Raw genomic sequence first — 54,836 nt, forward strand, 5'->3', positions numbered from 1 at the left:
AGCATGTCCGTCATGCCCATTCCGCTCAGCGGCGCGAGCACCAGGAATCCGATGACGAGCGCCAGCGAGACCCGGTTCGAAATCGTCATCGTGAACAGGTCGCTCGCCGCAGCGAAGGCCATCAGAGCCGGGAACAGCAGCAGGCGCGCGAGATCGAGGGTCATGGGCTCTCAACGGCATCGAGCCGGCGCGGGATGCGCCAGCGCGCCGAATCTAGCGGCAACAGATAAATGATCGGGAAACAATCTGACGTGGGGCGTCCGGATCTCACCAGACGCTGGCGATGCGCGCCGCCAAAGCGAGGATCGAGAGTGCCAGCGCGCTGCAGATCAAGGGCAGCACGGCATCGGTCGGTCGCGACGTGCGCCGGGCTGCGGCTGCGGAGACAACGTGGTTACGCATCACTGAACGCCGCGAAGCTGGGAGGACAAATGATAAAGGCCCCGGGACGTCCGGGGCCTTCTTTGCTCGATCGTGCGGTCGCTTACTTCAGCGACGAGTTGATCGAACCGAACTTGGAGCTCAGGCTGGAGCCGAGGCCGTTCACCGCCGCAATGATCGCGAGCGAGATGCCGGCAGCGATCAGGCCGTACTCGATGGCGGTCGCGCCGGATTCATCCTTCACGAAACGAGCAAGAAGATTCTTCATAGGGTAACTCCATGTACACGTGGCTGGTCGAACAAAATCTGGTCGTTGCGGCGTTCTCAGCACCGTGACCATGTAGGCACCCTAGGGGGCAGGAATTTCGGCGTAGTTAATTCAACCGATGAAACATCGCCGCGGACGGGCGTTCTTGCGCAGAGTAAATTTGGGCTAAACCGCACGATAAAAATTGAAGCAAACATCCCGCGCCTCGGCTCCCACGTTGCGATGGTCCTGAACGCGGATCGCGTGCTGCCCTTTCGATCGCCTGAGCGCGCTCTCGCAAACGCCCCTCATCTGGCGCGCCCCGCTTGACGCTGCAGTCCTTGCCGAGCCAGGCGCGCGGTTCACGGCTCCTTAAGCGCCAGGGAGTACCCCTCGGGATAGTTCATGTGATGAGGGATGTTATGTCCGGTCTGCCGTGGGAAGTCGTGCTGATGCTCGGCCAGACCATCGAGAAGGTGCTGCCGATCACGCTGGTTCTGGCGGTCGTCTTCTCGGTGCTGAGCCATTTCTGGGCCTGCAATCCGGGCAAGCCGTGGTGGCAGAAGCGCGAGCTCGTCACCGACATGGTCTATTGGTTCTTCGTGCCGGTGTTCGCCCGCGTGCTCCGCATCGGCTTCCTGGTGCTCGGCGCCGGCGTGATCTTCAAGATCCACGACGCGGACGAGCTGATCGCCTTCTATGAGAACGGCCACGGCCCGCTGGCGCAATTGCCGGAATGGCTGCAGGGGCTGCTGTTCATCGTGCTCGCCGATTTCATGCTGTATTGGACGCACCGCTTGTTTCACGGCGGCGAGTTCTGGAAGTACCACGCCGTTCATCACTCCTCGGAGGAGCTGGACTGGATCTCGGCGGCGCGCTTCCATCCGATCAACCTGATCCTCGGCACCATCGCCGTGGACGTGATCCTGCTGATGGCCGGCATCTCGCCCAATGTGATGATCTGGGTGGGTCCGTTCACGACGTTCCATTCGGCCTTCGTGCACGCCAATCTCAACTGGACCCTGGGGCCGTTCAAATATGTCCTGGCGACGCCGGTGTTCCACCGCTGGCACCACACCGCGATGGAGGAGGGGGGCAACACCAATTTTGCCGGCACCTTCCCGCTCTGGGACATCATGTTCGGCACGTTCCGGATGCCGGAGGGGCAGCTGCCCGCGGCGTACGGCAAGGATGAAGCGACCATGCCCGGCGAGTTCGCCGGCCAGCTCGCGTTTCCGTTCCGCCGGTGAGCGGATGTGGTTTCGAGAGATTTGGGCTTCGTTGGTAGATCGTTCACCAATTAAGCGCAGATTTGCCGCGTGGGGCGCCGTCACCGCTGCGTATCGCTTGAGACGGCTCGTCAATGTCCCGGGGTTGAGTATGTCGTTCCGTATGTCGCGTCCTTGTGTATCCCTCGCATTGCGTGCGGCTATCGCCGCAATGCTGTTGTGGCCGGCTGTGGCGTCGGCGGATCCTGATCCGGCCATTGCCGTGAATGTCGACCAGGCCAAGCTGGTCAAGCTTCCGGATCGCGTTGCGACCCTCGTCGTCGGCAATCCCATGATCGCGGACGTGACGCTGCAGAGCGGCGGCATCATCGTCGTCACCGGCAAGAGCTACGGCGCCACCAACTTCATCGCCATGGATCGCGGCGGCCAGGTGCTGATCGATCGGCAGATCCAGGTGGCGGGGCCGACCGACCGGCTCGTGACGGTGTATCGCGGCGTCGATCGCGAGACCTATAGCTGCATGCCGGTCTGCCAGCGCCGGGTCACGCTCGGCGACGGCGACAGCTACTTCAAGTCGGTGCTCGACCAGGCCGGCACGATGTCGAGCACGGCGGCGGGCAACGCTGCGTCGGCCAAGGCCAACTGAGGCGCAAACGTCAGCTCCGTGCGGGCGAGGGCAGAGGCCTCGAGTGGCCGGGTGATCCCGGCCCGCCTCTTCGCGCGTGTGTTTCCATCAGCCTTTTTCGGGCGACCCCGTCTCGACCTCCCATTTCCGATCTCGCACTAGACCAAAGGTCCGAACCTGCCGCGGACGCTCGCAGGGTTAGCGGCGGGTTACGGCCGCCGGCCATCTTGCTCGCATCGTAGGAAACTCTTTCCCAAGGAGTTTCCGCTATTTCTTTCACCCAGGTTGATGTGTCTTTCCAAATCCGGGTCAAACAATGCAAGCCACCGCCTCCGCGAATGGATCGTTCCGCAGACTGCTGCGACGCTTTCGGCGTAACCGGCGGGCGTCGGCGGCGCTCGAATTCGCGCTGGTTGCCCCGGTCTTCTTTGCGCTGCTGTTCGCGATCCTCGAAACGGCGTTGATGTTCTTCGCCGGCCAGGTGCTCGAGACCATCACGCAGGACTCCGCGCGCATGATCCTGACCGGGCAGGCGCAGCAGGGCTCCTACTCGCAATCGCAGTTCGCGAGCTATGTCTGCACCCAGATCCCAGCGGCGTTGTTCGACTGCAACAAGATCTATATCGACGTGAAGAGCTACTCGTCGTTCGGCAGCGTCTCGATCAGCAATCAGATCGACAACAGCGGCAACTTCATCAACAACATGACGTATAGCCCGGGTGCCGCCGGCGACATCGTGGTGGTCAGGGTGTTCTATCAGTGGCCGATCTTCGTGACCGGGCTGGGCTACAACATCGCCAACCTCTCCGGCAGCAAGCGGCTGCTGGTGGGGACGGCCGCATTCAAGAACGAGCCTTATTCGTAAGGGCTACCAGGACCCCTCCAGGACTCCACTATGCGTTGTGAAGACAGACCGAGGTCGAAGATGGAACGCCGCCTGCTACGTCGCTTTCGCGCCTTCGGTGTCGATCGAAGCGGCGTCGCCGCCACCGAGTTCGCCTTCATCGTGCCGCTGATGCTGGTGATGTTCTTCGGCACCGTCGAATTCTGCTCGGCGATCGCCGTCGACCGCAAGGTCACGCTGATGGCGCGAACGCTGTCCGACCTGACCTCGCAGTCGACCTCGGTCGGCGACAGCGACATGTCGAACTTCTTCGCCGCCTCGACCGGCATCATGTACCCGTATTCGACGACCCCGGTGAACGCGACGATCACCGAGTTGTATGTCGATCCGACCACGAAGCAGGCGACGGTGAAGTGGAGCAAGGGATCCGCGCCGCGCACGAAGGACACGACGGTCGGCATCCCGGCCGACCTGCTGGTCAGCGGCACCTATCTCATCTTCAGCGAGGTGAGCTACCAATATGTCCCGACCATCGGCTATGTGATGGCCAAGACCGGCATCAATCTGAGCGACGTGGCCTACACCCGTCCGCGGCAGTCGACCTGCGTCTACTACAGCCCGTCGACGAGCTGCTGAGCTGCGACCTGTCGCCGGGCGGTCCCCCGCGTTGCGGGGACGGCAGGCGGCGCGAACATCAGATCCAAAACCAGGACATGAAAAAAGGCCGCGCGAGGCGGCCTTTCGCTTGTTCGGAGACGATCTGGCGATCGCTCTCCCGCTGCTCAGTTGGCAGCGCGCAGATTGTCGGCCGAGGACTTGCCCGAACGGCGGTCAGCGACGATCTCGTAGGAGATCTTCTGGCCTTCGCGCAGCGTGCCGAGACCGGCGCGCTCGACGGCGCTGATGTGCACGAACACGTCATTGCCGCCGTCATCCGGCTGAATGAAGCCATAGCCCTTGGTTGCGTTAAACCACTTCACGGTTCCCATGCTCACGGGGGTAGTTCCCTTCTCAGATATCAAATGTCGTAACCCAGGACTCTGGGTTGGTTAGATCGAATTTTTGGAAGGGTCGTCAGCGTCTGAACCGGCTGTACCGGTAATAGCTAATCTCGTCCGGCCGAAAATCGATTGCGGGATATATTATTGGAAATGGCCGCGCAAAACAATCCTGAGGTGCGGGAGGGCGCACGATTTTTTGCCGCGCCGGCTCGCCGCCGACGCGTTGGATTGTCGCTGATTGCGCAAGACTTCATCAAGCTGCAGTGCGGGGCGGCCCATCGTTCCGCCCCGGCCCGTCAGCGCCGGCGGAACTGGCCGCCACGCTGGGCGCCGCGCGGAGGACCACCGGGGGTGCTGGGGCGCTCGTCCTTGTGGCGGAAGATGAGGCGGCCCTTTTCCAGGTCGTAGGGCGACATCTCGACGGTCACGCGGTCGCCCGCGAGCGTCTTGATGCGATTCTTTTTCATCTTGCCCGCGGTGTAGGCGACGATCTCGTGCCCAGCGTCGAGTTGCACGCGATAGCGCGCGTCGGGAAGGATCTCGGTGACCAGCCCTTCGAACTGGATCAGCTCTTCCTTAGCCATGTCTTTCTCCAGATCGATAGACGTCTAGTTTGGCCGTTGGTTGCGGTTATGAGCGTGGTTTTTGGGTCTGCCTTCGCGATGCAGGAATGCAACGCCTTGAATCGACCCGGCCTTGCCGCCGCCTTGCGGCGGCCGGTTGGGCTCCTGACGATTGCCTGGCAGAGCCGGCACCTTAGCATTGGAACGTCGGCGGCGGCGAGGGCCTTTTGCGGCGTTGCCCCCATCGTTGGTCCGCGCATTCTGCATGCCAGGACGACCGCCGCCATGGTTGCCTTGACGTTGCCCCTGACGCTGCTCTTGACGCTGCGGCTGGCCGGCCGGAGCGGCCTCGCGATGGCCGGGCGTGCGGCGATCCTCGCGCGGCAGCGTGGTCTTGGTCAGCCGCTCGATGTCGCGGAGATAGGACATCTCGTCCGGTCCGGCGACCAGCGAGATCGCGACGCCGTCGGCGCCGGCGCGCGCGGTGCGGCCGATGCGGTGGACATAGGTCTCGGGCACGTTCGGCAGGTCGAAATTGACCACATGGCTGACGCCGTCGACGTCGATGCCGCGGGCCGCGATGTCGGTGGCCACCAGGGTGCGGATCTCGCCGGTGCGGAACGCCGCCAGCGTCCGCTCGCGGTGGTTCTGCGACTTGTTGCCGTGGATGGCCTGGGCCGGAATGCCGGCCTTCTCCAGGCCCTTCACGACCTTGTCGGCGCCGTGCTTGGTGCGGGTGAACACCAGCGCGCGGTTGACCGGCTCATCCTTCAGCAACTGAGCCAGCAGGCTCGGCTTGGCCGAGTGATCGACCTGGATGACGCGCTGGGCAATGCGCTCCACGGTCGAGGAGACCGGGGTCACCGCGACCCGCGCCGGATCGCGCAGCATGGAGTCGGCGAGCTCGGCGATGTCCTTCGGCATGGTGGCCGAGAAGAACAGCGTCTGGCGCTTGATCGGCAGCTTGGCGACGATCTTCCGGATGTCGTTGATGAAGCCCATGTCGAGCATGCGGTCGGCCTCGTCGAGCACCAGGAACTCGACATGGGACAGCTTCAGCGCATTGCCCTGGACGAGGTCGAGCAGCCGGCCCGGGGTGGCGACCAGCACGTCGACGCCCGGCATCACCGCGCGGACCTGGCGTCCCATCGGGACGCCGCCGATGGCGAGCGTCGAGCTCAGGCGGATGTGGCGGCCATAGGTGTTGAAGCTGTCGAGGATCTGGCCCGAGAGCTCGCGGGTCGGGCTCAGCACCAGCACGCGCGCCGTCTTCGGCTGCGGCTTGATGCGGTTCTCGAGCAGGCGATGCAGGATCGGCAGCGCGAACGAGGCGGTCTTGCCGGTTCCGGTCTGCGCAATGCCGATCACGTCGCGCCCCTGGAGTGCGATCGGGATGGTTTGGGCCTGGATCGGGGTGGGGGTGGTGTAGTTCTCTTCCTTCAGCGCGCGCGTCAGCGCGTCAGCGAGGTTGAAGTCCTGAAAAGAGGTCAAAAGATTGGGCTTTCCATAAGAGGATAAGGCCCGGGTCGGCAGGCAGCCGGACGCGGGTGGGTGGTTGAAGAGACACCCGCGTGTTTGGAGCGTCGAGATTGGATAGGGGAGGATGCAAAGCCAGAAGCTCAGGTCGAGCTAAAGAACACGCGGCTTGCAGAGATCCGGCCGATTCGCCTCGATCTATCAGCTATATGGAACAGGTGCGCGGCACTTTCAAGGCCGCTGCGCAACGGAGCGGCGATTGAGGTGGTACTCTACTGCTTTAAAATTAGCCAATCGAAACAAGGTGCATAAATCATGCGCTCATTGCCGGCTGATTAATCATCGAGCCTGCCCAAGGCTGAGGCAGTCGGTTGCGACCTTCCGCCGCGATTTTGCCGAGTTCCACATTCGGGTCAATGGCTTACCGGATGTGAATGGCATGGCACGCTTCTTGCGATTCTTCCGCCGCAGACCGCCGGCCGCCTTGGCTGCGATGCACGTCTGCGTCAGGGAGATATTACCTCATGCTTACTCGACTCACTCAGGAATTAATGGCGCCGTTCAGCCGCCGTCGCTGGCTGGCTGCTGCTGCCGGCCTGGCACTGGGCGCAGCCGGCTTCGGCCCGGCCATGGCCGCCGACGACACCATCAAGATCGGCGTTCTGCATTCTCTGTCCGGCACCATGGCCATCAGCGAGACCACGCTGAAGGATACGATCCTGTTCCTGATCGACGAACAGAACAAGAAGGGCGGCGTGCTCGGCAAGAAGCTCGAGGCCGTCGTCGTCGACCCCGCCTCGAACTGGCCGCTGTTCGCCGAGAAGGCGCGCGAGCTGATCACCAAGAACAAGGTCGCGGTCGTGTTCGGCTGCTGGACCTCGGTGTCGCGCAAGTCGGTGCTGCCGGTGTTCAAGGAGCTCAACAGCATCTTGTTCTATCCCGTGCAGTACGAGGGCGAGGAGAGCGAGCGCAACGTGTTCTACACCGGTGCCGCGCCGAACCAGCAGGCGATCCCGGCGGTCGACTACCTGATGAAGGAAGAGAAGGTGAAGCGCTGGGTGCTGGCCGGCACCGACTACGTCTATCCGCGCACCACCAACAAGATCCTGGAAGCCTACCTGAAGTCGAAGGGCGTGGCTCAGGACGACATCATGATCAACTACACGCCGTTCGGTCACTCCGACTGGCAGACGATCGTCGCCGACATCAAGAAGTTCGGCTCGGCCGGCAAGAAGACCGCCGTGGTCTCGACCATCAACGGTGACGCCAACGTTCCGTTCTACAAGGAGCTCGGCAACCAGGGCATCAAGGCGAAGGACATTCCCGTCGTCGCCTTCTCGGTGGGTGAGGAAGAGCTCGCCGGCATCGACACCAAGCCGCTGGTCGGCCATCTCGCCGCCTGGAACTACTTCGAGTCGATCAAGACCCCGGCCAACGAGAAGTTCATCAAGGATTGGCAGGCCTACACCAAGAACCCGAAGCGCGTGACCAACGACCCGATGGAAGCTCACGTGATCGGCTTCAACATGTGGGTCAAGGCGGTCGAGAAGGTGAAGTCGACCGATCCGGACAAGGTCATCGACGCGCTCCCCGGCACCGAAGCGCCGAACCTGACCGGCGGCGTGTCGAAGATGCTGCCGAACCACCACATCACCAAGCCGGTGTTCATCGGCGAGATCAAGGGCGATGGCCAGTTCAGCGTCGTCTACAAGACCAAGGATCTCGTTCCGGGCGACGCCTGGTCGAAGGAGCTCGAGGGCTCCAAGGACCTGATCGGCGACTGGGTCGGCAAGAAGTGCGGCAACTACAACGTCAAGACCAACAAGTGCCTGGGCTCGGGCACCTGATCTCGACCTGACGTCATCATGACGACCGGAGAAGGCGGCGATCTGCCGCCTTCTCCTCTGCCTCCTGAACTCCTGCCGGGGTTATCCAGTGCCTGCCATTGTTCTCGCGCTCGTGCGCGGCTTTCTTCTCGCCATTGCCTTGATCGTCCCGACCGCTCCGGCCTTCGCCGCCAGCTTCGAGGAGTCGGTCGCCAAATTCGCCAATGACGATTTTTCCGATACCGACGATGCGGTGGGCGAGATCGCCGTGTCCGGCAATCCCTTGGCTTTCCCGATCATCAGCGCGCTGCAGGACGAGCGGCTGATGTTCGACGCCGAGACCAAGAAGGTCTTCATCAAGCAGGCCGACGGCAAGATCATCGATGCTGCGACCGGCGCTGCCGTCGACAAGCTGCCCGACAATGCCGCGGCCGTCAGCCTCAACAACCGGCTGCGCCGCAGCGTCGATGCTGCGCTCGGCGGCCTGACCCTGCTGTCGCCCGACACCAACACAAGGCTGACCGCGGCGAAATCCGTGTTCAAGTCGCATGAGGAGGCGACGCTGCCGACGGTGGAATCGGCGCTCGCCAAGGAGACCAATCGTTCCGTCAAGCAGGCGCTCGCCGAGGCGCGCGCCGCGATCCTGCTGTTCAAGTCCGACGCCAGCGAGGTCGACAAGCTCGAAGCCGTCGCCACCATCAAGTCGCGCGGCGACCAGGAGGCGCTGGCGCTGCTGACCGAGATCAGCGGCGGCGATCAGCCGGCCAACGTTGCCAAGGCGGCGGCGAGCGCGATCTCCTCGATCCAGGGCTCGCTCGCGATCTGGTCCGGCGTGCAGAATGCCTGGTACGGCCTGTCGCTCGGCTCCGTGCTGCTGCTGGCCGCGATTGGCCTAGCCATCACCTTCGGCGTCATGGGCGTCATCAACATGGCTCATGGCGAGATGGTGATGCTCGGCGCCTACACCACCTTCGTCGTGCAGGAGGTGATCCGCACGCGTTATCCCGTGCTGTTCGACTATTCGCTGCTGATTGCCGCGCCGCTCGCCTTCATGGTCGCGGGCGCCATCGGCGTGCTGATCGAGCACACCATCATCCGCTTCCTCTACGGACGTCCGCTCGAGACCCTGCTCGCCACCTGGGGCCTGTCGCTGATCCTGCAGCAGGCGGTGCGCTCGGCGTTCGGCCCGACCAACCGTGAGGTCGGCAATCCCTCCTGGATGAGCGGCGCCTTCGAATTGGGCCAGATCACCATCACCTATAACCGGCTCTGGATCCTCTGCTTCACCCTGGCCGTGTTCGCGATCCTGCTCGCGATGCTGCGCTACACCGCGCTCGGCCTGGAGATGCGTGCGGTCACGCAGAACCGGCGCATGGCGGCGTCGATGGGCATCGCCACCTCGCGGGTCGATGCACTCACCTTCGGACTGGGTTCGGGCATTGCCGGCATTGCCGGTGTCGCGCTGTCGCAGATCGACAATGTCAGCCCCAATCTCGGCCAGAGCTACATCATCGATTCCTTCATGGTCGTCGTGTTCGGTGGCGTCGGCAATCTCTGGGGCACGCTGGTCGGCGCCTTCACGCTCGGCATCGCCAACAAGTTCCTGGAGCCGGTCGCCGGCGCCGTGCTTGGCAAGATCGCGATCCTCGTCTTGATCATCCTGTTCATTCAGAAGCGCCCGCGCGGCCTGTTCGCGCTCAAGGGCCGGGCGGTGGAAGCATGATGCCGCATATGCTGACCCGGTCGCTCGACCGCGGCGCGTCGATCTTCCTCCTGATTGTTGCGGCCTGCGGCATCCTGATCCCGCTGTCCAACCTGCTGCTTCCGGCGGGCTCGGCGTTGCAGGTGCCGACCTATTTGGTCGCCCTATGGGGCAAATATGTCTGCTACGCCATCCTCGCGCTCTCGATCGACCTGATCTGGGGCTATTGCGGCATCCTCTCGCTTGGCCACGGAGCGTTCTTCGCACTCGGCGGCTACGCGATGGGCATGTATCTGATGCGCCAGATCGGCACCCGCGGCGTCTATGGCAATCCGATCCTGCCGGACTTCATGGTGTTTCTGAACTATTCCAAGCTGCCCTGGTACTGGTACGGCTTCGACATGTTCTGGTTCGCCGCGGTGATGGTGTTGCTTGTGCCGGGCCTGCTCGCCTTCGCCTTTGGCTGGCTCGCCTTCCGCTCGCGGGTGACAGGCGTGTATCTCTCGATCATCACCCAGGCGATGACCTACGCACTGCTGCTCGCCTTCTTCCGCAACGATTTCGGCTTCGGCGGCAATAACGGCCTGACGGACTTCAAGGACATTCTCGGCTTCAACGTCCAGGCGGAGGGCACGCGTGCCGCCTTGTTCGCGCTGAGCTGTCTGGCGCTGATCCTGGCGTTCCTGATCTGCCGCGCCGTGGTGTCGTCGAAGCTCGGCAAGGTGCTGATCGCGATCCGCGACGCGGAATCGCGCACGCGCTTCCTCGGCTATCGCGTCGAGTCCTACAAGCTGTTCGTGTTCACGCTGTCGGCCTGCATGGCCGGCGTCGCCGGCGCGCTCTATGTCCCGCAGGTCGGCATCATCAACCCTTCGGAGTTCGCGCCCGGCAACTCGATCGAGGCGGTGATCTGGGTCGCGGTCGGTGGCCGCGGCACGCTGGTGGGGGCCGCGCTCGGCGCCGTCGTCGTGAACTACGCCAAGACGTTCTTCACCTCGGGCGTGCTGGCCCCGTACTGGCTGTTCATGCTCGGCGCGCTGTTCGTGCTGGTGACCCTGCTGCTGCCCAAGGGCATTCTCGGCACGTTCAATGCGTGGTGGGAGCAACTCGGCACCAAGACGCCGAACGCCGACAGCGCCGCCCGCGAGGACGGCGTCACCGAACCCAAGATGGCGGAGTGAGCCCGTGAACGTGATGGACACCCGCGCGACCTCGTCGCTGCTCTATCTCGACGGCGTGCACGTCTCCTTCGACGGCTTCCACGCCATCAACAACCTCTCGCTGACGCTGGAGCCGGGCGAGATGCGCGCCATCATCGGCCCGAACGGCGCCGGCAAGACGACGATGATGGACATCATCACCGGCAAGACCAAGCCGGACGAGGGCACCGTGCTGTTCGACGGCAAGACGGATCTCACGCGCCTGGATGAGACCCGCATCGCGGAGCTCGGCATCGGCCGCAAGTTCCAGAAGCCGACCGTGTTCGAGAGCCAGTCGGTCGAGGACAATCTGCTGCTGGCGCTCAATGTGGACCACAGCGTCAAGGGCACGCTGTTCTGGCGCGGCTCGAAGGGCGAGGCGGAGCGGATCGACAAGGTGCTCGAAACCGTGCGGCTCAAGGATGTCAGGCGCAAGCTCGCAGGCAGCCTGTCGCACGGCCAGAAGCAGTGGCTGGAGATCGGCATGCTCTTGGCGCAGGACCCGAAGCTCCTGCTGGTCGACGAGCCTGTCGCCGGCATGACCGACGTCGAGACGCATCAAACGGCTGAGCTGCTCAAGGAAATCAATCGCGATCACACCGTCATGGTCGTCGAGCACGACATGACCTTTGTCCGCGAGCTCGGCGTCAAGGTCACCTGCCTGCACGAAGGCACTGTCCTGGCCGAGGGCACCATCGACCAGGTGTCGTCGAATGAGCGCGTGATCGAAGTGTATCTGGGGCGCTGACCAATGCTCGACGTCAAGGACATCAATCTCTATTACGGCGCCGCCCAGGCGCTGCGCGGCGTCTCGATCGCGGCGGAGCCGGGCAAGGTCACTTGCGTGCTCGGCCGCAACGGTGTCGGCAAGACTTCGCTGCTGCGCGCGCTGGTCGGGCAGTATCCGCTGGCGTCGGGCAGCATCACCTTCGATGGCGCCGACATCACCCATCTCAAGCCCTATGAGCGGGCGCGCAAGGGCATCGGCTTCGTGCCGCAGGGCCGCGAGATCTTCCCGCTGCTGACGGTCGAGGAGAACCTGAAGACAGGTTTCGGCCCGCTCAAGCGCGCCGACCGCAGCATTCCCGACGACGTGTTCTCGCTGTTTCCGGTGCTGCAATCGATGCTCGGCCGGCGCGGCGGCGACCTCTCCGGTGGCCAGCAGCAGCAACTCGCGATCGGCCGCGCCATGGTGATGCGGCCAAAGGTCCTGCTGCTGGACGAGCCGACCGAGGGCATCCAGCCGTCGATCATCAAGGACATTGGCCGGGCGATCTCGTATCTGCGCAATCTCGGCAACATCGCCATCGTGCTGGTCGAGCAGTATCTCGACTTTGCCTGCGAACTCGGCGACAACTTCGCCGTCATGGATCGCGGCGCGGTGAAGTTCACCTGCACCCGCGCCAATCTCGACCAGGCCGAGATCAGCCGCCAGATGGCGCTGTGATCGTCATCTAACTTCGTGGACGCGGCCCCACCGCGTCCGGTCCCAGGGGGAGGGGATCGATGCGGGCCGATCCCGCCAGCGCCGCCGCCGACATTTTCGAGGCCAACCGCGCCCGCGGCGCGGTGCGCTTCGACGTGCGCCTGCAGGACGGCGTGACGCGGCGCCATCACCTGCATGAGTCCGGCTCGCTGCGCGTGCGCTTTCCCTCGCCCGAGGACGACGGCCTCTCGGCGATGTTCGTCAACACGGCCGGCGGCATTGCCGGCGGCGATCGGTTTGCGATCGAGGTCATGGCGGGCGAGGGCAGCCGCGTCACGCTGTCGAGCGCGGCGGCCGAGAAGGTCTATCGTGCCCCCGGCAAGCCGGCCGAGCTCGATATTGCGCTGAAGGCCGCGGCCGGCGGGCACATCTCATGGCTGCCGCAGGAGACCATCCTGTTCGACCGCGCCCGCATTCACCGCCGCATCGACATCGATCTTGCCGAGACGGCCTCGCTGCTGCTGTGCGAGATCGTGGTGTTCGGCCGCACCGCGATGGGCGAGCGCATGCGCGAGGGCGCGTTCGTCGATCGCTGGCGGCTCAGGCGCGGCGGCAAGCTGGTGTTCGCCGAGACCATCCGCCTCGATGGCGACATCGGCGACAAGCTGGCGCAGCCGGCGATCGCCAAGGGCGCCGCGGCCATCGGTACGGCGCTGATCGTGCCGGGCGATGCCGCGCTGGTCGAGCGCATCCGTGAGAGCCTGCCGTCCTTCCGCGGCGAGGCCGGGCTGTCCGCCTGGAATGGATTTGCAATGGCGCGCTTCTGTGCCCAAGATGCCGCGAGCCTGCGCGCCGACATGATGGCAGTGCTGGGTTGTGCCTCCCCCGTGCCGCTGCCGCGGCTGTGGCTCAATTAGAGACGTTTACCAACCACCGATTATCCAGAAGACGATCACCAGAGAAGCCGCATGAACCTGTCTCCCCGCGAAAAGGACAAGCTCCTGATCTCGATGGCCGCCATCGTGGCCCGCCGCAGGCTCGAGCGCGGCGTCAAGCTGAACCATCCCGAGGCGGTCGCCATCATCTCCGATTTCATTCTCGAAGGCGCACGCGATGGCCGCACCGTGGCCGAGCTGATGCAGACCGGCGCCCAGGTCCTGACCCGCGATCAGGTGATGCCCGGCATCCCGGAGATGATCCACGACATCCAGGTCGAGGCGACGTTTCCGGACGGCACCAAGCTGGTCACGGTGCACGAGCCGATCCGGTGAGGCGAGCCCAACTCTTTCGGTCGTCATGCCCGGGCTCGGCCCGCCTGCGCGGCCGTAGCCGCTTCGGCGCGGCGAAGGCACGGGCATCCACGCGTCTTGCTCCGAGTGGTGAGACGTGGATGGCCGGGTCAAGCCCGGCCATGACGCAGTTGATCTAGGCGAGGTGCAACATGATCCCCGGCGAACTCTTCATCCAGGACGGCGAGATCGAGCTCAATGCCGGCCGCAAGACGGTGACGCTCTCGGTCGCCAACACTGGCGACCGGCCGATCCAGGTCGGCTCACATTATCATTTCTTCGAGACCAATCCGGCGCTGAAGTTCGATCGCAAGAAAGCCAGGGGCATGCGCCTCGACATCGCCGCCGGCACGGCCGTCCGCTTCGAGCCCGGCCAGACCCGCGACGTCCAGCTGGTCGCGCTCGCCGGCAAGCGCATGGTCTACGGCTTCCGCGGCGACGTCATGGGCAAGCTGTAGTCCGATGCTGACCGGATTGCGCCTTGTCTCCGAAGCAGCCGAGCTGGCGGCCCGCCGCCATGCCGGCCAGCAGCGCAAGGGGCGCGACGAGGAGCCGTATATCAATCATCTGGCCGAGGTGGCGAACATCCTCGCTGCCACAACCGACGGCGCGGACGCCGAGCTGGTCGCGGCCGGCTGGCTGCACGACACCATCGAGGATACCGACACCACGCGCGACGAGCTGGCGCAGCGCTTCGGCGCGCGCGTCGCCGGTCTGGTCGAGGAAGTCACCGACGACATGACGTTGCCGAAGAGCGAGCGCCGTGCCGTACAGGTGATCGCGGCGCCGGCTAAGTCCGCCGGCGCCAAGCAGATCAAGATCGCCGACAAGATCAGCAACATCCGTGCGCGCGTCTTCTTCGAGCCCGACCTCGAGCAGCAGCTCGAGCTGATGGAGTATGTCGGCTGGGCCGAGCAGGTCGTCGCTGGCTGCCGCGGCGTCAACGCGCGGCTGGACGCGCTGTTCGATGAGACTGTGACGAATGCACGAGGGACGCTGTGAGCGGATCGCCGGCGTCTCGACAACACGACAAATAGAACTAATTGGGGGCCAACGATGTCCGTCAAGATCAAGCGTTCCGTCTATGCCGACATGTTCGGCCCGACCACCGGCGACAGGGTGCGGCTCGCCGACACCGATCTGATCATCGAGGTCGAGAAGGACTTCACCACCTATGGCGAGGAGGTGAAGTTCGGCGGCGGCAAGGTGATCCGCGACGGCATGGGCCAGTCGCAGGCGACCAACAAGCAGGGCGCTGCCGACACCGTCATCACCAATGCGCTCATCGTGGACCATTGGGGTATCGTGAAGGCCGACGTCGCGATCAAGGACGGCATGATCTCGGCGATCGGCAAGGCCGGCAATCCCGACATCCAGCCGGGCGTGACCATCGTCATCGGCCCGGGCACCGACGTGATCGCGGGCGAGGGCAAGATCCTCACCGCTGGCGGCTTCGACAGCCACATCCATTTCATCTGCCCGCAGCAGATCGAGCACGCGCTGATGTCCGGCGTCACCTCGCTGCTCGGCGGCGGCACCGGCCCGTCGCACGGCACCTTCGCCACCACCTGCACGCCCGGCCCGTGGCACATCGGCCGGATGATGCAGTCGTTCGATGCCTTCCCGGTGAATCTCGGCATCTCCGGAAAGGGCAATGCGTCGCGTCCCGCCGCGCTGGTGGAGATGGTCAAGGCCGGCGCCTGCGCACTGAAGCTGCACGAGGACTGGGGCACGACGCCAGCCGCGATCGACAACTGTCTCTCGGTCGCCGACGATCACGACATCCAGGTGATGCTGCACTCCGACACGCTGAACGAGTCCGGCTTCGTCGAGGACACGATCAAGGCCTTCAAGGGCCGCACCATCCATGCCTTCCACACGGAGGGCGCCGGCGGTGGCCACGCGCCTGATATCATCAAGGTCGCCGGCCTGAAGAACGTGCTGCCGTCGTCGACCAATCCGACGCGGCCGTTCACGCGCAACACCATCGACGAGCATCTGGACATGCTGATGGTGTGTCACCATCTCGATCCGTCGATCGCCGAGGATCTCGCCTTTGCCGAGAGCCGCATCCGCAAGGAGACGATCGCTGCCGAGGACATCCTGCACGATCTCGGCGCGCTCTCGATGATGTCGTCGGACTCGCAGGCCATGGGCCGTCTCGGCGAGGTCATCATCCGGACTTGGCAGACCGCCGACAAGATGAAGAAGCAGCGCGGCGCCTTGCCGCAAGACAAGGGCAAGGACAACGATAATTTCCGCGTCAAGCGATACATCGCCAAGTACACGATCAACCCGGCGATCGCCCATGGCGTCTCGAAGCTGATCGGCTCGGTCGAGAAGGGCAAGCTCGCCGATCTCGTGCTGTGGTCGCCGGCCTTCTTCGGCGTCAAGCCGGACTGCGTGATCAAGGGCGGCACCATCGTCGCGGCGCCGATGGGCGATCCGAATGCCTCGATCCCGACGCCGCAGCCGGTGCATTACCAGCCGATGTTCGGCGCCTTCGGCAAGTCGCTGACGGCGTCGTCGGTGATCTTCACCTCGAAGGCGGCGGTCGCCGGCGGGCTGGCCCGCAAGCTCGGCCTATCCAAGAAGCTCTATGCGGTGCAGAACACCCGCGGCAAGATCTCGAAGAAGAGCATGATCCACAACGACGCAACACCCAATATCGAGGTCGATCCCGAGACCTATGAGGTGCGTGCGGACGGCGAATTGCTGACCTGCGAGCCCGCCGAGGTGCTGCCCATGGCGCAGCGCTATTTCATGTTCTAAGCTTGCCCCCGGTACCCAGAAACAGAAACGTACCGGGAGGACTGCTTCGTGATCTATGTCGTTGCCACCTTGACCATCAAGCCCGAAACGCGTGCCGAATTCATCGCCGCCGCCACTGCCTGCATCGAAGGGACCCGCAAGGAGCCCGGCAATATCGCCTATGATCTGCACGAGAGCGTCACCGATCCGAGCCGGATGGTGTTCGTCGAGCAGTGGGACAATGCCGAGGCACTTGTGCCGCATCGCGCGACCGAGCACATGAAGACGTTCGGGCGTGTGGCCGTGAAATGCATGGCGGCGCCGCCGAAGATCGAGATCATCACGCCCGAGAAGGTCGATGTCCGCTGAGCGGAATTGACCGGGCGGAAGAGAGAATGAGGATATCAGCATGATCCGCGCCACGCGCGTGCTCGGGCAGCATCGTTGGAAAGAGGCGGCTGCCGATTCCGTCCTGCTCGATTTCGACGATCGTCACCGCCGCCGCATGGCGATGACGGGCACGCGCGGGCTCGAATTCCTGCTCGACCTCGAGCACGCCACCGCGCTGCGCGGTGGCGATGCCCTGGTGCTGGAGGACGGCCGGCTGATCGAGGTCGTCGCGGCGGCCGAGCCGCTGCTGGAGATCCGCGCCAGCGATCCGCAGCATCTGGTGCGGCTTGCCTGGCATCTCGGCAACCGGCATCTGCCGACGCAGCTCCTGGCCAAGAGCCTGCGCATCCGCCGCGATCATGTGATCGAGGCGATGGTGAAGGGTCTCGGCGCGCGCGTCATCGAGATCGAGGCGCCGTTCGATCCAGAGGGCGGCGCCTACGCCGAGCCAAGCCATGCTCATGATGATCATGATCATCATGGCCATGATCACCACGGTCATGATCACGATCATCATCATGGTCACGGCTCGCATGGTCACGCGCACCATGGTCACGGTCACGATCATGCGCATGATGATCACGTGCATGACGAGCACTGCGGCCATGACAATCACGATCACGGCCATCACGATCACGGCCATTCCCATGCTCATGACCACAAATGAGCGTGAAAGCTCCGGGGTCGCCATACGCGAACTGGAGCCCGCCGCGCTCTATCGGTTGATGACCTGGTTGTCGCCGGCCTTTCCGGTCGGCGGCTTTTCCTATTCCAGCGGCATCGAATGGGCTGTCGAGGCCGGCGACATCACCGACGCCGCCGCGTTGCGCGGCTGGTTGTCGACGATGCTGACGGATGGCGCTGGCTTCTGCGATGCCGTCTTCCTGGCGCACACGCATCGGGCGGCCGAGCAGGGCGATTTGGAAACGCTGCGTGACATCGCCGAGCTCGCTGCGGCCTTCGTGCCGTCACGCGAGCGTCAGCTCGAGACCACGGCGCAGGGGCGCGCCTTCATCGAGATCGCCCGCTCCGCCTGGAATTGCCCGGGTCTCGAAGATGCGGTGGCCGCATGTGACGCCATCGTCTACCCGGCCGCTGTCGGGCTGGTCGGCGCGCTTCATGATGTCCCGCTGATGCCTCTGTTGCACGGCTTCCTGCACGCGGTGACGTCGAACTGGATTTCCGCCGGCAGCCGGCTCGTGCCGTTGGGGCAGACCGACAGCCAGCGCGTGCTGGCGGCGCTGGAGCCGGTGGTGGCGGCGACTGCGCAGCGGTCGTTCGCTGCCTCGCTCGACGATCTCGGCAGCACGACATTTCGCGCCGATCTCGCCAGCCTGCGCCACGAGACGCAGTATACCCGGCTGTTCCGCTCGTGAGCCGTGCGTCCGTGCCGCGCGGTTTGAAGCCGGCGACATTCGTTTCATATCATCATCGTTCTCCGCATCAGCGGGGACGGCAGAAGGACAATTGACATGGCATCGTCTCACGGTCCGCTCCGCGTCGGAGTCGGCGGTCCCGTCGGCTCCGGCAAGACCGCGCTGATGGATCTGCTCTGCAAGTCGATGCGCGAGCGCTACGACATCGCCGCGATCACCAACGACATCTACACCAAGTGGGACGCCGAGTATCTCGTCCGCTCCGGCTCGCTGACGCCGGACCGCATTGCCGGCGTCGAGACCGGCGGCTGTCCGCACACCGCGATCCGCGAGGACGCCTCGATGAACCTCGCCGCCGTGGCCGACATGCGCGCCAAGTTTCCCGGCCTCGACCTGGTGCTGATCGAATCCGGCGGCGACAATCTGGCGGCGACCTTCTCGCCGGAGCTCGCGGACATCACGATCTACGTCATCGACGTCGCCGCCGGTGACAAGATCCCCTCCAAGGGGGGCCCGGGCATCACCCGCTCCGACCTGCTGGTGATCAACAAGATCGACCTGGCGCCGCATGTCGGCGCCTCGCTGGAGAAGATGGAGACGGATGCCAAGCGGATGCGCGGCGAGCGTCCCTTCGTCATGACCAATCTGAAGAAGAGCCAGGGCCTCGACCGCATCATCGGTTTCATCGAAGCCAAGGGCGGTCTGACGCCGCCGGCCTAACGCCCGGTCTGCACAGCCACTCGCATCGTTGCTGAATGTATCGGTGCGCAGGCCAGACGCAAAAAAGCCTCAGCCGGCGGAACAAATTGCGCGGTCGCGGGTTGCCTCAACCCGGGGTGCGCCTCGCCCGAGGTGCATGGCCGTTTGTCAGCCCGTATGTCAATTGGCCGGTATTAAGGGAGGCATTTATCGACTGGCCTCGATCACTTCCCGCAGGTGCGCGTTACTTGAGTTGCAGACCCGGTTATTGGATGCCTCGTTTTCTCCTCCGCCAACCCTTGACCTTAGAGTAAACGAGTGCTCCGGCTGGGTGTCATCATCGGTGTGATCGCGCTGCTCGGGACGGCGCTGTCCGGCTTGGCTGCCTATCGTGTCCACGACCAGGAGCTGACCATCGACCGGATTGCCCTGGCGCGGGCGATCGATGTCCATGCCAGCCTCGTCCAGGACCGGCTGACCGAGCGCGAGCTGCTGGCCAGGGTCGCCTCCGGGCTGTTTCGGGCCCCCTCGGTGATCAAGGCCAACATGCTGGAGCCGCTGCGGTCGTCGATCTATGCCTTCAAGACCGACTTCGTGGTGGCATCCTGGATTGCGCGGCTGCGCCCGGACGAGCTCCCCGTGGCGCAGGCCGAGCTGCGCCAGGCCGGCTTCCCCAACCCGACGATCCGCAATTACGACGACACGCCGCTGGGGCCGAACATCAATCGGCCGCTCGACGTCCTGATGGATCTCGAGCCACGCAATGCCGAGACGTCGCGACTCCCAGGGATGGCGCTCGACAGCCAGCCCATCGTCGGGCCGATGCTGGCGCGCCGCGATGGCGGAGGGCAAGCCGGTGGCGTCCGACCCCACTCCGCTGTTGCGGCTGGACGGTCCGATCGGGATCGTCCTGGCAGCTCCCGTCGTCCCGCAGGGCGCGACGGCGCCGGCAGGCTTCGTCACCTTCTCCTATGAGATCGGCCCGCTGCTGCTGACCAATGACGATCTCTCGCTGTTTTCAGTCGCGCTGAAGGACCCACGAAACGCCTCCGACGAGTTGGTCGCGAACGACCAGGGCGTGGTGACCAGCCGGACCCGAGGCCCTGACGATCCGTCGCCGTCCTCGACGCGCACCGTCGCCTTCGGCAACCATGATTGGTCGCTGGTCTACTACGCCAAGAGCAATGCGGTCCGGCGCGCGCAACAGACGGCGGTGATCGTCGGCATCATCGGGCTCGCGCTCACCGGCATCATCTGCGGCCTGTTCGGCTATGTCGCGTACAACAATCTGCGGCTCAGCCGCGAGATCCAGGTGCGCATCGGCTTCGAGCGCCGCCTGACGGCGGTCATCGATGAGTTGAACCACAGGGTCAAGAACATCCTGGCGGTGATCCAGTCGATCGTGACCCGCACGCTCCGGCATGGCAGCGACATCGATGTCGCGCGCGAGCTGCTGATCGGCCGCATTCATGCGATGTCGAATGTCGTCACGCTGCTGAGCGAGAGCCAGTGGCAGGGCGTCCAGCTGCGCGGCCTGTTCGAAGCCCGGGCCATTCCGCATGCCGAGCGCATCGCAGTCAGCGGCCCCGATATCACCGTGAGCGCGCGCGCGGCGCAGAGTCTGTCGCTGCTGTTCTTCGAGCTGGCGTCGCATTCCGACGAGGGTCTCTCGTTGGTCGGCAAGCACCCGCACATCACGGCGAAGTGGGAGGTCACGGGCGAGGAGCCGCACGCCGTGTTCAACTTCCGCTGGGAGGAGCGCAACACCAGCGAAGCCACGCGGCGTCCCGACAGCGATTTCGGCCTGATCCTGCTCGACCGCGTCGCGCCGGAGGCGCTGGGCGGCACGTCCAAGCGCTTTTTCACCGACGGTAGCTACGTGTATGAGCTGACGGCGCCGATGGAGACCGTCATCGACATGACCGAGCGCGACCGTACCGAGCAGTTCTCCGCGCCGGTCCGCCCGCCCAAATAGTTGTCCGATGCGTCAGCGACGTGCTGGCGCGTAGTCGAATGAGCAATGCAAAGAGGCGGCTCCCGGAACGGGGCCGCCTCTTCGTTTGCTTGGATGCGTGGGCGGCCTTAGCCGCCGCTGCCGCCGATCACGGCCCGAACCGTCTCATCGGGACCGAAATCCTCGGCCCCTTCGACGTAGAGCAGGGCTGCCAGCTTCGAGCGCGCGCGGTTGACGCGGCTCTTGATGGTGCCCACCGCGCAGCCGCAGATCGCGGCCGCGTCCTCGTAGGAGAAGCCGGATGCGCCGACCAGGATCAGCGCTTCGCGTTGGTCCTGAGGCAGCTTCTCGAGCGCGGCGCGGAACTCCTCGAACTCCAGATGCGCCCCTTGGGAGGGATGCGTCTTGAGCGTCTTGGCGTAGTTGCCTTCGGCGTCTTCAACTTCGCGCCGGCGTTTGCGGTAGTCGGAGCGGAACAGGTTGCGCAGAATCGTGAACAACCACGCCGGCAGATTGGAGCCCGGTTGAAACGAGTCGATATTCGCCAATGCCCGGAGCAGCGTCTCCTGCACCAAATCGTCGGCGCGATCGCTGTTACCACTCAAGGAAATCGCAAATGCGCGGAGGCTCGGGACGGCCGCGAGGATATCGTCCCGCAAGGAATCAGTGAGAGGCATTCACTCCCTCCCGTCATTTTGGTCGTTGGATCCCCCGCCATTCTCCACGTGGGACTGAGCTGTCGGCGCATCAAGCTTGCGGATCAAATCGGTAAACCGATCAGGCACGCCCTGACGCACGACATCGTCGTACATCGCGCGGAGTTGATGACCGATCCTCGATTGGATTTCCGCGTTAAGTCCGCCGGGCTTGCGCGGTGCCGCATTCTTGCTGGCTTGAGACTTTACATCTTTCATGACCTTTTCCACGTTTCCCCGAGAGTTAAGTCCCTGAAGCTTCAAGAATTATCCTCGCCATCGAGGGGGCCTGATCGGGAACTAATGCAACCGCACGATAAAAGTTCCACGCGATTGGGGAACTTTTCGTCGTTTCAGGCGTAATCAGCCCATCATGGAACCCGGGCCGAAGCCCAGATGACCAAATGGAGTGGGGATGAGCCGATCACAGCTAGTTGCTGAACATTTACCGCTGTTGCGCCGGTATGCGCGTGCTCTCACCGGTAGCCAGGGTTCCGGAGACGCCTATGTCGGCGCCATGCTGGAGGCTCTGATCCAGGATCCGGCGCTGCTGGATGAACGGTACGGTCCCCGCGCCGGCCTGTTCCGCCTGTTTACGCAGATTTGGAATTCGGTCGCGCTGAACGACGACGCCGAAGTGGCAACGCTGCCGATGCCGCCCGAGCGGCGCCTGTCCAACATCACTCCGCTACCGCGTCAGGCGTTCTTGTTGCTGTCGCTGGAAGGCTTCCCGGAAGAGGAGGTTGGGTTCATCCTCGACATCGACGTGGCGGAGACCCGCCGGCTGGCGGACGCCGCAGGCCGCGAGCTCGCCGCGGAGATCGCCACCGATGTGCTGATCATCGAGGACGAGACCTTCATCGCGATGGATCTCGAAAGCCTGGTCAAGAACCTCGGCCACAACGTCATCGGCGTCGCCCGCACGCATGCCGACGCGGTTGCTCTTGCCAAGAACAAGAAGCCCGGCCTGATCCTGGCCGACATTCAGCTCGCGGACGGCTCGTCCGGGCTGGACGCAGTCAACGAGCTGTTGCGCACCTTCGAGGTGCCGGTGGTCTTCATCACTGCCTATCCGGAGCGCTTCCTGACCGGTGAGCGGCCGGAGCCGGCGTTCCTGATCTCCAAGCCGTTCCAGCCCGCGATGGTGTCAGCGGTAGCGAGCCAAGCCCTGTTCTTCCAGCGCAATTCGCGCAACCGCATGCCGAAGCCCGCGGCCTGAGACGTTTCTGATTGACGCAGATTGATCGGCGCGCTCTCGATGGGCGCGCCGATTTTTTTGCGCCTATGCCGCTCAGCAGCCGCGGCAGATGCCGTTCAGCCGGGCCTTCAGCACGGTTTCGTTCAGGGTCATCTCGTCGAGCTGGATGCCCGATGTGTGCCGAGGGGTAAACACGATCGGCACCATGAACGTCAAATCGCCATCCGACAGCTCTGGAGGCGGTGGCGCGAAGGGCTGAGCACGTTCGATGAGGGCCAGCGCCTCCTGGTCCAGCGCCGGGTCGCCGGTGCTCTCGCTGAGAGCAGAGGAGAGCAGATGTCCGCTGCGGTCGATCCGGAAGACGACCTTCGCAGTTCCGCCCTCATCGGTGGCCTGGGGTGGGTAGCGGCGGTTCAGCTTCAGCCGGACGACGAGGCTCTTGATCCAATCGTCCTTGGCGCTGCCAGCCAGGGCAAGGGGCGAAATCAGCGTCACGAGGATCAACGACAGTCCGATACCCCTCAAGGCGCCCTTCAGGCTCGCCATCCGCATTCCATCCTCACCGCGCTGCCATCGTTGGGGCCGCACAGGAGGAGATATATCGCTGGAACGATCGAGGGGGAACAGCTGCCCGTATGGGGCGGCCAGAAAAGGATGCGGGGCACCGCCGGCATCACCACGGCGGTGCCCCGCGTCGCCGGTCAATGGGGCAGGGGGAATAACCGGCTGCCGAGATGACGCGCGAGCCAAAAAGTCGTTCCCACCAAGCCAAGATTTTTTTCGCGAGCGTCGCTGTCTTAAGACACGGTTAAGTGATTTGCCCGTCCCAGAACCCACTTCCTGCGACTTACGTTGAGATGCCGATCGCCCGCGGGCGAGGGGAGCAGAGACATGTCGCAGACCGGAAAAGTGGTGGTGTTGGGCTCGCTCGCAGCGTCCGTGATGCTGGTGGGTGCGATGCAGCTTGCCTCAGGGCACGATCTTGCATCGAGCTTTCAGACGCAGGCATCCGCGTCGGAGCAGCTCGTCGCGACGGCAGGCAATGTCAACCGCGAGGCCAAATCCGATCGGGCGCCGCTGGTCTCCGCAGCCACGGAAACGCGCACCGTCTCGATCAAGCTTGGCGCCTTTGCCGACACCACCTTCCTGATGAGGCTTCCGGTGCAAGCCCCGGCCTCGAATGCGGGGCAGGCGACGGCGCCGCAAGGCTCCCAGATCATCAGCACGGAGAATGAGCGTCGCGCGGTGAAGCCGATCGCGTGCGAGCCCTCCGTGTCCGTCCTGACCGAGATCGCCAAGCGCCTCCAGCCTGGCCGCTGCGTGACCTGATAGGTCTCGCTGCAGGCTGCGAGACAGGTTCAATTTCTCACAGCGACACGTGCCCGACTACTCAGCCGCTTCGGCGTTGCTCGTCATCTGCCCGCGGGCGAGCAGGCCGAGTGCCAGTCCTCCAATGGCGAGAATCGGCACCAGCCGTTTGACGCCGATCATTCGGGCGACCTGAAGGCCGCTTGCCAACAGCATCGGATCTGCAAGGAGAGACTGAGTGGCGGAGCGAGTGGCCTCTGCCGCTCGTGCCGCACGGCTCGCAACTGCCCGCTTACGTGCCATATAGCTGGCCGCCGCAAGCAGCGTGGCGACGAAGAAGATCGCTGCGCCCGTGAGACAAGCGGCGACGAGGCCGTAACGCTGAAAAACCGCGACGAAGGCCGCGGCACACAGGAAGCAGGTGGTGACGAACAATCCGACGGCCGCGGCCAATGCCAGGCTCGTCAATCGGACGGTATGACCGGTCGATTCCTGGAATTCCGCAATCATGCGCTGAAGCATCTTTGATCTCTCTGATAGTCGTCAACCGCAATCCGACAAGCTCAATCGGCGCCGACATGGCGCCGATCAATCATGGCCTCAAATGCGCGCGGCGGGCCTAGCGCTTCCAGGCGACGCCGATCAGGAAGCCAAGGCCGAGCGCAAGGCCGACGGTCGCTAGCGGGCGCTGCGCGATCACGTCCTCCAGGCGCTCCTCCATCGAATGGGCCGCGTCCTGAGCCGCGCCCAGCATCGCGCCGCCGCGCTCCGACATGTCGTCGAAGGTCTGATCCATGTTGTCGCGGGCCTGGCGATAACCGCTACGCGCCTGCTTGCTGGCCTGACCGGCGAAGGCGTTGAGCGCGTCGGTGATCTGTTCGGTGAGAGCTGCGATATCGTTCTTCACGGCGTGGACATCCTTCTGCAGGCGTTCATAGTTGGCTTTGTCGGCGAGATCTCTCATCGCGGCCTCACCATCGGTCGGCGGCATTGGCAGGGCTCCCGGAGCAAGGTGATGTGCGTCTGCTCGACAAACGCGAGGCGCCGAGGGAAGTTCCTTGAATGAAACCGAATTAGTCCGCCGGCAGTTGCGGCGAAGTGTCCGGCAGCAGATGCTCCTTCAAGATCAGGCCGACGATCAGCAGCGGCGAGGCGAGGAAAGCGCCCATGGGACCCCACAGCCACGTCCAGAACGCCAGCGCGATGAACACGGCCAGCGCGTTCAGCGCGAGCCGTCTGCCGATGATCAGCGGCGTGACGAAGTGGCCTTCCATGAAGGTGATCACCGCGAAGATGGCGGGTGCAGCCATGCCGCCGCTCAAGGTCGGAAACGCGATCGCGCCGACCAGAAGCAGCACGACGAACATCGCGATCGGTCCGATGATCGGGATGAAGTTGAGCGTCGCGGCGAGCGCGCCGAGGCCCGCAGGGTTCGGCATGCCCGTGAGCGCGCAGGTGAGGCCGGTTGCGATGCCGACGCCGGTGTTGATCAGCGTGACGGTCAGCAGGTAGTTGCCGAGATGCAGCTCGAGCTCGTTCAGGATGCGCAGCGTCCGCAGCCGCGCCTCATGATCGCCGAAAGTCATGATCAGCGCGCGTCGCAGGTCGCGCCAGCTCGCGATGAACAGGACCAGGGTTGCGAAGAACAGCATGAATTCGGTGAAGGTCGGGGTAAGAAATTCGAGCGTCGGCTGCACCCAATCTAACTTCGGAAGCGCGAAGGAGGCCGAACTGGACACGCTGCCGCCGCCGATCGCCGTCTGCATGTCGTGCCAGAGCGCGAGCGGCCGGTCGAACACGTGCAGCTTGGCCTTGAGCTGGGTCGCGAGCTCCGGAAGCCGATTGGTCCAGTCGAGCACCGGGGCCGAGATCAGCCCGATGATGAAGGCGAGTCCTGCCGCCACCGCGATCACGATCAGGACCGCGCCGACGCCGCGCGGCACCCGATAGCGCTCCAGGAAATTGGCCGCCGGTGACAGCATGGTGCCGACGACGAACGCCATCACGATGGGAAGGAAGAAGCCTCTCGCGACATAGAGCACGCCGGTCACGCAGATGGCGGCGAGAATGACCAGCGCGATCGCAACCACCTCGGCGCGCTTGATGATGGGAGGTTGTTCGTTGTGACTCTCGCCGAGGGCAGAGCCGTCGTGGCCGCTCTCGAGAAGCCGCTCGGTGGGAAGTACACGCACCATGATTTCCCCCGAACGAATTGACGCGCGTCTCCCCGCGTTCGTGACGTTTTCCTGCGCGCGTCCAACGTCCCAGCACGATCTCGGTTCCGTCGCACGAACGTGAGCGCGGACGCGCTTGACTGACGCAAGGCGGCCACATCGAAGCCGGAACCGCGGCGACCTCTCTCGCGTTTGAAGGGCCAACTACGCATCTACGCATCGCGCCGCGATGCTCGTCAGACAGGGGGATCTCATGACAAAGCTCGTCTCCGCTCAGAACGGTCTGTTGCAGCGGACTGCATCGATGATGGCCGTCGCCGCCGCGCTCGTGCTGGCTCCGGGCATCGGCTCGGCGCACGCGCAAAGCCTGGGATATGCACCACTCGAGCAGCAGGTGTTTCCGCCGGATGATGAGGCGACCGCACCGGCCGTTGCGCAGGACGAAGACAGGCAGCTGCCGGATCGGCTGCGCCGCACCATCGTCAATCTCGACACCCGCGAGGCGCCGGGCACGATCATCATCGATACCGGCCATACCTATCTTTACTACGTGCTCGGCGGTGGCCGTGCGCTGCGCTATGGCGTCGGCGTCGGCCGCGAAGGCTTCACCTGGGCCGGCGTGCAGACGGTGAGCCGCAAGGCCGAGTGGCCGGACTGGCATCCGCCGGCGCAGATGATCGCGCGCCAGCCCTATTTGCCGCGTTTCATGGCCGGCGGCCCCGGCAACCCGCTCGGCGCGCGCGCGATGTATCTCGGCTCCAGCGAGTACCGCATTCACGGCACCAACGATCCCAGCACGATCGGCAAGTTCGTGTCGTCGGGCTGCATCCGCCTGACCAATGAGGACGTCTCCGACCTGTTCAGCCGTGTGCAGGTCGGCACCAAGGTCGTGGTGCTGCCGAAGGGCGGGTCGCTGCAGGCCCGCACCAGCCCGGAGCGAGCGCCGCGCGTCACCTCGCTGCCGTCCGGGCGGCAGGCGATGTCGCTGCCCGTCGCTGCCGTCAACTGATCGAGGGCCGAGATGATGACCAGCCGACGGATCCTCGTTGCGATCGCGATGGCGACCGCTGCCGGCGCGATGGCGGGCCCGACTGCCGCAGGTGCGCAGGACTTCTTCTCCGCGCTGTTCGGCGGCTTCAATGCGCCACAGCGGCAGCAGCCCTACATCCGCATGCCGTTCGCCGACGAGGCCCCCGCGCCCCGCTCTGCTCCGCGCGGCGACGTCACCTATCGCGGCGGCGGCAGCAGCAGCGTCGCCTGGTGCGTCCGCACCTGCGACGGGCGCTACTTCCCGCTTGGCGCCACCGGCGACCAGAGCAAGGAAGCGGCGTGCAACAGCTTCTGCCCGGCGTCCAAGACCGAGGTCGTCTATGGCAGCTCGATCGACAATGCCGAGACCGACGGCGGCAAGGCGTACTCGGCGCTGCCCAACGCGTTCAAATATCGCACCGAGATCGTCGACAACTGCACCTGCAATGGCAAGGACCATTTCGGTCTCGCCAAGGTGTCGATCGACAACGACCCGACCTTGCGCAAGGGCGATGTCGTGGCCAGCGATGACGGCCTCAAGGTCGCCAACCGCACCGGCTCCGGCAAGCGCGCCGAGCTCAACTTCTCGCCGGCTCCGGCAGCGCTGCGTGCGAAATACGAGCGCGCGCCGGTGTTGGCGTCGGAGTGATGCCGCGCAGCGCTCAAGCCGCGCGGATCTTGCTGAGGAAGTCCGTGACCTGATGGCCGAGGCTCCTGCTCTGGTGCTCCAGCGTCTCCGAGGCGTTGCGCACATTCTCCGCCGCCGCTGCTGCGGCGTCGGCGTCCGACTTCACGCCGGTGATGTTGTCCGAGACGTTCTTGGTGCCGTCGGCCGCAAACTGCGTGCTGCGTGAAATCTCCTGCGTGGCCGCGCCTTGCTCCTGCACGGCGGCAGCGATCGCGGTGGCGACCTCGTTGACCTCGCCGATGATGCCGCCGATGCGCTGGATCGCGTCGATCGCATCATTGGCGACGCGCTGGATGTCGGCGATCTGCTCCGAAATCTCGTCGGTCGCTTTCGCCGTCTGGCTCGCCAAGGTCTTCACTTCGGAGGCGACGACGGCAAAGCCCTTGCCGGCCTCGCCTGCGCGGGCCGCCTCGATCGTCGCATTCAGCGCCAGCAGGTTGGTCTGCGAGGCGATGCTGTTGATCAGGCCGACGACCTCGCCGATGCGATTGGCCGATTGCGACAGGCCCTGCACGGTGCCGTCGGTCATGCGCGCCTGCTCGACGGCGCGACTGGCAATGCCGGCGGCGTGCGAGGCCTGCTTGGAGATGTCGGCGATCGAGGCGTTGAGCTCCTCCGCGGCGGAGGCGACCGTCTGCACGCTCATCGAGGCGTCATTCGAGGCCTTGGATGCGACTTCGGCGCGGGAATTTGTCTGGCGCGACACGTTGGTCAGGCCCGCCGACGTGGCTTGCATGTCAGTCGAGGCGCGCCCGAGCTGGTCGAGCGAGTCGCGCACCAGCCCTTCGAACTCCGCGACATAGGATTCGATCGCGCGCTGCCGCGTTGCGGTGGCAGCGTTGCGCTCGCGCTCCTGGGCCTCGATCGCGAGCTTGTCCCGGGCCTGCTGCTTGAATGTCTCAAGTGCGTTGGCGAGCGCCCCGATCTCGTCCTGGCGCTGCGCATAGCCGGTGCTGACGGCGAGATCGCCGGAGGCGACCTTCAGCATGGCGTCGCGCATAATGTGGAGCGGGACGATCACGTGGCGGCTGATCGCCATGATGGCGCCGATCGTGGCGATCGTGGCCAGAATGAGCAGCGAGGATTGCAGCAGCAGCGAGCGAAGAGCCGCCGCGTTCTGCGTGCTGGCCTGCTGCTTGGCTGCATCGAGCGCCGCCTCCGCAACCGTGATCGCGGTGGCCATGCGGCCGACGGCCAACGGGCTCCATTGCGTGGTGGTGATCTCCGGCTTCTCGCCCTTGGCGACCGCCGCAACGAGCCGGTCCGCGAGCCCGACATATTGTTGGTCGAAATATGCGGTTTGTGCCGCCTTGAGAGCCGTCGAGATCGCGGGCGGCAGCTCCATGCCCGCGGTGGAGAGCTGCAGCGCCGTCCAGCTCGCCTCGGCCCCACCCATCAGCTTCGCATAGGTGACCTGGTTCTCCGGCGAGATGCTTCCGGAATTGATCGCATTGCCGACCACCGTCGAGGCCTCGCCGGCGACGCTGCGCAGCAGCCAGGCATACTGCTTGATCGAGAGCAGCTGGTCGATGGCGGCGTCCTGATGATTGACGCTCGTGACCAGCGCCGTGCTGATCTTGTCGAGCGTCGTCAGCAGCGCGCTGACCGTCTGCACATAATTGTCGGCGAGCGCCAGGCGGCGCTGGGATTTCGGCTTGGCGATCTCGGTCCAGAACTCGGTCTGGTAGGCCAGGAGGGTCTTCTCCAGGCGCTCGAGCTCCGGCACGAGCGACTGGCTCTGCGCGAAGTCGATGCTCGGCAGCAGCTCGCGGGCGCGCGCCAAGGCCGGCATCTCGGTCTCCCGCAAGGTGCGCAGGTATTTCTCGGCGGCCGGCTCCATCGGCTGCTCGGCGTTGATCACGCGGGGCGTCGTCGACCGGTCGCTGCGCAGGCTGGTCATCGCGGTGAACAAGAACGCGGAGGCGTCAGTGACCTTGACGATGTGACCGGTGACCTGCAGCCGCCGCCAGGAGTCCCACGAATTCCAGCCAAAGCTGCCGATGATGATCAGCGCAGCGATCGTGATGACGGTCTTGAGCAGCGCGGCTACGGTGAAGCGGCTAAGCATGGGTCTCTCGAATCGATCGGGTCTTCCCTAGAAGTAGTTGGTAAGAAGTTAAATCCGAGTGATCTCCAGCCGCCTCAGGCCGCGCGGATCTTGCCGAGGAAGTCCGTGACCTGATGGCCGAGGCTCCTGCTCTGGTGCTCCAGCGTCTCCGAGGCGTTGCGCACATTCTCGGCTGCGGCCGCCGCGGCATCGGCGTCCGACTTCACGCCGGTGATGTTGTCGGAGACGTTCTTGGTGCCGTCGGCCGCAAACTGCGTGCTGCGTGAAATCTCCTGCGTGGCCGCGCCCTGCTCCTGCACGGCGGCGGCGATCGCGGTGGCGACCTCATTGACCTCGCCGATGATGCCGCCGATGCGCTGGATCGCATCGATCGCGTCATTGGCGACGCGCTGGATGTCGGCGATCTGCTCCGAGATCTCGTCGGTTGCCTTCGCCGTCTGGCTCGCCAAGGTCTTCACCTCGGAGGCGACGACGGCAAAGCCCTTGCCGGCCTCGCCGGCGCGGGCCGCCTCGATCGTCGCATTCAGCGCCAGCAGGTTGGTCTGCGACGCGATGCTGTTGATCAGGCCGACGACCTCGCCGATGCGGTTGGCCGACTGCGACAGCCCCTGAACAGTGCCGTCGGTCATGCGCGCCTGCTCGACGGCGCGGCTGGCAATGCCGGCGGCGTGCGAGGCCTGCTTGGAGATGTCGGCGATCGAGGCGTTCAGCTCCTCCGCGGCCGAGGCGACGGTCTGCACGCTCATCGAGGCATCGTTGGAGGCCTTCGACGCAACCTCGGCCCGGGAATTCGTCTGCCGCGAGACGTTGGTCAGGCCAGCCGACGTCGCCTGCATGTCGGTGGAGGCGCGGCCGAGCTGCTCCAGCGAGTCGCGCACCAGCCCCTCGAACTCCGCGACATAGGATTCGATCGCGCGCTGTCGCGCCGCGGTGGCGGCGTTGCGCTCGCGCTCCTGGGCCTCGATGGCGAGCTTGTCCTGCGCCTGCTGCTTGAATGTCGCGAGCGCGTTGGCGAGCGCCCCGATCTCGTCCTCGCGCTGGGTGTAACCGGTGTCGACGCTCAGGTCCCCGCCAGCGACCGCGAGCATCGCGTCACGCATCCGGTTCAGCGGCCGGATCACCCGGCCGTTCACCGCGGCCATCGCCGCGCCGCTGAGGACGACGGCGGCAAGCAGCAGCACGAGCTGAAGGACCAGCGCCTCCATGGCGGTGCGCTGCTGATTGCTGGAATGCTCCTTGGCGGCATCGAGGGCCGCCTCGGCCAGCACGACCGCGCTCGTCATCTTGTTCACCGAGAACGGGCTCCACTGATAGGGAGTCATCTCGGGCGTCTGATTTGTCTGCAGCGCCGCCAGCAGCCGTTCGCGCAAGCCGGCATATTCGGCCGTGAAATAGGCATTCTCCGTGCTCGCGATTGCGGCAGACAATGCCGGCGGCGCGTCCATGCCGGAGGTGGCGAGCTGCACGGCCTTCCATGCGGCGTCGATGCCTCCCACCAGCTTGTTGTAGGCCAGCACGGCTTCCGGCGATACCTTGCCCGCCGTCAAGCCGTTGCTGATGATCAGCGAGGCTTCGCCTGCGGTGTTGCGCATCAGCCAGGCCATCTGCTTGATCATCAGCAACTGATCGACGGTCGCGCTCTGGTGATTGACGCTGGCGGCGATATTGCCGGAGATCCTGTCGAGCAACGCCAGCAGCGCATCGAACGTCTCGCCATATTCTTTCGGCAAGCCGGGCCGGCGCGCCGCTTTCGGCTTGACGATGTCGGTCCAGAACTCGGCATGCTCGGCCGTGATGGTCTTGTTGAGCCGCTCGAGATCGGCAATCGATGCAGGGGCCTGCGCGAACTCCATCTCCTTCAAAAGATCCAGGCTCCGATTGAGCGCCGGCATGTAGATGTCACGCGCTCCGCGGACGAACTTCTCGGTATCCGCATCCATCGCCTTGTCCGCGTTCAGAACACGGACCGTGGTGGAGCGGTCGCTGCGCATGCTGTTCATCGCCTTGAACATGACGCCCGAGACCTCAGCCACCCGCGCGATTCGTTGCGCGGACTGCAGCCGGTTCCAGGAGCTCCAGGCGTTGAATGAAAAGAGCGCGACGACGGCGAGCGCGGCCGTGACGATCACGGTTTTCAACAGCGAGGAAATGGTCAGACGGTTCAGCATGGCGATCTCGTGAGTCTCTGAAAGCTCAAGGATTTTCCGGGCCAACGGTAAACAATCGAGCGCGCCTTCGATCAGTAGAACTACGGAGCAAACAGGTTCCGTCCCCGGAACCAACTCTGCTGCTCCGGGTTAGATGCGCAACGCCAGCGCATTCCACATATCGCAAGAGGGGTCCCGCCATGATCGTCAGTGCTCTCGTCACCTTCCTCGTCGTCATCCTGATCCTCTATCTGATCAACCTGCTGCCGCTCGACGGCCGGGCCAAGCAGATCTGCCGGGTGATCGTCATCGTCCTCGGCGTGATCTCGCTGCTGAAATACATCGCGGTGGTGTAGTCGGGTTTTATGTTACCTCCCGCTGATCAAAAAAAGCCCCGGGCGGATGCCGGGGCTTTTCGTCGTCAGGCCTTCGCTTTGGCCTCGCGCCGCCGCGCGGTGAGGATGTATTCGGTGTAGCCGTTCGGCTGGGTGCGGCCTTCGAACACGAGATCGCAGGCGGCCTTGAAGGCGACGCCGTCGAATGACGGCGCCATCGGCCGATACAGCGGGTCGCCCGGCGTTCTGCTTGTCGACCACGACAGCCATGCGCTTCAGCGAGTCCATCACCTGATCCTTGCTGACCACGCCATGGTGCAGCCAGTTGGCGAGATGCTGGCTGGAGATCCGCAAGGTCGCGCGGTCCTCCATCAGGCCGACGTCGTGAATGTCCGGCACCTTGGAGCAGCCGACGCCCTGGTCGATCCAGCGAACGACGTAGCCCAGAATGCCCTGGCAGTTGTTGTCGATCTCCTGGCGGACGTCGTCCGGCGCCCAGTTCGAGTTCGACACCGGGATGGTGAGGATGTCGCCAAGCTTGGCGCGCGGACCGCCCTTGGCGAGCTCGTCCTGGCGGACCTTCACGTTGACCTGGTGATAGTGCAGGGCGTGCAGGGTGGCTGCGGTCGGCGACGGCACCCAGGCGGTGGTGGCGCCCGCCTGCGGGTGGCCGATCTTCTGCGCCAGCATGTCCGCCATCTTGTCCGGCGCCGCCCACATGCCCTTGCCGATCTGGGCGTGGCCGGGAAGGCCGTCGATCAGGCCCATGTCGACGTTCCAGTCCTCGTAGGCCTTGATCCAGGGCTGCGCCTTCATCTCGTTCTTGCGGATCATCGGCCCCGCTTCCATCGAGGTGTGGATCTCGTCGCCGGTGCGGTCGAGGAAGCCGGTGTTGATGAACACGATGCGCTTCGACGCCTGCTGGATGCAGGCCTTGAGGTTGACCGTGGTGCGGCGCTCCTCGTCCATGATGCCGACCTTCATGGAATTCTCCGGCAGGCCGAGCAGCTTCTCGACGCGGGCGAACAGCTCGACCGTCAGCGCGACCTCATCCGGGCCGTGCATCTTCGGCTTGACGATGTAGATCGAGCCGGTGCGGCTGTTCTTGACCTTGGAGTTGCCCTTGAGGTCGTGGATCGCGAGCAGGCCGGTGACGGCGGCGTCGAGAATGCCTTCGGGAATTTCCTCGCCGTCGGCGCCGAGCACGGCGTCGGTGAACATGTGGTGCCCGCAGTTGCGGATCAGCAGCAGGCTGCGGCCGTGCAAAGTGAGCGTGCCGCCTGACGGCGTCGTGTAGCTGCGGTCGCTATTCAGGGCGCGCGTGAGCGTCTTGCCGCCCTTCTCGAAATCCGCCGAGAGCGTGCCATTCATCAGGCCGAGCGTGTTGCGATAGACCAGCACCTTGTCCTCGGCATCGACGGCGGCGACAGAGTCCTCCATGTCGAGGATGGTCGAGACCGCGGCCTCCAGGATCATGTCGGACACGCCGGCCGGATCATCCTTGCCGATGACATGGCTGCGGTCGATCACGACCTCGATGTGCAGGCCGTTATTGGCGAGCAGGATGACGGACGGCGCCTCGGCCGAGCCCTGGTAGCCGGCGAGCTGGTCGGCGTTCTTCAGCGCGGTGGCGTTGCCGCTCTTCAGCTTGGCCGAGAGCTGGCCGGCGATCACGCTGTAGGCGATGACGTCGGTGTGGCTGCCGGTGGCGAGCGGCGCGGCGGCGTCGAGGAAGGCCTTGGCCTTGGCGATCACCTTGTCGCCCCTGGCCTTGTTGTAGCCCTTGCCACCTTCGCTCGGATCATGCGGGATCGCGTCGGTGCCGTAGAAAGCGTCGTACAGCGAGCCCCAGCGGGCGTTCGCCGCGTTCAGCGCGTAGCGCGCGTTGGTCAGCGGCACCACGAGCTGGGGACCGCAGATCTCGCCGATTTCCTCATCGACATTGGCGGTCTCGACCTTGTGGGTCGCGGGCTCCGGCAGGAGGTAGCCGATCTCCTTCAGGAACGCCGTGTAGGCGCCGAGGTCGAAGGCCTTGCCCTTGTTGGCGAGGTGCCAGGCGTCGATCTTGTCCTGCAGGGCATCGCGGAATTTGAGCAGCTCGCGATTGCGGGGCGCGAGATCCTTCAGGATCGCGGCCAGCCCGGCCCAGAACGCGTCCGGATCAATTCCCGTCTTGGGCGCCGCCTCCTTGGCGATGAAGTCGAACAGAACCGGGGCGATCTTCAGTCCATGGGCGTCGATACGGGTCATGATGAGACGTTTCTCTCGGGTCAAAGCGACGTTGCGCGTGTCTTGGGCATGCTGAAATGGCCGCCTCAGCGGGCGGCGTGTGCAGTGCATTTAACGCCAAAGCGGGGGCCAAGGAAGGGGGGAGGGGGTATGGCAGATGGTCGGGGGTGGAACGCACGGAGGGCAGCCTGGTCTCTCGTTCTGCCGCGCTGCCACCCTCGCCTGGAGGGGGACGGTCGCCTCGCACCGAGCGAAGCGAGAGGCGAGGCGGGGGTGGGGTGATCTCTCCACACGCACCGGCGCCCTGGCTCCACCCCACCCCGGCGCGCCTCGCTCCCGCGACGCGCGCCGACCCTCCCCCTCCAGGGGAGGGTGACAGCAGGCGCCTTGCCTCGCATGAAGCCTTTCCGTACCCAACGTTCCGGCGTGCTCCTCCGGTGAGCCCGTGTGCTGGTTGAGGTCTGTCGTCACGGAAGACTCGCGCGCGACGAACTCATCGGAGACCTGTTCTCGGCTGCTGGTATCAACGACGTGGCCCTCGTCCGCGAAAGCGGGTGATCCAGTACGCCGCGGCTTCTCGGGAACTCGCGGGCGTCTCTGAATACTGGATCGCCCGGTCGGAGCCGGGCGATGACGGCTGTGGGCTGGATGGCGCGCCCCGGCTCCCGGAGGTCGTAACTCATCGCGATCATCGCTCATGCGCAAATATTCTCGCGGCGCATATTTGCGTCCGAGCTTTGCTCTTGGCCGCCTCTCAACAACGAGAGGCGCAGGGAAGGCCGGGTGCAGGCTGCACCCATGGCCCGCCTGCAGAAAAAAAGCAGGCGGCAGTCACCACAGGTACGAGCCGGACATCCGGCCTTCCCTGCGCGATGGCTTTACGGTTGCTCCGTGGTCTCCCCGGTGCCCGGGCTTTATGGTCACCGTTGCCGAGCGCAACGCGTTTGGCGTCGTCGCCGGCGTGGCATCAGCGTCGGGATGCCAGAACCCCACGGCTTGGCCGTGCGCCCCGGGACTGTCCGCCAGCATGATCGCTCACGCCGCAGCCCAAGACGCCCACCGCATCCCGCACCCGACGTCCGTGACGGTCGCGAAACGCCCCTTGTGTTCAGAAATTCTGTCAGAATGTGCGAACGGGCGGTTCTCGCAAAACCGCCCGTCGCTGGATCTGAGCCCGTAACGCCCCAAACGCGGCAGAGCCTGTATCAGAGCGAGGGACAGCTCCGGTGATCTTCCTCAACCCGAACAGTTGCAAGGGCTTCGAGCCCATACAAGGCAAGGAAGGGAGTGGATGATGACACAGATCGCAAATGGTGTCGCTGGTATCGATGTGGCCAAGGACAAGGTGGACGGCTGCATTCGGAAACTCGGAGTACGGCAGACATTCCCGAGCAGTTCGCTTGGGCATCGCCAGTTGGTGGCCTTGCTTCGCAAGCACAAGGTGACCAAGGCCGTCATGGAGGCCAGCGGCGGCTATGAGCGCGAATGGGCCAAGGCGCTGCGCGAGGCCGGGATAGAGGTGCGGATCGTTGATCCCAAACGGGTTCGCAGCTTCGCCTTGTCGGCGGGTCGACTGGCGAAGAACGACACGATAGACGCAGAGATGATCGCCTGGTTCGCCGAGACGTTCGACGAGGCACCGAGCCAGATCTACGATGCTGCACGCGAGGAACTGGCGGGGCTGGTGAAAGCGCGCAAGAATCTGATGGATCTGAAAACCCGTTTGCAGAACCAGACCGAGCATGTTGTGCCGGGATTGGCGCAGAAGGCCCATTCCCAGGTGTTGAAGACGCTCGCGGCTCAGATTGCGAAGCTCGAGGCTGCGATCTTCGCCAGGGTCAAGGCGACGCCGGAATTTGCCGAGCGCGCCGAGATCATTGAAAGTGTGCCGGGGCTTGCCGTCATGACCTCCGCGCTCCTCATCGCAGGAGCGCCGGAACTCGGCAAGGTGAGTGATAGGATCGCCGCTGCCCTGATCGGTGTTGCCCCTTACGACGACGACAGCGGCAAGCGCCGAGGCGAGCGCCACATCAAGGGAGGTCGGCGCTGGGTGAGAAACGGCCTGTTCCTTCCCTGCCTCGGAGCAGCGACGCAGCATAATCCGGTGCTCAAGACCTACTATGAACACCTCATCGCCAAGGGCAAAGAGCCGAAAGTTGCCCTCATCGCCTGTATGCGCAAGCTGATCATCATCCTCAACACGATGATCGCCCGCGGCGAAAAATGGAATCCCAAGCAGCCGCGCGTTGCGATGAGCTGATCGAGCGCCACATGCGCTCGGTTCACGACCGAGCGCATGCCAAGCCAACAGGACGGCGAGCGGACGGGGTCAAGGCCTTCAGCCGCCGAAGGCGGGGGCGCGTCTCGCGCCAGCCTTGAGGCCGGCCGTTCGCCGGCCTACCTCAAAAGCACAGTTGCTCGTGTGGGACGGGATGGCGAGAAATATACATGATTTCGGAAAAAGTGAAAGAAGAATAATTTTGCGCCTGCGACTGGACAGGGCCAATCAGGTTGGTACGGTTCGCAAATTCCATTTTCCGGAAGAATGCGATTATTGAATTTTGTAGCACCTGGTGCTACCTTGGTTCGCCTGCGATGCGCGTTTTCAAGACCGCGTGGTTTGCGAAGGCAGCGCGCAAGGCGCGCATCAAGGATGCCGAGCTTGCGAGGCCATCCGCGAGGTCGTGATCGGGCAGGCAGACGACCTCGGAGGAGGCGTTTTCAAGAAGCGCCTGAACAAGAACATGTACCGGAGCATCATCCTGGCAAAAAGTGGTCGCAACTGGATCTACGCGTACCTTTTCGCCAAGAAGGACAGGGCGAACATTGATGATGACGAGTTGGACGATTTCCGGCTGCTCGCGAAGGGCTATGCATCCACGGACGATGTACAATGTGCAAAGCTGTTAGCTGGCGGGGATTTGGTGGAGATCTGCCGTGAAGAAGAAAAATAGGTTCAAGTCGGATCTCTCGGAGGCGCTGCATTCGTCCGCAACGGCGCTTCACAAGGTCGGTGTGCTCGACAAGGCGACCATGAGGGATTTCGATGCTCGCCATCTGACTGCTATGGACGAGATGAAACCGGCTCAGATCAAAATGATCCGGGAAGCCAACAAGGTCAGCCAGCCCGTGTTCGCCCGATACCTCAATACGAGTGAGAGCACGGTCGAAAAATGGGAGAGTGGCGCCAAGCGGCCGAGCGGCATGGCGCTCAAGCTGCTGACCGTCGTTCAGAAACATGGGTTGAAGATTCTCGGATGATTGCGTGTCGGGCTGAGCCGCCCAGCGGAGCATGCCAAATTCGTATGGAGCAACGAAATAGATTCGGGCACGATGCATGCGGCGCTGAAGGAGCTTCTGGCGCTTGGTCCCCTACCGGCTTCGGCCGCGGCGGATATAGCAACGCTTGAGAGGATCGAGACGTTGTTGGAGGAGATCCAGCGGCCCGTCTGCGATAACGATGCGAAAGCCTTGGTCAACCTGTTCGGACCGGACGATTGCTTCGGCTTGGCTTGGACGCTTGTACACCGGATCGAGACCGCCCCGGGCTGGCCAATCGAGCATGCCCTTCAGGGGCGGTCCGGGATGTGGATCGAGATATTGAAGGCCAGATCGTCCGTTTGATGGAGTTGGACGTCATGCCGATGTCGTCCGCCCTGGGTGACTCCCGTTGAGAATGCATGTTAGCGTTGACTAAAGATCGGATGCTCGTCGATGCAGATTGCCGCTCATGACCGTGCAGGCCGGATGTCAGCCTCGGAGTTTCGCAGCTTCCAGGCGCGGCGGCGGGATCATGAGCGCTGGGAGCTGGTCGGGGGTGTGGCCATGATGATGACCCCGCCGACCATCGCGCATAACCGGATCGCCAGCAATCTCGAACGCCTGCTCAATGACGCGCTCGCGCGCCATGCTCCGGCAGGGCTGGCCGCGCAACGGCCCGGGCTCGATCTCGGCACGGGTGATTTCAGGCCTGAGCCGGACGTCGGCGTCATCGATGCCGATTATGATCCCGGCCAGCGTTTCGTCGACAAAGCTTATCTGCTTGCGGAGGTGATCTCCGATACCGACGAGGTGATGGTCCCCGGCACCGACCGGCGCTGGATCGAGGTCAAGCGCGAACTGTACCGCGCGCATCCGCATTGCCTCGCGGTGCTCGTCATCGCCCAGGACCGGATGGAGGTTGCGGTCGATCTCAAAGTCGAGGGCAGCTGGACCTCGGCCCTTCTGAACGATGGCGAGGCCAGGCTGTCATTGCACGATTGCGGCATCGACTGCCGCGTCGTCGGTCTCTACGAACGAACTCCGGTGCCGCGCAATTAGTTTGTAGTCCGTAGGGCGGGCAAAGCAGAGCCCGCGCATCGCGCGGGACCGGCGTGCCCAACGCCGGCTTGTTCGGTGTGAAACGGTGGGCACGCGCCGCCTTCGGCCTCGCTTTGCCCACCCTACGTGATGTCGCAATACGGCGCCGTTGTCCCGCTCGGCCAGCGCTTCTGCCTGGCGGCGTCGATGAGCGTTCCCGCCGTCAATGGCTGCGGCGGATGACGAAAGCGAAGAGCGGTCAGGATGAGGCCGATCAACGAAAAGCCCTCCGGGCCGAAATGACGGTCGAACTTGAAGCCGGACAGGTCGACTTCGAAGGCGCGCTGAAACGCTATCATGAATTCCTCTGCGTCGTAGCCATCGACGCCGAGGGCGATGTCGGTCTGTTCGAACAGTTCGACCTGCGCTCCTGTCTGCTGGGCGACGAAACGCAGAACGCGTTGACGAAGCGGGTCTGAGATCGGCGCAGTCATCTCATCTCCGATCTGGCCGGATCTCCACAGCTACAGCGCCCCCGATGTCACCAAGCCAAACTTCAGCCAGGCCGAGGGCGGCACGTCGGTCGGGCGTTTGCGGTCGGCCCAGTTGCGGTCGACGATGTCCAGGATGCCGGGGTCGATGCCCATCTCGCGCAGATAGAGTCGGGCCTGCCCGCTGTAATAGGTGGTGAGGCCGGCGCGGTGCTCGGCGGAGACGTTGGGGGCGAGCCGGTTGCGGATCTCCATGCCGACGAGCTCGACACTCGCGTCCGGCGGCAGGCTGCGGTGGACGCCGCCGGCCAGCATCAGAAAGCAGGACGTCTCGCACAGCACGCGCGAGGTATCGAGCGTCGCATCGAAGGGACCGCCCGCGCGCTTCAGCGCCAGACAGTCGGTCTGCGACTTGTCGCGGCAGGCGTCCACCTGGGTGCGGCCGACGCCGGCATCGATGCCGCGATCGCGCAGGATACGGCCCATGCTGACGGCGCTGTTGAGATCGGCGTCTCCGCGGGACTGGATGATCACGGGAAGCTTGCGGCCGGACTGACGGTCGAGGATTGCGATCAGGCGCTTGAACGTATCGAACCGGATCGTGCCTTCGGCGGCGATCCAGTCGGCGCAGCCGGGGCCGCAGGCGTCGCGCGGACCATGCGCGACGTAGAAGATCATCGCGTCGGGCAGCGCGCCGAACTCGGCGATCGGCGCCGGTGGCGTGGTCGACGGCTGGGCCCTTGATGGGCCGGCAATGACCGTCGTCATCGCGACGATCAACATTGTTCGAAACAGTCTCGCAGCCATCGGTCTTGCTCCCCCAGCATCCCGGCTTTGATTGTCACCGCGAGGACGTGGTTGTGCAAGGGTTGGCATGCACGTGTTCGAAGGAGGCAGACATGCGAGTGGCGGACGACAGTTTGTCGTCCGCCACCGCCGTCGCCCTCAACGTCCTTACTGATAACGCCCATTCGCGCGGGCGTTGTCATACTTCACGCGGGCGCGCTGCTCGGGGGTGACGCAGGTGGTGTCGCCGTCGAACGCTTCGCGCCAGACGTAGCCCTGGCGGCAGGTCTTGGAGCCATAGGTGCGGTCGGTGGCGCTGATGCGGTTGCCGGCCTGGCGGTTGTCGAGCGCGGCGCGGGCGCGCTGGTCCGGCGTCACGCAGGTGTGGTCGCCGGGATAGGCCTCGCGCCAGACATAGCCGACCTTGCAGGTGTCGGGGCCGTAGGCGCCGCCGGCCTGGGCCTGCGACACCGCGCCGAGGCCGGAGATGATCATGGACAGAGCGAAGCCGAGGGTGGTGAGGGTGGAGCGCGACATGGTGATCTCCTTGGATGTTGGTATGAGGTGTGGCCGATGGCCGGCGTGTGATGAGGTCTCCGTCGCGATCCGCATCGGACCTGGCGGCGGTGATCGGCTGCTGTGTAGGAGCTCGCGCCGAGGACCACCGTGACGGCGGTCACCCAATCGCTGTCCGCCATCCGCAATCGCGACACACCTGCGCAGCACTCGCGCTCTGCTTGCGCCGACTCATTGCCCCCGCTCAGTCCCACTTCAGACGTAAAGGCTATCGATAACGACTTGCATCTACGGGGTGTGGGGAGACGGGTGATGGCGTTCACTGGGCTCAAATCTGCGGTTGTTTGTCTGAGCCTGCTCGCGCTACCCGCCCTCGCGGCCGACATGTCGACGGCGCCCTACATGCGTGCGGTCGAGACCAAGCCGTCGCTGCTGCAGATGCTGGCGGCGGCGTGGAGGCCGAAACAGGTGCACGCCGCGGCGGCACCGATACCGGCGCAAACGGCGAGGACCCGGCATGCGGCCGCGGCGCCGCGCAAGCCCAAATCCAACGACAAGGCTCCGCCCGCTGCTGCTGCGGCGCCGGAGACGCCGGTCGCGCAGCCGGTGACGGTCGGGGCGGCCGTCACCTCTCCCGCGCAGTCGTCCGAGGCCGAGCTTGCGGCCAAGGGCCTCGCGCTGTTCAACGATGCGAGCCTGTCCGGCGGCAGCAAGGCGTCCTGCGCGACCTGCCATTTCTCGACCGGGCATACCAACAACAAGACCTATGTCGGCCTCGACGTGGTCGCCGACGGCGATCCCAACGGCCGCAATACGCCGACACTATGGGGCGTCGGCGAGCGCTCGGTGTTCGGTTGGCAGGGCCAGGCCGCGACGCTGGAGGACAGCATCCGCGGCATCATCGTCAACCGCATGAAGGGGCCGGAGCCGTCGAAGGACACCTTGGCGGCGCTGGTGGCCTATGTCCGGACCTTGAACTATCCGGCGAACTGGCAGGTCAAGGAGGACGGCACGCCGCGCGACGATGCGAGCCCGGCGGTGAAGCGCGGCTTCGATCTCTATGTCGGCGACGGTGGCTGCGGCACCTGCCACCAGCTGCCGAGCTTCGACAAGAAGAGCAAGGACGACATCGGCACCGGCGGCAAGTTCAAGGTGCCGACCCTGCACGCGGTGGCGTCGACCGCGCCGTATTTCCACGACGGCCGCACGGCCTCGCTGCGCGACGCGGTCAAGCTGATGTGGGAGTTCTACGCCAAGAAGATGGAGTCGCGGCTGCCGACCGAGGCCGAGCTCGACGATCTCACGGCGTATGTCGGCGCGCTGTGACGCGCCGATATCTCGCTTTGCCTTAGTTAGATATTCGCGCCGAGATCGGCGATGTCGTCGAACAGCACGCCGGTCTTCGACAGCAGCGCTTCCAGCTCGTCCGTGGCGTCGGCGATGCCGCGGGTGGCGGTGTCGAGCACCAGCTCGGCGTCGAGCGGCGGCTCGTAGTCGTTGCCGATGCCGGTGAAATTCGACAGCGCGCCGGCGCGGGCCTTGGCGTAGTGGCCCTTGGGATCGCGGCTCTCGCAGATCTCGGCCGCCGTTGCGACGTAGACCTCGCGGAACAGGTCGCCGGCCACACGCCGCGCGGCGGCGCGGTCCTCGCGCGCCGGCGACACCGCGGCGACGATCGCGATGTGGCCGTTGCGGGCGAGATGGGTCGCGACCTCGGCGAGGCGGCGGATGTTCTCGGCGCGATCCTCCGGCGTGAAGCCGAGGTCCTTGTTGAGGCCGGCGCGCACGGTGTCGCCGTCGAGCAGCACGGGCGCGCCGCCGCGGCTGAACAGCCGCCGCTCCAGCGCGCGCGCCAAGGTCGACTTGCCGGCGCCGGGCAGGCCGGTCATCCACACGACAGCGCCCTTATGGCGGTAGCGGTCGGCGCGCTCCTGCGGCTGCAGCGCGGATTCCACGGGAATGATGTCCACGGGTGCCGCGCGCTTGCCCGCGGCGATCGACAGCACGAGTCCTCCGCCGGCGATGCGGCCCTGCACCTCGATCACGAGGCGGCCGGTGCGCGCGTTCTCGGTGTAGGGATCGACGGCGACCGGCTGGGTCAGCGCGATCTCGATCTCGCCGACATGGTTGCGCGCGATCGAGGCGTTCTCCTCGTTCGACAGCGAGCCGGGATCGACCGCCTTCTCGATCGCGACCACGCTGCCGCGCGCCTCGCGGGTGCCGAGCCGGACGAGAATGTTGTCGCCTTTGGCGAGCGGCTGGTCGTGCAGCCAGAAGATGCGCGCATGCAGCCGGCGCGCCGCCTGCGGCTCGCGGCCGACATGGGCGATGACGTCGCCGCGCTCGATGAACAGCTCACGGTCGAGCGTGATGCCGACCGAGCGGCCCGCGCCTTGCGCTGTGGTGACCGGCGTCTGCGGCCAGCCCTCGACGGTCTTGATCTTCGCGATCTTGCCGGCCGGCATGATCACGATCTCGTCGCCGGTGCGCAATTCGCCGGCCTCGACGCGGCCGGCCACGATGCGGCGATCGTCGAACTTGTAGATCGCCTGCACCGGCAGGCGCAGCGGCAGGCTCGACAGCGGCTTGGCGGGCTCCAGCCCGTCGAGCGCCTCGACCACGGTCGGACCCTTGTACCAACCGATGCGCGGGGTCAGTTGCGCGACGCCGTCGCCGTCGCGGGCGGAGATCGGGATCACCGCGACCGGCTTGACGCCGAGGCCCTGGAGATGCGCCGAGATCTCGGCCTTGATGTCGTTGAAACGCGCTTCGCCGAAATCGACGCGGTCCATCTTGTTGACGACGACGGCGACTTGGCGGACGCCGAGGAGATGCAGGAGATAGCCGTGACGGCGGGTCTGGTCGCGCACGCCTTCGAGCGCGTCGATGATCAGCACGGCGCCGTCGGCCTGCGAGGCGCCGGTGATCATGTTGCGCAGGAACTCGGCGTGGCCGGGCGCGTCGATCAGCACGACCTCGCGCGCATTGGTGCGGAAGCGGATCTGCGTGGTGTCGATGGTGATGCCCTGGTCGCGCTCGGTCTGCAGCGCGTCGAGCAGAAACGACCATTCGAACGGCATGCCGCGGCGGGCGGAGACCGCCTGCAACATTTCGAGCTTGCCGTCGGGCAGGCTGCCGGTCTCATGCAGGAGGCGACCGACCAGGGTCGACTTGCCGTGATCGACATGGCCGACGATGACGATTGAGACCTGCGGGCGGCTCGTGCCGTTCGGCGTGGCGGGGGCGGCGGCCGGGACTCTCATGTTCATGACCTCGCGCTCCGCTCAGAGATAGCCGGCGACGCGCAGACGCTCGAAGGCGTCCTCGGTCTCATGGTCGAGCGCACGGCCCGCCCGCTCCGGCACCTTGGTGCTTTCGAGCTCGGCGAGAATCTCCGCGATGTTCGAAGCGTTCGAGGCGACCGGGAAGGTGATGTCCTGGTCGCCGAGCGAGCGGTAGCGCTTGCCGTTCTTGGCGAGATAGAGCGGGATGATCGGAATGTTCTCGCGCGCGGTGTAGGCCCAGATGTCGGCCTCGGTCCAATGCAGGATCGGATGGATGCGCAAATGCGCGCCCTGCGGCGGTGAGGCGTTGAAATGGTCCCAGAATTCCGGCGGCTGGTCGCGGACGTCCCAATTGCCCTCGGCGCCGCGCGGCGAGAACACGCGCTCCTTGGCGCGGGTCGCCTCCTCGTCGCGGCGGATGCCGGCGATCAGGCCGTCAAAGCCGTGCTTGGCGAGCGCCATCTTCAGGCCCTCGGTCTTGCGCGCCGCCGAGCGCGCCGCGGGCGGCAGGGTCGGGTCGACGGCATCGATCGGCGGGCATGGCTCGACGCGGAGATCGAGGCCCCATTCCTGCGCATAGGTGTCGCGGAAGGCGTACATCTCCGGAAACTTCTTGCCGGTATCGACATGCATGGCGGGAAACGGCACCCGGCCGAAGAAGGCCTTGCGCGCCAGCCAGATCATCACGTTGGAATCTTTTCCCAGCGACCACAGCAGCGCGAGCTTCTTCAGCCGTGCAAAGGCCTCGCGGAGAATGTAAATGCTCTGCGCCTCGAGCTGGTCGAGATGATCCATCGTCGGCGCGGCGCCGAGGACGCGCGGCATGGAAGATGCTTGATCGAGCTCGGAAGAGGGCAACCGGTCTCTGGAAACGTCGTTGGTGAGAATGTGCATGCTGTCAGCCATCGCCTGCTTGGGAGAAAATTCTATGGCGAAGCCAAGAAATAATTTTCTCTTTACGTCTGCGGCGTGACACTTATATAGAAAATAATTCCAGTCAACCCTGAAGAGTCGAAGCCGAAGAGCGCAATGCAATATCTGCCGGTGTTTCTCGATCTGAAGACCGGCCCCGTGCTGCTGATCGGCGCGGGCGAGCTCGTGCGCGCCAAGCTGCGGGTGCTGCTGTCGGCAGGTGCCCGCATCCGCTGGTTCGCGACCGATGGCGATTTCGATCTCGGCGGATTGCACGACGATCATGGCCAGATCACGCGCGCCGAAGGCGATCCGCTGACGACGGATCTGTCGGGTGTGATTGCCGTGCTCTGCGCCGGCGCCGGTGATATCGGCGTCGCGATGTCGGCGCGGGCGCGCAGCGTCGGCCTGCCGGTCAACGTGATGGACGACCTCGCGCATTCGAGCTTCATCTTTCCGGCGATCGTCGATCGCGGCGACGTCGTGGTGGCGATCGGCACCGGCGGCTCGTCGCCGGTGGTGGCGCGCCGTGTGCGCGAGCGCATCGAGGCGCTGCTGCCGGCCCGCATCGGCGAGCTCGCGGGCTTCATCGGCGACTTCCGCAAGACCATCAATCCTCGCATCGCCGAGATGCCGCTGCGCCGCCGCTTCTGGGAGCGCGTCGTCGACGGCCCGATCGGCGCGTTGGTGCTCGCGGGGCGCAAGCACGAGGCTGCGGCGGCGCTGCATGGCATCGCCGATCCCACCGCATTCGCGGGCGCCGATCATGCCGGCCGCAGCGAAGGTCATGTCACCCTGGTCGGCGCCGGTCCCGGTGATCCTGATCTCCTGACCATCAAGGCGCTGCGCGCGCTGCAGGACGCCGACGTCGTGTTCTACGACGAGTTGGTGACGCCCGACATTCTCGACCGCATCCGCCGCGATGCCTCGCGCGTGCCGGTCGGCCGCCGCGTCGGCAAGCCGGGCATCGGCCAGGACGCCGTCAACAAGCTGCTGATCGACGCCGCCCGCGAGGGCAAGCGTGCGGTGCGCCTGAAGGGCGGCGACGCCTACGTGTTCGGCCGCGGCGGCGAGGAGGTCGACGCGCTGCGCCACGCCGGCGTGTCTTACACCATCGTGCCCGGCATCACCGCCGGCATCGGCGCCGCCGCGCAGTTCGAGGTGCCCTTGACCTTCCGAAGCAAGGCGCTGCGCATCACCTTCCTCACCGCGCACAAGGAGCGCGACGCCGAGGCCGTCGACTGGTCGGTCCTGACCGACACCAAGATGACCGTTGTCGTCTACATGGGCATGACTGCGGCGCCGGCTGTGCGCTCCGGCTTGCTTGCGGCGGGCCGCTCGCCGCAGACGCCGGTCGGCGTGTTCGCGCGCGTGACGCGGCCGGACGCGCAAGCCGCGGTCGGCACGCTCGATCAATTGCCGGATCTTGTCGCGAAAATCGACGGCGGTCCGGCCATCCTCATCATCGGCGACGTCGTGGCGCATTCGGCGCCCTGGCGTCAGCAGAATCTCAGTGGCGTGATTGCAAAACTCCTGGAACCCGTCTGAATGACCTCCCCGCTGCAACAGAAGATCAAGATCACCGGTCCCTCGATCGTCACCGCGAACCGCACGTGGGACGGCGCGGTGATCTACCGCACCGGTTCGAAGAGCTGGTCCGATGAGCTCGCGGATGCGGCGATCGTGCGCACCGCCGATGAGGCGCGCGCGCTGCTGACCGAGGCGGTGGCGGATGATCTCAACGCGATCGGTCCCTATATCGCGCCGGTCGAGGTCGCAGCCGACGGCGCGGTGAAGCCCGGCAATATGCGCGAACACATCCGGCTGACGGGCGCGACCATCGCGCTCCCGGCTCAAGCCTGAAGGCCTTCTCATGTATGCTTATGACGAGATCGATCGCACACTGGTCAACGAGCGTGTCGCCGAATTCCGCGACCAGGTGAAGCGCCGTCTCTCGGGCGAATTGTCCGAGGACGAGTTCAAGATGCTGCGGCTGCAGAACGGCGTGTACCTCCAGCTGCACGCCTATATGTACCGCATCGCCATTCCCTACGGCACCCTGGCGTCGAACCAGCTGCGCCGGCTGGCGCATGTCGCGCGTCGCTACGATCGCGGCTATGGCCACTTCACGACCCGGCAGAACATCCAGTTCAACTGGATCAAGCTCGCCGAGCTGCCGGATGCGATGGCGGATCTGGCCGAAGTCGGCATCCAGTCGATGCAGACCTCCGGCAACAATATGCGCAACGTCACCGCCGACCAGTGGGCCGGCGTCGCGCCGGGCGAGGTCGAGGATCCCCGCATCTGGGCCGAGCTGCTGCGCCAGTTCACCACGCTGCATCCGGAATTTTCATTCCTGCCGCGCAAGTTCAAGATCGCGATCACGGCCTCCGAGCATGATCGCGCCGCGATCAAGATCCACGACATCGGCCTGCGTCTGAAGAAGAACGAACAGGGCGAGACCGGCTTCGAGGTGCTGGTCGGCGGCGGCCTCGGCCGCTCGCCCTTCATCGCCAAGACCATCAAGCCGTTCGTGCACGGCCATGACATCCTGAGCTATGTCGAGGCGATCCTGCGCGTCTACAATCAGTACGGCCGCCGCGACAACATCTACAAGGCGCGGATCAAGATCCTGGTGCACGAGCTCGGCATCGAGAAGTTCGCCGCCGAGGTCGAGGAGGAATGGCAGCAGATCCGCGAGGGCGTGCTCAAGCTCGACGAGGGCATCGTCGAGGACATCCGCTCACGCTTCTTCTATCCAGCCTACGAGACGCTCCCGCACATGCCGGACGAGCTGAAGCAGGCTGCGCATGATCAGACGTTCGAAGCCTGGCGCAAGAACTCGGTGTTCCCGCACAAGCAGCAGGGCTACGCGATCGTCACCGTGTCGCTGAAGCCGGTCGGCAAGCCTCCGGGTGACGCGACCGCCGATCAGATGGATGCGCTCGCCGACATCGCCGACAAATATTCGTTCGGCGAGATCCGCGTCGGCCACGAGCAGAACCTGGCGCTGCCGCATGTGCGCAAGCGCGATTTGCCGGCGGTGTGGAAGGCGCTCGAGGCAATTGGCCTGGCGATTCCCAACGTCAACCTCGTCTCCGACATCATCGCCTGCCCGGGGCTCGACTATTGCTCGCTGGCCAATGCGCGCTCGATTCCGATCGCGCAGGAGATCACCCGCCGCTTCGCCAATCACGATACGGCGAACCTGATCGGCCGGCTGCACATCAACATCTCCGGCTGCATCAATGCCTGCGGCCACCATCACGTCGGCCACATCGGCATCCTCGGCGTCGAGAAGAACAACGAGGAATTCTATCAGATCACCATCGGCGGCCGCGCCGACGAGGGCGCCGAGCTCGGCACCCTGATCGGCCCCGCGGTGCCCTATGCCGAAGTCGCCGATGTCGTCGAGGACATCGTCGAAGCCTATCTTGCGCTGCGCGCGCGCCCTGAGGAGCTGTTCGTCGAAACGGTGAAGCGGCTCGGGGTCGAACCATTCAGGGAGCGGGTTTATGCCACTCGTTAAGGGCGGACATATCGTTGCGGACGAGTTCGTCCGCGTCACCGAAGACGCCGAGCTGCCGGCGCAGGGCGCGATCCTCGTCTCGGAGACGCGCTTCCTCGCCGGCCCCGACGCGCTGGTGAGCCGCACCGGTGGCAAGCTCGGCGTGATCTGGCCGAACAATCGCGACGTCGACGACCTCGTGCCCTATCTCGACCGGCTCGCGCTGGTCGCGCTGGTGTTCCCGAGCTTCCGCGATGGCCGCGCCTACACCCAGGCGCGTCTCTTGCGCGAACGCTACGGCTATCGCGGCGAGCTGCGCGCCACCGGGCAGGTGCTACGCGACCAGTTCGTATTCATGCTGCGCGCCGGCTTCGACGCCTTCGACGTCAAGAAGCAGGCGGATGCCGAGGCCTTCACCGAGACCGTGAAGCGCTATTCGGTGTTCTACCAGCCGGCCGGCGACGGCCGCATCTCGGCACTGCATCAGCGGCTGCAACAGCGTCATGCGGAGCGCGCCGGGCTGTGAGCACGCTGGCCGCACCAGATCAGGTCGAACAAGCTCCGGTCGCAGCGCTCGACGCCGCGCTGCGCACAGCTTCGCCGCACGAGGTCATTGCGGCTGCGCTGCAGGCGATCGGCCGCGAGCGGCTCGCGGTCGTGTCGTCGTTCGGCTCGGAATCGGCGGCCTTGCTGAAGGTGACGGCCGATGTCGATCCGGCCATTCCGGTGATCTTCCTCGACACCGGTCACATGTTTGCGGAGACGCTGGCCTATCGCGACCAGCTCATCGACATCCTCGGCCTGCGTGACGTCCGCTCGATCAAGCCGGATGCCGCAGCGCTCACGCGCGAGGATGCCGACAACGACCTCTGGTTCTCCGATCCCGACGCCTGCTGCCGCATCCGCAAAGTGGAGCCGCTGGCGCGCGCGCTGGCGCCGTTCACAGGCTGGATCAACGGCCGCAAGCGGTTCCAGGGCGGCCTGCGCGCCGCAATGCCGGTGGTCGAGCAGGACGGCGCCCGGGTGAAGTTCAACCCGTTCGCCAATGCCAGCCGCGACGACATCGCGGCGATCTACCGGTCGGCCAATCTGCCGCAGCATCCGCTGGTGGCCTCCGGCTTCCGCTCGATCGGCTGCATGCCCTGCACCAGTCGCGCGGACGCGGGCGAGGACGAGCGCGCCGGCCGCTGGCGCGGCCGTGGCAAGACGGAGTGCGGCATCCACACGGTGGCGACCTCAGGGGTGTAGTTGGAATCCCCTGGCGTCTGTTCGGCGACCAGACGATGTTGTTCGTGGCAAAGAACAGCTATCCCAATGCCGAACGCATCGTAGCAAAATGCTGACGTCTGGCCGGAAACAAGAAAATCCGGTTCCGTTGACTCTGATGGGCACATCCGGCGATTTGAGGTGTGCGCCTGCGATATCGCGGGCCTGGAAATGGAGAGCTTGGATGATGCGGCGTGTTCTGGCTGTGGTGGCGGGCCTGGCATGGGCGGGATCGGCCTACGCGGCTGATATCAATCTGCTCAACGTGTCCTACGATCCGACCCGTGAGCTCTATGTCGAGTTCAACAAGGCGTTCGCTGCGAGCTATCAGAAGGAGACCGGCAAGTCGGTCGAGATCAAGCAGTCGCATGGCGGCTCAGGCGCGCAGGCGCGCAGCGTGATCGACGGCCTGCAGGCCGATGTGGTCACCCTGGCGCTGGCCTATGACATCGACGCCATTGCCAACAAGGGGCTGCTCGACAAGGAATGGCAGAAGCGGCTGCCGCAGAACGCCTCGCCCTACACCTCGACCATCGTGTTCCTGGTGCGCAAGGGCAACCCCAAGGGCATCAAGGATTGGGACGATCTGCTGAAGTCGGGCGTCGACGTGATCACGCCCAATCCGAAGACCTCCGGCGGCGCGCGCTGGAACTATCTGGCCGCCTGGGGCTATGCGCTGAAGAAGACCGGCTCGGCCGACAAGGCCAAGCAGTTCGTGGCCGACCTCTATAAGCACGTTCCCGTGCTCGACACCGGCGCGCGCGGGGCGACCGTCACCTTCGTGGAACGCGGCGTCGGTGACGTGCTGCTGGCCTGGGAGAACGAGGCGTATCTGGCCCTGAAAGAATTCGGTAAGGAAAAGTTCGAGATCATCTCGCCGTCGCTGTCGATCCTGGCAGAACCGCCAGTTGCCGTCGTCGATACGGTCGTGGCCAAGAAGGGCACGCAGGCGGCCGCTGAAGCCTATCTGAAGTATTGGTATACGAAGGAAGGTCAGGAAATCGCCGCACGAAACTTCTATCGTCCGCGCGATGCCGACGTTGCCAAAAAGTACGCCGAGTCGTTTGCCAAGGTCGATCTGTTCACGATCGATGACGTGTTCGGCGGCTGGACCAAGGCCCAGAAGGATCACTTCGCCGAGGGTGGCGTGTTCGATGAGATCTACAAGAACTGATTGTCCGGACGGGGAGGACATTGGATTGAGCCAGGGAATGAGCCAGGTGGCTTCTTGAGCGTATTAGCACCCCGACGCAGCACCTTGCCGGGCTTTGGTCTCACCATGGGACTGACGCTGACCTGGCTGTCCTTGATCGTGTTGATTCCCCTGGCCGGACTGTTCGTTCGCTCCACCGATCTCAGCCTCATGCAGTTCTGGGACATCGTCACCAGCCGGCGCACCTTGAGTGCGCTGAAGATTTCGTTCGGGCTGTCCTTCGCGGCCGCCTGCGTCAACCTGGTGATGGGTACGATCGTGGTCTGGGCGCTGGTGCGCTACCGGTTCCCGGGCCGGCGTTTGTTCGACGCCATCGTCGACGTGCCGTTCGCGCTGCCGACGGCGGTCGCCGGCGTGGCCCTCACGGCGCTGTTCGCACAGAAGGGCTGGCTCGGCGCGCCGCTGGCGGCAGCCGGCATCAAGGTGGCGTTCACGCCGCTCGGCATCTTCATCGCGATGATCTTCATCGGCATCCCGTTTGTGGTCCGCACCGTGCAGCCGGTGCTGATCGATCTCGATCCGGAGATCGAGGAGGCGGCTGCCAGCCTCGGCGCCAGCCGCTGGCACATCGTCACCAAGGTCATCCTGCCCAGCCTGACGCCGGCGCTGCTGACCGGCTTCGCGCTCGCCTTCGCCCGCGCCGTCGGCGAATACGGCTCGGTGATCTTCATCGCCGGCAATCTGCCGAACGTCTCGGAGATTGCCCCGCTTCTGATCGTCATTCGCCTCTCCGAGTTCCGCTATGCCGACGCGACGGCCATTGCGGTCGTGATGCTTGTGGTGGCATTCGTGATCATCTTCGCGGTGAATCGCCTGCAACGCTGGGCCCAGGCCCAGGCGCCTGCAACTTGAGGGCCGCGTCATGAGCATCGAGATGACCCTGCAACGGACCTCAGACGCATCGGCTCGCAGCCATGCCGAAACGGCCGCCCGGCGCGATCCGCGCGCGGAGCCGACGGTCGTGCGTTTTGCCATCATCACGCTTGCGATTGCCTTCCTCTCGATCTTCGTCGTGCTGCCGCTGGTGGTCGTGTTCGTCGAGGCATTCGCCAAGGGCATTGCCGCCTATCTCTCGGCGCTGGCGGATCCCGAGGCGTGGTCGGCCATTCGGCTCACGCTCGGCGTGGCCGCCGTCTCGGTCGGCACCAACCTGGTGTTCGGCCTCGCCGCCGCCTGGGCAATCGCGAAGTTCGACTTTCCGGGAAAGACCTTCCTGATCACGCTGATCGACCTGCCGTTCTCGGTCAGCCCCGTGATCTCCGGCCTCGTCTTCGTGCTGCTGTTCGGCGCGCAAGGCTTCTTCGGGCCCTGGCTGCAGGCGCACGGTCTGCAGATCCTGTTCGCCTTCCCGGGCATTGCGCTCGCCACCATCTTCGTCACCTTCCCCTTCGTGGCGCGCGCGCTGATCCCGCTGATGCAGGAGCAGGGCACGCAGGAGGAGGAGGCGGCGATCTCGCTGGGCGCGTCGGGCCTCCAGACCTTCTTCCGCGTCACGCTCCCCAACATCAAATGGGGCGTGCTGTACGGCGTCCTGCTCTGCAATGCGCGCGCGATGGGCGAGTTCGGCGCGGTGTCGGTGGTGTCAGGCCATGTCAGAGGCGAGACCAACACGATGCCGCTGCTCGTCGAGATCCTCTACAACGAGTACCAGATGGTGGCCTCGTTCGCGATCGCCTCGCTGCTCGCCATGCTGGCGCTGATCACGCTGGTCGCCAAGACCATTCTCGAACGCAACATCGACGAGGACATGCCTCATGACCATTGAAGCGAGAGGCGTCGTCAAGACCTTCGGCGCGTTCAAGGCGCTCGACGGCGTCGACCTCAAGGTCGCGAGCGGCGAGCTGCTGGCATTGCTCGGGCCGTCCGGCTCGGGCAAGACCACCTTGTTGCGCATCATCGCCGGGCTGGAATGGCCCGATGCCGGCGAGATCCTGTTCGACGGCGAGAACGCGCTGGATCGTGGCGCGCGCGAGCGTCACGTCGGCTTCGTGTTCCAGCATTATGCGCTGTTCCGGCACATGAGCGTGTTCGAGAACGTCGCCTTCGGCCTGCGCGTGCAGCCGCGCCGCATCCGCAAGAGCGAGGCGCAGATCCGCGCGCGCGTGAAGGAGCTGCTCGATCTCGTGCAACTCGACTGGCTCGCCGACCGCTATCCGAGCCAGCTCTCCGGCGGCCAGCGCCAGCGCATTGCGCTTGCGCGTGCGCTCGCCATCGAGCCGCGCATCCTGCTGCTCGACGAGCCGTTCGGCGCGCTCGATGCCAAGGTGCGCAAGGAGCTCAGGCAATGGCTGCGCACCTTGCATCATTCGATCAACGTCACCTCGATCTTCGTCACGCATGACCAGGAGGAGGCGCTCGAGGTCGCGCATCGCGTCGTCGTCATGGACAAGGGCCGCATCGAGCAGGTCGGCTCGCCCAGTGACGTCTATGACAGTCCGGCAACCGCGTTCGTGCACGGCTTCATCGGTGAATCGATCATGCTGCCGGTGGAGGTCGCCGGCGGCGCGGTGCATCTCAACGGCCGGCCGCTGGACATCATTGCCGAAGGCGCGGCTGCGGGAGCATCGACCTTGTTCGTGCGCCGCCACGACATGATGATCGGCCCGGCCGAGAGCGGCACGTTGCATGGTGCCGTCACCCACGTCCGCAGCTTCGGCCCGGTGCAGCGCGCCGAGATCGCGCTGAGCGAAGGCTCCACCATCATCGAGATCGACGCCCCGCGCGACCGCGAGCTCCGCATCGGCGACCGCATCGGCCTCAAGCCGCGGCACTATCGGATCTTTGCTGGATAAGCGTGGGTTGTTCGCTGCGTAGCGCTCGTGCGGTGGCAGCGTGCCCTGCAGGACCTGTTCGTCAGTACGCTGGCTCCTCAATCATCGGTGTCGTCCCGGCCTCCGAGCCGGGACCCATACTCCGTGACATCTGTTGTGGCCTTCGCTCGATCGGCAGCGTGCTTCACCACGACCGCCGCGGCGTATGGGTCCCGGCTCGGAGGCCGGGACGACAGCGGGAATGTGGCGCCGTCCTTGGCTTGACCGAACCGGCATTATGGTTGACCAACCGTTACTCGGCCGAAACGGCTCGAATTGCGCCGATGGAACTTACCGGCGATTCACCTTTCAGCCACGGTTGATGTGCAACAACCCGCCTCTCTTCTCGGCATAGGGACTGGTTCATTGAAGCATCCGGCATTCGCTCTCTCCATCGCATTCCTGCTCGCCGGCTGCGCGGCGGAGACGACGCCGGTCGTGCAGGCACCGACCATGTATGCCGACATGGCAGTCGCCGGCGCCAAGCTCGATGCGGTCGCCGCGGCGACGATGATCTCACAATACCGTCAGAACAACGGGCTCGGCATGGTCGAGGTCGATCCCGAATTGATGCGGCTCGCCGAGTCGCAGTCGCAGGCGATGGCCGACAAGAACAAGCTCGATCACGACGTGCGCGCGCCGCTGGCCAAGCGGCTGACCGGCGCCGGATATGATGCCGCCGTCGCGGTCGAGAACGTCTCGGCGGGTTATCACACGCTCGCGGAAGCCTTTTCCGGCTGGCGCGATTCGCCGCCCCACCGCGCCAACATGCTGAAGAGCGGTGTCACAAAAATAGGCATTGCCGCGAGCTATGCTCCGAATACGAAATACAAGGTGTTCTGGACCATGATCCTGGCCGCTCCGGACAGCAAGAAGCCTTCCTGACAGGCACCGCTGCTTGC

Annotated in this window: 57 protein-coding genes and 3 pseudogenes (1 of these 60 cut by a window edge); 40 read left to right on the forward strand and 20 right to left on the reverse strand. The window is 64.9% G+C overall.

Annotated features, from left to right (window positions below):
- The 3 genes from ACVILH_RS11390 to ACVILH_RS11400 all read right to left on the reverse strand — a co-directional run.
- On the reverse strand, window positions 1–164 hold the start of the coding sequence (locus ACVILH_RS11390) for an A24 family peptidase (RefSeq protein WP_456712977.1). It extends 361 nt beyond the left edge of the window; 164 of the gene's 525 nt are visible here — the first part of the coding sequence; the start codon lies at window positions 162–164; the stop codon falls past the left edge of the window.
- A gap of 103 nt (window positions 165–267) precedes the next feature.
- On the reverse strand, window positions 268–402 hold the full coding sequence (locus ACVILH_RS11395; protein WP_456712978.1) for a hypothetical protein: 135 nt from the start codon (window positions 400–402) through the stop codon (window positions 268–270).
- Window positions 403–484: 82 nt separating this feature from the next.
- The gene (locus ACVILH_RS11400; RefSeq protein ID WP_008964729.1) at window positions 485–649 is read right to left on the reverse strand and encodes a Flp family type IVb pilin; all 165 of its coding nucleotides are present in this window, start codon (window positions 647–649) and stop codon (window positions 485–487) included.
- 401 nt (window positions 650–1,050) lie between these two features.
- On the opposite strand from ACVILH_RS11400, the gene ACVILH_RS11405 reads away from it, so the two are divergent.
- The 4 genes from ACVILH_RS11405 (at window position 1,051) to ACVILH_RS11420 (ending at window position 3,962) form a co-directional block, all read left to right on the forward strand.
- On the forward strand, window positions 1,051–1,878 hold the full coding sequence (locus ACVILH_RS11405) for a sterol desaturase family protein (RefSeq protein ID WP_456712979.1): 828 nt from the start codon (window positions 1,051–1,053) through the stop codon (window positions 1,876–1,878).
- A gap of 190 nt (window positions 1,879–2,068) precedes the next feature.
- Window positions 2,069–2,503, forward strand: coding sequence for a pilus assembly protein N-terminal domain-containing protein (locus ACVILH_RS11410; RefSeq protein ID WP_456712980.1), 435 nt, complete (start codon window positions 2,069–2,071; stop codon window positions 2,501–2,503).
- Between the two features lie 295 nt (window positions 2,504–2,798).
- A complete protein-coding gene (locus ACVILH_RS11415) occupies window positions 2,799–3,347 on the forward strand; it encodes a TadE family protein (RefSeq protein WP_456712981.1) in 549 nt (182 codons plus the stop codon).
- Between the two features lie 60 nt (window positions 3,348–3,407).
- Window positions 3,408–3,962 (forward strand): TadE/TadG family type IV pilus assembly protein, encoded by a 555-nt coding sequence (locus ACVILH_RS11420; RefSeq protein ID WP_456712982.1) that lies wholly within the window; start codon window positions 3,408–3,410, stop codon window positions 3,960–3,962.
- A 146-nt stretch (window positions 3,963–4,108) separates the two neighbouring features.
- On the opposite strand, the gene ACVILH_RS11425 is transcribed toward ACVILH_RS11420, so the two are convergent.
- From ACVILH_RS11425 to ACVILH_RS11435, 3 genes are all read right to left on the reverse strand, one after another.
- Window positions 4,109–4,321, reverse strand: a complete 213-nt coding sequence (locus tag ACVILH_RS11425; RefSeq protein ID WP_006612155.1) for a cold-shock protein — start codon at window positions 4,319–4,321, stop codon at window positions 4,109–4,111.
- Window positions 4,322–4,623: 302 nt separating this feature from the next.
- On the reverse strand, window positions 4,624–4,911 hold the full coding sequence (infA, locus tag ACVILH_RS11430; protein WP_006612154.1) for a translation initiation factor IF-1: 288 nt from the start codon (window positions 4,909–4,911) through the stop codon (window positions 4,624–4,626).
- 24 nt (window positions 4,912–4,935) lie between these two features.
- On the reverse strand, window positions 4,936–6,381 hold the full coding sequence (locus ACVILH_RS11435; protein ID WP_456712983.1) for a DEAD/DEAH box helicase: 1,446 nt from the start codon (window positions 6,379–6,381) through the stop codon (window positions 4,936–4,938).
- A 509-nt stretch (window positions 6,382–6,890) separates the two neighbouring features.
- Here ACVILH_RS11435 and urtA point away from each other — a divergent pair.
- The 15 genes and pseudogenes from urtA to ACVILH_RS11510 all read left to right on the forward strand — a co-directional run bounded on the left by urtA (window position 6,891) and on the right by ACVILH_RS11510 (window position 20,999).
- Window positions 6,891–8,213 (forward strand): urea ABC transporter substrate-binding protein, encoded by a 1,323-nt coding sequence (gene urtA / locus ACVILH_RS11440; RefSeq protein WP_456712984.1) that lies wholly within the window; start codon window positions 6,891–6,893, stop codon window positions 8,211–8,213.
- Window positions 8,214–8,301: 88 nt separating this feature from the next.
- The gene (gene urtB, locus ACVILH_RS11445) at window positions 8,302–9,915 is read left to right on the forward strand and encodes an urea ABC transporter permease subunit UrtB (RefSeq protein WP_456712985.1); all 1,614 of its coding nucleotides are present in this window, start codon (window positions 8,302–8,304) and stop codon (window positions 9,913–9,915) included.
- On the forward strand, window positions 9,912–11,075 hold the full coding sequence (gene urtC, locus ACVILH_RS11450) for an urea ABC transporter permease subunit UrtC (RefSeq protein ID WP_456712986.1): 1,164 nt from the start codon (window positions 9,912–9,914) through the stop codon (window positions 11,073–11,075). Before urtB ends, urtC begins: the two co-directional genes overlap by 4 nt.
- A gap of 4 nt (window positions 11,076–11,079) precedes the next feature.
- Window positions 11,080–11,841, forward strand: coding sequence for an urea ABC transporter ATP-binding protein UrtD (gene urtD / locus ACVILH_RS11455; protein WP_456712987.1), 762 nt, complete (start codon window positions 11,080–11,082; stop codon window positions 11,839–11,841).
- A gap of 3 nt (window positions 11,842–11,844) precedes the next feature.
- Window positions 11,845–12,540, forward strand: coding sequence for an urea ABC transporter ATP-binding subunit UrtE (gene urtE / locus ACVILH_RS11460; protein ID WP_456712988.1), 696 nt, complete (start codon window positions 11,845–11,847; stop codon window positions 12,538–12,540).
- 59 nt (window positions 12,541–12,599) lie between these two features.
- Window positions 12,600–13,436 (forward strand): urease accessory protein UreD, encoded by an 837-nt coding sequence (locus tag ACVILH_RS11465; RefSeq protein ID WP_456712989.1) that lies wholly within the window; start codon window positions 12,600–12,602, stop codon window positions 13,434–13,436.
- Window positions 13,437–13,487: 51 nt separating this feature from the next.
- On the forward strand, window positions 13,488–13,790 hold the full coding sequence (locus ACVILH_RS11470) for an urease subunit gamma (protein ID WP_172110074.1): 303 nt from the start codon (window positions 13,488–13,490) through the stop codon (window positions 13,788–13,790).
- Window positions 13,791–13,960: 170 nt separating this feature from the next.
- On the forward strand, window positions 13,961–14,266 hold the full coding sequence (locus tag ACVILH_RS11475; RefSeq protein ID WP_006612145.1) for an urease subunit beta: 306 nt from the start codon (window positions 13,961–13,963) through the stop codon (window positions 14,264–14,266).
- A 4-nt stretch (window positions 14,267–14,270) separates the two neighbouring features.
- Entirely contained in the window at window positions 14,271–14,810 is a 540-nt protein-coding gene (locus ACVILH_RS11480) for an HD domain-containing protein (protein ID WP_456712990.1), read from the forward strand.
- 54 nt (window positions 14,811–14,864) lie between these two features.
- Window positions 14,865–16,580: an urease subunit alpha gene (gene ureC / locus ACVILH_RS11485; protein ID WP_456712991.1), complete on the forward strand. Its 1,716-nt coding sequence runs from the start codon at window positions 14,865–14,867 to the stop codon at window positions 16,578–16,580.
- Window positions 16,581–16,628: 48 nt separating this feature from the next.
- Window positions 16,629–16,928, forward strand: coding sequence for a putative quinol monooxygenase (locus ACVILH_RS11490; protein WP_006612142.1), 300 nt, complete (start codon window positions 16,629–16,631; stop codon window positions 16,926–16,928).
- A gap of 40 nt (window positions 16,929–16,968) precedes the next feature.
- A complete protein-coding gene (locus ACVILH_RS11495) occupies window positions 16,969–17,616 on the forward strand; it encodes an urease accessory protein UreE (RefSeq protein ID WP_456712992.1) in 648 nt (215 codons plus the stop codon).
- Window positions 17,603–18,325, forward strand: coding sequence for an urease accessory protein UreF (locus tag ACVILH_RS11500; RefSeq protein WP_456716949.1), 723 nt, complete (start codon window positions 17,603–17,605; stop codon window positions 18,323–18,325). Before ACVILH_RS11495 ends, ACVILH_RS11500 begins: the two co-directional genes overlap by 14 nt.
- Before the next feature lie 96 nt (window positions 18,326–18,421).
- Window positions 18,422–19,045: an urease accessory protein UreG gene (gene ureG / locus ACVILH_RS11505; RefSeq protein WP_456712993.1), complete on the forward strand. Its 624-nt coding sequence runs from the start codon at window positions 18,422–18,424 to the stop codon at window positions 19,043–19,045.
- Between the two features lie 297 nt (window positions 19,046–19,342).
- A pseudogene (locus ACVILH_RS11510) lies at window positions 19,343–20,999 on the forward strand (CHASE domain-containing protein).
- A 107-nt stretch (window positions 21,000–21,106) separates the two neighbouring features.
- Here the strand turns inward: ACVILH_RS11510 and ACVILH_RS11515 are convergent.
- Window positions 21,107–21,655, reverse strand: a complete 549-nt coding sequence (locus ACVILH_RS11515; RefSeq protein WP_006612137.1) for a sigma-70 family RNA polymerase sigma factor — start codon at window positions 21,653–21,655, stop codon at window positions 21,107–21,109.
- Window positions 21,656–21,892, reverse strand: a complete 237-nt coding sequence (locus ACVILH_RS11520; protein WP_456712994.1) for a NepR family anti-sigma factor — start codon at window positions 21,890–21,892, stop codon at window positions 21,656–21,658.
- A 196-nt stretch (window positions 21,893–22,088) separates the two neighbouring features.
- Here ACVILH_RS11520 and ACVILH_RS11525 point away from each other — a divergent pair, with 196 nt between their 5' ends.
- Entirely contained in the window at window positions 22,089–22,892 is an 804-nt protein-coding gene (locus ACVILH_RS11525) for a response regulator (protein WP_456712995.1), read from the forward strand.
- 72 nt (window positions 22,893–22,964) lie between these two features.
- On the opposite strand, the gene ACVILH_RS11530 is transcribed toward ACVILH_RS11525, so the two are convergent.
- A complete protein-coding gene (locus ACVILH_RS11530; protein WP_456712996.1) occupies window positions 22,965–23,417 on the reverse strand; it encodes an energy transducer TonB family protein in 453 nt (150 codons plus the stop codon).
- A gap of 345 nt (window positions 23,418–23,762) precedes the next feature.
- On the opposite strand from ACVILH_RS11530, the gene ACVILH_RS11535 reads away from it, so the two are divergent.
- Window positions 23,763–24,200: a hypothetical protein gene (locus tag ACVILH_RS11535; RefSeq protein WP_456712997.1), complete on the forward strand. Its 438-nt coding sequence runs from the start codon at window positions 23,763–23,765 to the stop codon at window positions 24,198–24,200.
- 57 nt (window positions 24,201–24,257) lie between these two features.
- Here the strand turns inward: ACVILH_RS11535 and ACVILH_RS11540 are convergent, their stop codons facing one another.
- The 3 genes from ACVILH_RS11540 to ACVILH_RS11550 form a co-directional block, all read right to left on the reverse strand.
- The gene (locus tag ACVILH_RS11540) at window positions 24,258–24,701 is read right to left on the reverse strand and encodes a hypothetical protein (protein WP_456712998.1); all 444 of its coding nucleotides are present in this window, start codon (window positions 24,699–24,701) and stop codon (window positions 24,258–24,260) included.
- Between the two features lie 97 nt (window positions 24,702–24,798).
- Window positions 24,799–25,170, reverse strand: coding sequence for a DUF883 family protein (locus tag ACVILH_RS11545; RefSeq protein ID WP_456712999.1), 372 nt, complete (start codon window positions 25,168–25,170; stop codon window positions 24,799–24,801).
- Between the two features lie 82 nt (window positions 25,171–25,252).
- A complete protein-coding gene (locus ACVILH_RS11550) occupies window positions 25,253–26,371 on the reverse strand; it encodes an AI-2E family transporter (RefSeq protein WP_456716950.1) in 1,119 nt (372 codons plus the stop codon).
- Between the two features lie 235 nt (window positions 26,372–26,606).
- On the opposite strand from ACVILH_RS11550, the gene ACVILH_RS11555 reads away from it, so the two are divergent.
- Entirely contained in the window at window positions 26,607–27,362 is a 756-nt protein-coding gene (locus tag ACVILH_RS11555; protein WP_456713000.1) for a L,D-transpeptidase, read from the forward strand.
- 15 nt (window positions 27,363–27,377) lie between these two features.
- A complete protein-coding gene (locus tag ACVILH_RS11560; RefSeq protein WP_456716951.1) occupies window positions 27,378–28,031 on the forward strand; it encodes a DUF2865 domain-containing protein in 654 nt (217 codons plus the stop codon).
- 13 nt (window positions 28,032–28,044) lie between these two features.
- On the opposite strand, the gene ACVILH_RS11565 is transcribed toward ACVILH_RS11560, so the two are convergent.
- Complete coding sequence (locus ACVILH_RS11565; RefSeq protein WP_456713001.1) at window positions 28,045–30,138, reverse strand: methyl-accepting chemotaxis protein; 2,094 nt, start codon at window positions 30,136–30,138, stop codon at window positions 28,045–28,047.
- Between the two features lie 74 nt (window positions 30,139–30,212).
- A complete protein-coding gene (locus ACVILH_RS11570; protein WP_456716952.1) occupies window positions 30,213–32,306 on the reverse strand; it encodes a methyl-accepting chemotaxis protein in 2,094 nt (697 codons plus the stop codon).
- Between the two features lie 179 nt (window positions 32,307–32,485).
- Between ACVILH_RS11570 and ACVILH_RS11575 the strand changes: the two genes are divergently transcribed.
- Window positions 32,486–32,641, forward strand: a complete 156-nt coding sequence (locus ACVILH_RS11575; protein WP_006612125.1) for a Thivi_2564 family membrane protein — start codon at window positions 32,486–32,488, stop codon at window positions 32,639–32,641.
- 65 nt (window positions 32,642–32,706) lie between these two features.
- Here the strand turns inward: ACVILH_RS11575 and ACVILH_RS11580 are convergent.
- Window positions 32,707–34,870: pseudogene (locus ACVILH_RS11580) on the reverse strand (malate synthase G).
- A gap of 1,270 nt (window positions 34,871–36,140) precedes the next feature.
- On the opposite strand from ACVILH_RS11580, the gene ACVILH_RS11585 reads away from it, so the two are divergent.
- The 5 genes and pseudogenes from ACVILH_RS11585 (at window position 36,141) to ACVILH_RS11605 (ending at window position 39,169) form a co-directional block, all read left to right on the forward strand.
- The gene (locus ACVILH_RS11585; protein WP_456711844.1) at window positions 36,141–37,109 is read left to right on the forward strand and encodes an IS110 family RNA-guided transposase; all 969 of its coding nucleotides are present in this window, start codon (window positions 36,141–36,143) and stop codon (window positions 37,107–37,109) included.
- A gap of 335 nt (window positions 37,110–37,444) precedes the next feature.
- A pseudogene (locus ACVILH_RS11590) lies at window positions 37,445–37,803 on the forward strand (type II toxin-antitoxin system RelE/ParE family toxin).
- Window positions 37,787–38,110, forward strand: coding sequence for a helix-turn-helix domain-containing protein (locus ACVILH_RS11595; RefSeq protein WP_456713002.1), 324 nt, complete (start codon window positions 37,787–37,789; stop codon window positions 38,108–38,110). Before ACVILH_RS11590 ends, ACVILH_RS11595 begins: the two are co-directional and overlap by 17 nt.
- A gap of 72 nt (window positions 38,111–38,182) precedes the next feature.
- The gene (locus ACVILH_RS11600) at window positions 38,183–38,473 is read left to right on the forward strand and encodes a hypothetical protein (RefSeq protein WP_456713003.1); all 291 of its coding nucleotides are present in this window, start codon (window positions 38,183–38,185) and stop codon (window positions 38,471–38,473) included.
- Between the two features lie 90 nt (window positions 38,474–38,563).
- Complete coding sequence (locus tag ACVILH_RS11605; protein ID WP_456713004.1) at window positions 38,564–39,169, forward strand: Uma2 family endonuclease; 606 nt, start codon at window positions 38,564–38,566, stop codon at window positions 39,167–39,169.
- Window positions 39,170–39,291: 122 nt separating this feature from the next.
- Here the strand turns inward: ACVILH_RS11605 and ACVILH_RS11610 are convergent, their stop codons facing one another.
- The 3 genes from ACVILH_RS11610 to ACVILH_RS11620 form a co-directional block, all read right to left on the reverse strand.
- On the reverse strand, window positions 39,292–39,642 hold the full coding sequence (locus ACVILH_RS11610) for a DUF1493 family protein (RefSeq protein ID WP_456713005.1): 351 nt from the start codon (window positions 39,640–39,642) through the stop codon (window positions 39,292–39,294).
- A 30-nt stretch (window positions 39,643–39,672) separates the two neighbouring features.
- Entirely contained in the window at window positions 39,673–40,407 is a 735-nt protein-coding gene (locus tag ACVILH_RS11615) for a hypothetical protein (protein ID WP_456713006.1), read from the reverse strand.
- 186 nt (window positions 40,408–40,593) lie between these two features.
- Window positions 40,594–40,962, reverse strand: a complete 369-nt coding sequence (locus tag ACVILH_RS11620; RefSeq protein WP_456713007.1) for a hypothetical protein — start codon at window positions 40,960–40,962, stop codon at window positions 40,594–40,596.
- Between the two features lie 291 nt (window positions 40,963–41,253).
- Here ACVILH_RS11620 and ACVILH_RS11625 point away from each other — a divergent pair, with 291 nt between their 5' ends.
- Complete coding sequence (locus ACVILH_RS11625) at window positions 41,254–42,267, forward strand: cytochrome-c peroxidase (RefSeq protein ID WP_456713008.1); 1,014 nt, start codon at window positions 41,254–41,256, stop codon at window positions 42,265–42,267.
- 26 nt (window positions 42,268–42,293) lie between these two features.
- On the opposite strand, the gene cysC is transcribed toward ACVILH_RS11625, so the two are convergent.
- Together cysC and cysD are read right to left on the reverse strand one after the other, a co-directional pair.
- Entirely contained in the window at window positions 42,294–44,210 is a 1,917-nt protein-coding gene (cysC, locus tag ACVILH_RS11630) for an adenylyl-sulfate kinase (RefSeq protein WP_456713009.1), read from the reverse strand.
- A 15-nt stretch (window positions 44,211–44,225) separates the two neighbouring features.
- Window positions 44,226–45,020 (reverse strand): sulfate adenylyltransferase subunit CysD, encoded by a 795-nt coding sequence (gene cysD / locus ACVILH_RS11635; RefSeq protein ID WP_434918021.1) that lies wholly within the window; start codon window positions 45,018–45,020, stop codon window positions 44,226–44,228.
- A 234-nt stretch (window positions 45,021–45,254) separates the two neighbouring features.
- Here cysD and cysG point away from each other — a divergent pair, with 234 nt between their 5' ends.
- The 10 genes from cysG (at window position 45,255) to ACVILH_RS11685 (ending at window position 54,819) form a co-directional block, all read left to right on the forward strand.
- Window positions 45,255–46,685 carry a siroheme synthase CysG gene (cysG, locus tag ACVILH_RS11640; protein WP_456713010.1) on the forward strand — a complete coding sequence of 477 codons (1,431 nt, stop codon included), beginning with the start codon at window positions 45,255–45,257 and terminating at the stop codon, window positions 46,683–46,685.
- Window positions 46,686–47,000: a DUF2849 domain-containing protein gene (locus ACVILH_RS11645; RefSeq protein WP_456713011.1), complete on the forward strand. Its 315-nt coding sequence runs from the start codon at window positions 46,686–46,688 to the stop codon at window positions 46,998–47,000. It abuts the gene before it with no gap.
- A gap of 10 nt (window positions 47,001–47,010) precedes the next feature.
- Window positions 47,011–48,666: a nitrite/sulfite reductase gene (locus tag ACVILH_RS11650; RefSeq protein ID WP_456713012.1), complete on the forward strand. Its 1,656-nt coding sequence runs from the start codon at window positions 47,011–47,013 to the stop codon at window positions 48,664–48,666.
- Complete coding sequence (locus tag ACVILH_RS11655) at window positions 48,653–49,171, forward strand: DUF934 domain-containing protein (protein WP_456713013.1); 519 nt, start codon at window positions 48,653–48,655, stop codon at window positions 49,169–49,171. The genes ACVILH_RS11650 and ACVILH_RS11655 overlap by 14 nt, the downstream gene beginning before the upstream one ends.
- Entirely contained in the window at window positions 49,168–49,893 is a 726-nt protein-coding gene (locus ACVILH_RS11660) for a phosphoadenylyl-sulfate reductase (protein ID WP_456713014.1), read from the forward strand. The genes ACVILH_RS11655 and ACVILH_RS11660 overlap by 4 nt, the downstream gene beginning before the upstream one ends.
- Window positions 49,894–50,095: 202 nt before the next feature.
- Window positions 50,096–51,085, forward strand: a complete 990-nt coding sequence (locus tag ACVILH_RS11665) for a sulfate ABC transporter substrate-binding protein (protein WP_456713015.1) — start codon at window positions 50,096–50,098, stop codon at window positions 51,083–51,085.
- Window positions 51,086–51,139: 54 nt separating this feature from the next.
- Window positions 51,140–51,976 carry a sulfate ABC transporter permease subunit CysT gene (gene cysT / locus ACVILH_RS11670; RefSeq protein WP_456713016.1) on the forward strand — a complete coding sequence of 279 codons (837 nt, stop codon included), beginning with the start codon at window positions 51,140–51,142 and terminating at the stop codon, window positions 51,974–51,976.
- Window positions 51,977–51,986: 10 nt separating this feature from the next.
- The gene (gene cysW, locus ACVILH_RS11675) at window positions 51,987–52,889 is read left to right on the forward strand and encodes a sulfate ABC transporter permease subunit CysW (RefSeq protein ID WP_456713017.1); all 903 of its coding nucleotides are present in this window, start codon (window positions 51,987–51,989) and stop codon (window positions 52,887–52,889) included.
- Complete coding sequence (locus tag ACVILH_RS11680) at window positions 52,879–53,916, forward strand: sulfate/molybdate ABC transporter ATP-binding protein (protein WP_456713018.1); 1,038 nt, start codon at window positions 52,879–52,881, stop codon at window positions 53,914–53,916. The genes cysW and ACVILH_RS11680 overlap by 11 nt, the downstream gene beginning before the upstream one ends.
- A gap of 384 nt (window positions 53,917–54,300) precedes the next feature.
- The gene (locus ACVILH_RS11685; protein WP_456713019.1) at window positions 54,301–54,819 is read left to right on the forward strand and encodes a CAP domain-containing protein; all 519 of its coding nucleotides are present in this window, start codon (window positions 54,301–54,303) and stop codon (window positions 54,817–54,819) included.
- Window positions 54,820–54,836 lie beyond the last annotated feature (17 nt).

It is taken from the genome of Bradyrhizobium sp. USDA 4353 (assembly GCF_054063215.1).

What these genes read in the sequence shown, in the direction of transcription:
- ACVILH_RS11395 (WP_456712978.1), bottom strand. Translation starts at nt 402, where the DNA reads ATGCGTAACCACGTTGTCTCCGCAGCCGCAGCCCGGCGCACGTCGCGA.
- ACVILH_RS11400 (WP_008964729.1), bottom strand. Translation starts at nt 649, where the DNA reads ATGAAGAATCTTCTTGCTCGTTTCGTGAAGGATGAATCCGGCGCGACC.
- ACVILH_RS11405 (WP_456712979.1), top strand. Translation starts at nt 1,051, where the DNA reads ATGTCCGGTCTGCCGTGGGAAGTCGTGCTGATGCTCGGCCAGACCATC.
- ACVILH_RS11410 (WP_456712980.1), top strand. Translation starts at nt 2,069, where the DNA reads ATGCTGTTGTGGCCGGCTGTGGCGTCGGCGGATCCTGATCCGGCCATT.
- ACVILH_RS11415 (WP_456712981.1), top strand. Translation starts at nt 2,799, where the DNA reads ATGCAAGCCACCGCCTCCGCGAATGGATCGTTCCGCAGACTGCTGCGA.
- ACVILH_RS11420 (WP_456712982.1), top strand. Translation starts at nt 3,408, where the DNA reads ATGGAACGCCGCCTGCTACGTCGCTTTCGCGCCTTCGGTGTCGATCGA.
- infA (WP_006612154.1), bottom strand. Translation starts at nt 4,911, where the DNA reads ATGGCTAAGGAAGAGCTGATCCAGTTCGAAGGGCTGGTCACCGAGATC.
- urtA (WP_456712984.1), top strand. Translation starts at nt 6,891, where the DNA reads ATGCTTACTCGACTCACTCAGGAATTAATGGCGCCGTTCAGCCGCCGT.
- urtC (WP_456712986.1), top strand. Translation starts at nt 9,912, where the DNA reads ATGATGCCGCATATGCTGACCCGGTCGCTCGACCGCGGCGCGTCGATC.
- urtE (WP_456712988.1), top strand. Translation starts at nt 11,845, where the DNA reads ATGCTCGACGTCAAGGACATCAATCTCTATTACGGCGCCGCCCAGGCG.
- ACVILH_RS11465 (WP_456712989.1), top strand. Translation starts at nt 12,600, where the DNA reads ATGCGGGCCGATCCCGCCAGCGCCGCCGCCGACATTTTCGAGGCCAAC.
- ACVILH_RS11470 (WP_172110074.1), top strand. Translation starts at nt 13,488, where the DNA reads ATGAACCTGTCTCCCCGCGAAAAGGACAAGCTCCTGATCTCGATGGCC.
- ACVILH_RS11475 (WP_006612145.1), top strand. Translation starts at nt 13,961, where the DNA reads ATGATCCCCGGCGAACTCTTCATCCAGGACGGCGAGATCGAGCTCAAT.
- ACVILH_RS11480 (WP_456712990.1), top strand. Translation starts at nt 14,271, where the DNA reads ATGCTGACCGGATTGCGCCTTGTCTCCGAAGCAGCCGAGCTGGCGGCC.
- ureC (WP_456712991.1), top strand. Translation starts at nt 14,865, where the DNA reads ATGTCCGTCAAGATCAAGCGTTCCGTCTATGCCGACATGTTCGGCCCG.
- ACVILH_RS11495 (WP_456712992.1), top strand. Translation starts at nt 16,969, where the DNA reads ATGATCCGCGCCACGCGCGTGCTCGGGCAGCATCGTTGGAAAGAGGCG.
- ACVILH_RS11500 (WP_456716949.1), top strand. Translation starts at nt 17,603, where the DNA reads ATGACCACAAATGAGCGTGAAAGCTCCGGGGTCGCCATACGCGAACTG.
- ureG (WP_456712993.1), top strand. Translation starts at nt 18,422, where the DNA reads ATGGCATCGTCTCACGGTCCGCTCCGCGTCGGAGTCGGCGGTCCCGTC.
- ACVILH_RS11515 (WP_006612137.1), bottom strand. Translation starts at nt 21,655, where the DNA reads ATGCCTCTCACTGATTCCTTGCGGGACGATATCCTCGCGGCCGTCCCG.
- ACVILH_RS11520 (WP_456712994.1), bottom strand. Translation starts at nt 21,892, where the DNA reads ATGAAAGATGTAAAGTCTCAAGCCAGCAAGAATGCGGCACCGCGCAAG.
- ACVILH_RS11525 (WP_456712995.1), top strand. Translation starts at nt 22,089, where the DNA reads ATGAGCCGATCACAGCTAGTTGCTGAACATTTACCGCTGTTGCGCCGG.
- ACVILH_RS11530 (WP_456712996.1), bottom strand. Translation starts at nt 23,417, where the DNA reads ATGGCGAGCCTGAAGGGCGCCTTGAGGGGTATCGGACTGTCGTTGATC.
- ACVILH_RS11535 (WP_456712997.1), top strand. Translation starts at nt 23,763, where the DNA reads ATGTCGCAGACCGGAAAAGTGGTGGTGTTGGGCTCGCTCGCAGCGTCC.
- ACVILH_RS11540 (WP_456712998.1), bottom strand. Translation starts at nt 24,701, where the DNA reads ATGCTTCAGCGCATGATTGCGGAATTCCAGGAATCGACCGGTCATACC.
- ACVILH_RS11545 (WP_456712999.1), bottom strand. Translation starts at nt 25,170, where the DNA reads ATGCCGCCGACCGATGGTGAGGCCGCGATGAGAGATCTCGCCGACAAA.
- ACVILH_RS11555 (WP_456713000.1), top strand. Translation starts at nt 26,607, where the DNA reads ATGACAAAGCTCGTCTCCGCTCAGAACGGTCTGTTGCAGCGGACTGCA.
- ACVILH_RS11560 (WP_456716951.1), top strand. Translation starts at nt 27,378, where the DNA reads ATGACCAGCCGACGGATCCTCGTTGCGATCGCGATGGCGACCGCTGCC.
- ACVILH_RS11565 (WP_456713001.1), bottom strand. Translation starts at nt 30,138, where the DNA reads ATGCTTAGCCGCTTCACCGTAGCCGCGCTGCTCAAGACCGTCATCACG.
- ACVILH_RS11570 (WP_456716952.1), bottom strand. Translation starts at nt 32,306, where the DNA reads ATGCTGAACCGTCTGACCATTTCCTCGCTGTTGAAAACCGTGATCGTC.
- ACVILH_RS11575 (WP_006612125.1), top strand. Translation starts at nt 32,486, where the DNA reads ATGATCGTCAGTGCTCTCGTCACCTTCCTCGTCGTCATCCTGATCCTC.
- ACVILH_RS11585 (WP_456711844.1), top strand. Translation starts at nt 36,141, where the DNA reads ATGATGACACAGATCGCAAATGGTGTCGCTGGTATCGATGTGGCCAAG.
- ACVILH_RS11600 (WP_456713003.1), top strand. Translation starts at nt 38,183, where the DNA reads ATGCATGCGGCGCTGAAGGAGCTTCTGGCGCTTGGTCCCCTACCGGCT.
- ACVILH_RS11605 (WP_456713004.1), top strand. Translation starts at nt 38,564, where the DNA reads ATGCAGATTGCCGCTCATGACCGTGCAGGCCGGATGTCAGCCTCGGAG.
- ACVILH_RS11610 (WP_456713005.1), bottom strand. Translation starts at nt 39,642, where the DNA reads ATGACTGCGCCGATCTCAGACCCGCTTCGTCAACGCGTTCTGCGTTTC.
- ACVILH_RS11615 (WP_456713006.1), bottom strand. Translation starts at nt 40,407, where the DNA reads ATGACGACGGTCATTGCCGGCCCATCAAGGGCCCAGCCGTCGACCACG.
- ACVILH_RS11620 (WP_456713007.1), bottom strand. Translation starts at nt 40,962, where the DNA reads ATGTCGCGCTCCACCCTCACCACCCTCGGCTTCGCTCTGTCCATGATC.
- ACVILH_RS11625 (WP_456713008.1), top strand. Translation starts at nt 41,254, where the DNA reads ATGGCGTTCACTGGGCTCAAATCTGCGGTTGTTTGTCTGAGCCTGCTC.
- cysC (WP_456713009.1), bottom strand. Translation starts at nt 44,210, where the DNA reads ATGAACATGAGAGTCCCGGCCGCCGCCCCCGCCACGCCGAACGGCACG.
- cysD (WP_434918021.1), bottom strand. Translation starts at nt 45,020, where the DNA reads ATGGATCATCTCGACCAGCTCGAGGCGCAGAGCATTTACATTCTCCGC.
- cysG (WP_456713010.1), top strand. Translation starts at nt 45,255, where the DNA reads ATGCAATATCTGCCGGTGTTTCTCGATCTGAAGACCGGCCCCGTGCTG.
- ACVILH_RS11645 (WP_456713011.1), top strand. Translation starts at nt 46,686, where the DNA reads ATGACCTCCCCGCTGCAACAGAAGATCAAGATCACCGGTCCCTCGATC.
- ACVILH_RS11650 (WP_456713012.1), top strand. Translation starts at nt 47,011, where the DNA reads ATGTATGCTTATGACGAGATCGATCGCACACTGGTCAACGAGCGTGTC.
- ACVILH_RS11655 (WP_456713013.1), top strand. Translation starts at nt 48,653, where the DNA reads ATGCCACTCGTTAAGGGCGGACATATCGTTGCGGACGAGTTCGTCCGC.
- ACVILH_RS11665 (WP_456713015.1), top strand. Translation starts at nt 50,096, where the DNA reads ATGATGCGGCGTGTTCTGGCTGTGGTGGCGGGCCTGGCATGGGCGGGA.
- cysW (WP_456713017.1), top strand. Translation starts at nt 51,987, where the DNA reads ATGAGCATCGAGATGACCCTGCAACGGACCTCAGACGCATCGGCTCGC.
- ACVILH_RS11680 (WP_456713018.1), top strand. Translation starts at nt 52,879, where the DNA reads ATGACCATTGAAGCGAGAGGCGTCGTCAAGACCTTCGGCGCGTTCAAG.